Origin of the sequence: Mesorhizobium sp. M0293 (assembly GCF_040321735.1) — a bacterium.
Taxonomy (GTDB): Bacteria; Pseudomonadota; Alphaproteobacteria; order Rhizobiales; family Rhizobiaceae; genus Mesorhizobium.
Genome location: NZ_JAMYSA010000010.1, coordinates 1 through 56,093 on the forward strand (window position 1 = coordinate 1; position 56,093 = coordinate 56,093).

The 56,093-nt window shown below is 63.8% G+C and carries 54 protein-coding genes and 1 pseudogene (1 of these 55 running past the window's edge); 26 read left to right on the forward strand and 29 right to left on the reverse strand.

The window, feature by feature from the left end; translation table 11 throughout:
- Positions 1-198: 198 nt before the first annotated feature.
- Positions 199-1,602, forward strand: coding sequence for an FAD-binding oxidoreductase (locus tag NKJ06_RS06285; RefSeq protein WP_352631349.1), 1,404 nt, complete (start codon positions 199-201; stop codon positions 1,600-1,602).
- Positions 1,603-1,617: 15 nt separating this feature from the next.
- Here NKJ06_RS06285 and NKJ06_RS06290 read toward each other — a convergent pair whose 3' ends face one another.
- The 8 genes from NKJ06_RS06290 to NKJ06_RS06325 form a co-directional block, all read right to left on the reverse strand.
- Positions 1,618-2,418, reverse strand: coding sequence for an ABC transporter permease (locus NKJ06_RS06290; RefSeq protein ID WP_352631351.1), 801 nt, complete (start codon positions 2,416-2,418; stop codon positions 1,618-1,620).
- Positions 2,415-3,287 (reverse strand): ABC transporter permease, encoded by an 873-nt coding sequence (locus NKJ06_RS06295; RefSeq protein ID WP_352631353.1) that lies wholly within the window; start codon positions 3,285-3,287, stop codon positions 2,415-2,417. The genes NKJ06_RS06290 and NKJ06_RS06295 overlap by 4 nt, the downstream gene beginning before the upstream one ends.
- On the reverse strand, positions 3,284-4,387 hold the full coding sequence (locus tag NKJ06_RS06300) for an ABC transporter ATP-binding protein (protein WP_352809385.1): 1,104 nt from the start codon (positions 4,385-4,387) through the stop codon (positions 3,284-3,286). The genes NKJ06_RS06295 and NKJ06_RS06300 overlap by 4 nt, the downstream gene beginning before the upstream one ends.
- A 76-nt stretch (positions 4,388-4,463) precedes the next feature.
- Positions 4,464-5,489 carry an ABC transporter substrate-binding protein gene (locus NKJ06_RS06305; protein ID WP_352631357.1) on the reverse strand — a complete coding sequence of 342 codons (1,026 nt, stop codon included), beginning with the start codon at positions 5,487-5,489 and terminating at the stop codon, positions 4,464-4,466.
- Between the two features lie 52 nt (positions 5,490-5,541).
- Complete coding sequence (gene araD1, locus NKJ06_RS06310; protein ID WP_352631359.1) at positions 5,542-6,540, reverse strand: AraD1 family protein; 999 nt, start codon at positions 6,538-6,540, stop codon at positions 5,542-5,544.
- Positions 6,541-6,572: 32 nt separating this feature from the next.
- Complete coding sequence (locus tag NKJ06_RS06315) at positions 6,573-7,349, reverse strand: SDR family NAD(P)-dependent oxidoreductase (RefSeq protein ID WP_352631361.1); 777 nt, start codon at positions 7,347-7,349, stop codon at positions 6,573-6,575.
- A gap of 11 nt (positions 7,350-7,360) precedes the next feature.
- Complete coding sequence (locus NKJ06_RS06320) at positions 7,361-9,088, reverse strand: IlvD/Edd family dehydratase (RefSeq protein WP_352809388.1); 1,728 nt, start codon at positions 9,086-9,088, stop codon at positions 7,361-7,363.
- Positions 9,085-9,828, reverse strand: a complete 744-nt coding sequence (locus NKJ06_RS06325) for a FadR/GntR family transcriptional regulator (RefSeq protein ID WP_352631365.1) — start codon at positions 9,826-9,828, stop codon at positions 9,085-9,087. The genes NKJ06_RS06320 and NKJ06_RS06325 overlap by 4 nt, the downstream gene beginning before the upstream one ends.
- A gap of 109 nt (positions 9,829-9,937) precedes the next feature.
- Between NKJ06_RS06325 and NKJ06_RS06330 the strand changes: the two genes are divergently transcribed.
- Complete coding sequence (locus tag NKJ06_RS06330) at positions 9,938-10,867, forward strand: aldose 1-epimerase (protein ID WP_352631367.1); 930 nt, start codon at positions 9,938-9,940, stop codon at positions 10,865-10,867.
- Between the two features lie 34 nt (positions 10,868-10,901).
- On the opposite strand, the gene NKJ06_RS06335 is transcribed toward NKJ06_RS06330, so the two are convergent.
- The 8 genes from NKJ06_RS06335 to pcaQ form a co-directional block, all read right to left on the reverse strand.
- Positions 10,902-12,347 carry an aldehyde dehydrogenase gene (locus tag NKJ06_RS06335; RefSeq protein ID WP_352631369.1) on the reverse strand — a complete coding sequence of 482 codons (1,446 nt, stop codon included), beginning with the start codon at positions 12,345-12,347 and terminating at the stop codon, positions 10,902-10,904.
- 40 nt (positions 12,348-12,387) lie between these two features.
- Positions 12,388-13,173: a coniferyl-alcohol dehydrogenase gene (locus NKJ06_RS06340; protein ID WP_352631524.1), complete on the reverse strand. Its 786-nt coding sequence runs from the start codon at positions 13,171-13,173 to the stop codon at positions 12,388-12,390.
- Positions 13,174-13,175: 2 nt separating this feature from the next.
- Positions 13,176-14,240 carry a branched-chain amino acid ABC transporter permease gene (locus tag NKJ06_RS06345; protein ID WP_352631371.1) on the reverse strand — a complete coding sequence of 355 codons (1,065 nt, stop codon included), beginning with the start codon at positions 14,238-14,240 and terminating at the stop codon, positions 13,176-13,178.
- Complete coding sequence (locus tag NKJ06_RS06350; protein ID WP_352631373.1) at positions 14,237-15,133, reverse strand: branched-chain amino acid ABC transporter permease; 897 nt, start codon at positions 15,131-15,133, stop codon at positions 14,237-14,239. Before NKJ06_RS06350 ends, NKJ06_RS06345 begins: the two co-directional genes overlap by 4 nt.
- Positions 15,130-15,858, reverse strand: a complete 729-nt coding sequence (locus NKJ06_RS06355) for an ABC transporter ATP-binding protein (protein WP_352631375.1) — start codon at positions 15,856-15,858, stop codon at positions 15,130-15,132. Before NKJ06_RS06355 ends, NKJ06_RS06350 begins: the two co-directional genes overlap by 4 nt.
- A complete protein-coding gene (locus tag NKJ06_RS06360; protein WP_352631525.1) occupies positions 15,855-16,598 on the reverse strand; it encodes an ABC transporter ATP-binding protein in 744 nt (247 codons plus the stop codon). Before NKJ06_RS06360 ends, NKJ06_RS06355 begins: the two co-directional genes overlap by 4 nt.
- A gap of 21 nt (positions 16,599-16,619) precedes the next feature.
- Positions 16,620-17,936: an ABC transporter substrate-binding protein gene (locus NKJ06_RS06365; RefSeq protein WP_352631377.1), complete on the reverse strand. Its 1,317-nt coding sequence runs from the start codon at positions 17,934-17,936 to the stop codon at positions 16,620-16,622.
- 143 nt (positions 17,937-18,079) lie between these two features.
- Positions 18,080-18,997 (reverse strand): pca operon transcription factor PcaQ, encoded by a 918-nt coding sequence (pcaQ, locus tag NKJ06_RS06370; protein WP_352631379.1) that lies wholly within the window; start codon positions 18,995-18,997, stop codon positions 18,080-18,082.
- 93 nt (positions 18,998-19,090) lie between these two features.
- Between pcaQ and pcaD the strand changes: the two genes are divergently transcribed.
- From pcaD to pobA, 6 genes are read left to right on the forward strand one after another with little or no spacing between them, the layout of a single operon-like run.
- Entirely contained in the window at positions 19,091-19,900 is an 810-nt protein-coding gene (pcaD, locus tag NKJ06_RS06375) for a 3-oxoadipate enol-lactonase (protein ID WP_352631381.1), read from the forward strand.
- A complete protein-coding gene (gene pcaC / locus NKJ06_RS06380) occupies positions 19,893-20,300 on the forward strand; it encodes a 4-carboxymuconolactone decarboxylase (RefSeq protein WP_352631383.1) in 408 nt (135 codons plus the stop codon). Before pcaD ends, pcaC begins: the two co-directional genes overlap by 8 nt.
- Complete coding sequence (pcaH, locus tag NKJ06_RS06385; protein WP_352631385.1) at positions 20,290-21,045, forward strand: protocatechuate 3,4-dioxygenase subunit beta; 756 nt, start codon at positions 20,290-20,292, stop codon at positions 21,043-21,045. Before pcaC ends, pcaH begins: the two co-directional genes overlap by 11 nt.
- A complete protein-coding gene (pcaG, locus tag NKJ06_RS06390) occupies positions 21,045-21,659 on the forward strand; it encodes a protocatechuate 3,4-dioxygenase subunit alpha (RefSeq protein ID WP_352631389.1) in 615 nt (204 codons plus the stop codon). The genes pcaH and pcaG overlap by 1 nt, the downstream gene beginning before the upstream one ends.
- A gap of 12 nt (positions 21,660-21,671) precedes the next feature.
- The gene (locus NKJ06_RS06395) at positions 21,672-22,724 is read left to right on the forward strand and encodes a 3-carboxy-cis,cis-muconate cycloisomerase (RefSeq protein ID WP_352631391.1); all 1,053 of its coding nucleotides are present in this window, start codon (positions 21,672-21,674) and stop codon (positions 22,722-22,724) included.
- Complete coding sequence (gene pobA / locus NKJ06_RS06400) at positions 22,724-23,896, forward strand: 4-hydroxybenzoate 3-monooxygenase (RefSeq protein ID WP_352631393.1); 1,173 nt, start codon at positions 22,724-22,726, stop codon at positions 23,894-23,896. Before NKJ06_RS06395 ends, pobA begins: the two co-directional genes overlap by 1 nt.
- A gap of 10 nt (positions 23,897-23,906) precedes the next feature.
- Here the strand turns inward: pobA and NKJ06_RS06405 are convergent, their stop codons facing one another.
- Complete coding sequence (locus NKJ06_RS06405; RefSeq protein ID WP_352631395.1) at positions 23,907-24,377, reverse strand: NUDIX hydrolase; 471 nt, start codon at positions 24,375-24,377, stop codon at positions 23,907-23,909.
- A 185-nt stretch (positions 24,378-24,562) separates the two neighbouring features.
- Between NKJ06_RS06405 and NKJ06_RS06410 the strand changes: the two genes are divergently transcribed.
- Positions 24,563-25,096 (forward strand): sterol desaturase family protein, encoded by a 534-nt coding sequence (locus tag NKJ06_RS06410; protein ID WP_352631527.1) that lies wholly within the window; start codon positions 24,563-24,565, stop codon positions 25,094-25,096.
- Between the two features lie 18 nt (positions 25,097-25,114).
- Here the strand turns inward: NKJ06_RS06410 and rsgA are convergent, their stop codons facing one another.
- A complete protein-coding gene (gene rsgA / locus NKJ06_RS06415) occupies positions 25,115-26,140 on the reverse strand; it encodes a ribosome small subunit-dependent GTPase A (protein WP_352631397.1) in 1,026 nt (341 codons plus the stop codon).
- A 355-nt stretch (positions 26,141-26,495) separates the two neighbouring features.
- Between rsgA and NKJ06_RS06420 the strand changes: the two genes are divergently transcribed.
- On the forward strand, positions 26,496-27,530 hold the full coding sequence (locus tag NKJ06_RS06420) for a LacI family DNA-binding transcriptional regulator (protein WP_352631399.1): 1,035 nt from the start codon (positions 26,496-26,498) through the stop codon (positions 27,528-27,530).
- Here the strand turns inward: NKJ06_RS06420 and NKJ06_RS06425 are convergent.
- From NKJ06_RS06425 to NKJ06_RS06435, 3 genes are all read right to left on the reverse strand, one after another.
- Positions 27,527-28,486, reverse strand: a complete 960-nt coding sequence (locus NKJ06_RS06425; protein ID WP_352809395.1) for an alpha/beta hydrolase — start codon at positions 28,484-28,486, stop codon at positions 27,527-27,529. The two genes, NKJ06_RS06420 and NKJ06_RS06425, sit on opposite strands and share 4 nt — an antisense overlap.
- A 10-nt stretch (positions 28,487-28,496) precedes the next feature.
- Complete coding sequence (locus NKJ06_RS06430) at positions 28,497-29,645, reverse strand: Gfo/Idh/MocA family protein (protein ID WP_352631403.1); 1,149 nt, start codon at positions 29,643-29,645, stop codon at positions 28,497-28,499.
- A gap of 270 nt (positions 29,646-29,915) precedes the next feature.
- Positions 29,916-30,677 (reverse strand): DeoR/GlpR family DNA-binding transcription regulator, encoded by a 762-nt coding sequence (locus NKJ06_RS06435; RefSeq protein WP_352631405.1) that lies wholly within the window; start codon positions 30,675-30,677, stop codon positions 29,916-29,918.
- 162 nt (positions 30,678-30,839) lie between these two features.
- On the opposite strand from NKJ06_RS06435, the gene NKJ06_RS06440 reads away from it, so the two are divergent.
- The 13 genes and pseudogenes from NKJ06_RS06440 to NKJ06_RS06500 all read left to right on the forward strand — a co-directional run.
- Positions 30,840-31,640 carry a beta/alpha barrel domain-containing protein gene (locus NKJ06_RS06440; RefSeq protein WP_352631407.1) on the forward strand — a complete coding sequence of 267 codons (801 nt, stop codon included), beginning with the start codon at positions 30,840-30,842 and terminating at the stop codon, positions 31,638-31,640.
- Between the two features lie 3 nt (positions 31,641-31,643).
- Positions 31,644-32,594 (forward strand): PfkB family carbohydrate kinase, encoded by a 951-nt coding sequence (locus NKJ06_RS06445; RefSeq protein WP_352631409.1) that lies wholly within the window; start codon positions 31,644-31,646, stop codon positions 32,592-32,594.
- A gap of 87 nt (positions 32,595-32,681) precedes the next feature.
- On the forward strand, positions 32,682-33,827 hold the full coding sequence (locus tag NKJ06_RS06450) for an ABC transporter ATP-binding protein (protein ID WP_352631411.1): 1,146 nt from the start codon (positions 32,682-32,684) through the stop codon (positions 33,825-33,827).
- 110 nt (positions 33,828-33,937) lie between these two features.
- Entirely contained in the window at positions 33,938-35,185 is a 1,248-nt protein-coding gene (locus NKJ06_RS06455; protein WP_352809398.1) for an ABC transporter substrate-binding protein, read from the forward strand.
- A 136-nt stretch (positions 35,186-35,321) separates the two neighbouring features.
- Entirely contained in the window at positions 35,322-36,218 is an 897-nt protein-coding gene (locus NKJ06_RS06460; protein ID WP_352631415.1) for a carbohydrate ABC transporter permease, read from the forward strand.
- Positions 36,219-36,223: 5 nt separating this feature from the next.
- A complete protein-coding gene (locus NKJ06_RS06465; RefSeq protein WP_352631417.1) occupies positions 36,224-37,066 on the forward strand; it encodes a carbohydrate ABC transporter permease in 843 nt (280 codons plus the stop codon).
- A 198-nt stretch (positions 37,067-37,264) separates the two neighbouring features.
- Positions 37,265-38,086, forward strand: a complete 822-nt coding sequence (locus NKJ06_RS06470) for a sugar phosphate isomerase/epimerase family protein (protein WP_352631419.1) — start codon at positions 37,265-37,267, stop codon at positions 38,084-38,086.
- 11 nt (positions 38,087-38,097) lie between these two features.
- Positions 38,098-39,174 (forward strand): Gfo/Idh/MocA family protein, encoded by a 1,077-nt coding sequence (locus tag NKJ06_RS06475; protein WP_352631421.1) that lies wholly within the window; start codon positions 38,098-38,100, stop codon positions 39,172-39,174.
- A complete protein-coding gene (locus tag NKJ06_RS06480; protein ID WP_352631423.1) occupies positions 39,174-39,992 on the forward strand; it encodes a sugar phosphate isomerase/epimerase family protein in 819 nt (272 codons plus the stop codon). The genes NKJ06_RS06475 and NKJ06_RS06480 overlap by 1 nt, the downstream gene beginning before the upstream one ends.
- The gene (locus tag NKJ06_RS06485; protein WP_352631425.1) at positions 39,992-40,825 is read left to right on the forward strand and encodes an alpha/beta fold hydrolase; all 834 of its coding nucleotides are present in this window, start codon (positions 39,992-39,994) and stop codon (positions 40,823-40,825) included. The genes NKJ06_RS06480 and NKJ06_RS06485 overlap by 1 nt, the downstream gene beginning before the upstream one ends.
- A complete protein-coding gene (locus NKJ06_RS06490) occupies positions 40,822-41,544 on the forward strand; it encodes a ribulose-phosphate 3-epimerase (RefSeq protein WP_352631427.1) in 723 nt (240 codons plus the stop codon). Before NKJ06_RS06485 ends, NKJ06_RS06490 begins: the two co-directional genes overlap by 4 nt.
- Positions 41,541-42,563: an ROK family protein gene (locus NKJ06_RS06495; protein ID WP_352631429.1), complete on the forward strand. Its 1,023-nt coding sequence runs from the start codon at positions 41,541-41,543 to the stop codon at positions 42,561-42,563. Before NKJ06_RS06490 ends, NKJ06_RS06495 begins: the two co-directional genes overlap by 4 nt.
- Positions 42,556-42,688 (forward strand): annotated as a pseudogene (locus NKJ06_RS06500) (ABC transporter); the annotation flags it as partial. The gene NKJ06_RS06495 and the pseudogene NKJ06_RS06500, both read left to right, overlap by 8 nt.
- A 61-nt stretch (positions 42,689-42,749) precedes the next feature.
- Here the strand turns inward: NKJ06_RS06500 and NKJ06_RS06505 are convergent.
- The gene (locus tag NKJ06_RS06505) at positions 42,750-44,078 is read right to left on the reverse strand and encodes a dicarboxylate/amino acid:cation symporter (protein WP_352631529.1); all 1,329 of its coding nucleotides are present in this window, start codon (positions 44,076-44,078) and stop codon (positions 42,750-42,752) included.
- Positions 44,079-44,389: 311 nt separating this feature from the next.
- On the opposite strand from NKJ06_RS06505, the gene NKJ06_RS06510 reads away from it, so the two are divergent.
- The 3 genes from NKJ06_RS06510 to NKJ06_RS06520 are packed head-to-tail and all read left to right on the forward strand — an operon-like array spanning position 44,390 to position 48,023.
- On the forward strand, positions 44,390-46,210 hold the full coding sequence (locus NKJ06_RS06510; protein WP_352631531.1) for a sensor histidine kinase: 1,821 nt from the start codon (positions 44,390-44,392) through the stop codon (positions 46,208-46,210).
- Positions 46,207-47,598 (forward strand): sigma-54-dependent transcriptional regulator, encoded by a 1,392-nt coding sequence (locus NKJ06_RS06515; protein WP_352631431.1) that lies wholly within the window; start codon positions 46,207-46,209, stop codon positions 47,596-47,598. The genes NKJ06_RS06510 and NKJ06_RS06515 overlap by 4 nt, the downstream gene beginning before the upstream one ends.
- A complete protein-coding gene (locus NKJ06_RS06520) occupies positions 47,595-48,023 on the forward strand; it encodes a GNAT family N-acetyltransferase (protein WP_352631433.1) in 429 nt (142 codons plus the stop codon). The genes NKJ06_RS06515 and NKJ06_RS06520 overlap by 4 nt, the downstream gene beginning before the upstream one ends.
- Here the strand turns inward: NKJ06_RS06520 and NKJ06_RS06525 are convergent, their stop codons facing one another.
- From NKJ06_RS06525 to murQ, 7 genes are all read right to left on the reverse strand, one after another.
- Complete coding sequence (locus tag NKJ06_RS06525) at positions 48,024-49,139, reverse strand: anhydro-N-acetylmuramic acid kinase (protein ID WP_352631435.1); 1,116 nt, start codon at positions 49,137-49,139, stop codon at positions 48,024-48,026.
- Entirely contained in the window at positions 49,139-50,146 is a 1,008-nt protein-coding gene (locus tag NKJ06_RS06530) for a serine hydrolase domain-containing protein (protein WP_352631437.1), read from the reverse strand. The genes NKJ06_RS06525 and NKJ06_RS06530 overlap by 1 nt, the downstream gene beginning before the upstream one ends.
- Before the next feature lie 229 nt (positions 50,147-50,375).
- Positions 50,376-52,124 carry an ABC transporter ATP-binding protein gene (locus NKJ06_RS06535; RefSeq protein WP_352631439.1) on the reverse strand — a complete coding sequence of 583 codons (1,749 nt, stop codon included), beginning with the start codon at positions 52,122-52,124 and terminating at the stop codon, positions 50,376-50,378.
- On the reverse strand, positions 52,121-52,960 hold the full coding sequence (locus NKJ06_RS06540) for an ABC transporter permease (RefSeq protein ID WP_352631441.1): 840 nt from the start codon (positions 52,958-52,960) through the stop codon (positions 52,121-52,123). The genes NKJ06_RS06535 and NKJ06_RS06540 overlap by 4 nt, the downstream gene beginning before the upstream one ends.
- A complete protein-coding gene (locus NKJ06_RS06545) occupies positions 52,960-53,919 on the reverse strand; it encodes an ABC transporter permease (RefSeq protein ID WP_352631443.1) in 960 nt (319 codons plus the stop codon). The genes NKJ06_RS06540 and NKJ06_RS06545 overlap by 1 nt, the downstream gene beginning before the upstream one ends.
- A 31-nt stretch (positions 53,920-53,950) precedes the next feature.
- Positions 53,951-55,468 carry an ABC transporter substrate-binding protein gene (locus NKJ06_RS06550; RefSeq protein WP_352631445.1) on the reverse strand — a complete coding sequence of 506 codons (1,518 nt, stop codon included), beginning with the start codon at positions 55,466-55,468 and terminating at the stop codon, positions 53,951-53,953.
- A gap of 97 nt (positions 55,469-55,565) precedes the next feature.
- Positions 55,566-56,093: the 3' portion of an N-acetylmuramic acid 6-phosphate etherase gene (murQ, locus tag NKJ06_RS06555; protein WP_352809405.1), read on the reverse strand. 396 nt of this gene lie beyond the right edge of the window; 528 of the gene's 924 nt are visible here — the last part of the coding sequence; its start codon lies off the right edge, out of view — the gene reads right to left on this strand; the stop codon is at positions 55,566-55,568.

Below are 56,093 nucleotides of genomic sequence, written 5' to 3' on the forward strand. Positions count from 1 at the left end.
CGCGGTGTTTTAGTTCTATTTCCCCCCCTTCGCCCGCGAGAAATAAATATCTTCTATTACCCGGCGCTCCCTCGCCCCCGCCCGGGGGGCCGCCCCCGCGCCCACCGGCCCATCCGCATACCCACAAGGGTCACGCGGACGATGTCGTTTGCACGAACAAGCGTTTGACCGGCAGGCGATCCAGAATAGGATTGGCTGATGTCGCCTGAAATCCAACGACTTCTATCCGCTCTCGACAACCGGCTGGGCGCGGGCGGCGTGCTCGCCGGTTCGGATGTGGACCAGCGCTATCGCGACGATCCCGACGGCAAGCTCGGCGCGCTTCCCGAAGCGGTGCTGCGCCCGCGCGACACCCAGGGTGTGGCGGCGGCACTCGCCGCATGCAACGATCTCGGCCAGCCGGTTGTGGTGCAGGGCGGACGCACCAGCCTGACGGGTGCCGCGCGTGTGCAGCCGGGTGAGGTGGTGCTGTCGCTGGAGCGCATGACCGGCCTCGCCATTCCGGATCGCCAGGCTGCCAGCATCGTCGCCGAAGCGGGCGCGACGCTACAGGCGGTGCAGGAGGCAGCCGACAGCGCCGGGCTGATGTTCGGCGTCGATATCGGCGCACGCGGTTCGGCCACGATCGGCGGCAATGTCGCCACCAATGCCGGCGGCATCCGTGTACTGCGCTACGGCATGTACCGGGCGCAGGTTCTGGGACTGGAAGCCGTGCTTGCCGACGGCAGCGTGCTGACTTCGCTCAAGGGCCTGCCCAAGGACAATTCCGGCTACGACCTCAGCCAGCTCTTCATCGGCACGGAAGGAACGCTCGGCGTCGTCACCCGCGCCGCGCTCAGGCTGCATCCCAAGCCGGCGTCCGAGGTCAACGCTTTCTGCGCGCTCTCTTCGCTCGATGCGGCAATCGCCCTGCTTGGGCTGCTGCGGCAAAAGCTCGGCCCGCTCCTGTCCGCCTATGAGGTCAATTTCGCACCGCTCTATGACGTCATGGTCGCCAGCATGGCCATGCCAGCGCCGCTGCCGGCGGGCTCGTCAGTTTATGTGCTGGCCGAGATACAGGGCAGCGAGCCCGAGCGCGACGGCGAGCGCTTCGCCGAAGTGCTGATGCAAGCGGTCGAGGACGGCGTCATCGACGATGTCGTCGTCTCGCAGTCGTCGCGCGAATTCCGAGCCCTTTGGGACGTGCGCGAAGACGCCAATCGCATCCTGTTTTCGATCAAGGGTCTGATCGGCGTCGACATCAGCATTCCGCTCGCGCGCATGGGAGCGTTCCTGCAAGCGGCGGACGCCGCCATCCATGCCGTCGACCCCGGCGCCGACATCTATGTCTTCGGCCATCTCGGAGACGGCAATCTGCACTATCAGGTACGCACGGTCGATCCGGCAGCGGCGTATGACATCGTCTATCGCGGCGTCGCAGCGGCCGGCGGCGGCGTTTCGGCCGAACACGGCATCGGCCTCGACAAGAAGAAGTGGCTGCATCTGGTCCGCAGCGACGCCGAAATCGCCACGATGCGGCGGCTGAAGACAGCACTCGACCCCAGAAACATCCTCAATCCGGGACGGGTTTTCGACCTCAACCCGACCGCTTTCTCCCGATGACAATTGCCCTGTAACTCAAGTCTGTTCCGTCGCGACTTGCCTGGGGATGAGAAAGCGGGCGGCAAGCACGCAGAGCAGCACGGTGAACATCAGTATCAGCGCCACCAGCGCATTGATGTCGGGTGAGAAGCCAAGCCGCATCATCGCCCACAGCCTGACCGGCAATGTGCTTTGCGTGCCGGTGACCAGGATGGTGATCATGGTCTCGTCGAACGACAGCGCGAAGGCCAGGATCGCGCCGCCGACCATGGCGCTCGACAGGTTCGGCAGGATGATGCGCCAGAACGTCTGCCAGCCCGTGGCGCCGAGGTCGTAGGACGCCTCGACCAGCGTGCGGCTCATCGACTGTAGCCGCATCAGCACCGTGCGGTAGACGATCGCCAGCACGAAGACCGTGTGTCCGATGACGACCGTAATAAGGGACCGTTCGAGGCCGATTTCGCGGAAGAAGATCAGCAGCGCCAGGCCGCTGATGATCGGCGGCATCAGGAACGGCAGGAAGATGATGAACTGCAGGATCGAACGCCCGGAACGCCGGCCGTGATAGTAGAGCGCCAGCAGCGTACCGCTGACCACCGACAGGATGACAGTGCAGACACCGACGATCAGCGTGGTGCGCAAGGCGGCCAATATGTCGTGATTTTCGGCCAGCGCGACATAGGTCGAGAGGGTCGGCGACGACCAGTCGACATTGCCGTGCGCAATGGTGAAGAATGAAGACACGATCGGCACGAACAGGGGGCTGTAGAGCAACACCGCAACCAGTGTCGTGATCGCAGCCAGAAAGATGGTGGACAACCGGGGCAGGGCGCTCATACCGAAATCCCCCGGTTGCGTCCGAAGCGTTCGCCGACGAGGATTGCCGCGATCACCACGACTGCCAGCGCCACCGACAGCGCGGCGCCGAACGGCCAGTTATAGGCCGTGCCGAACTGGCTGTAGAGGATGCGGCCGAAGGTGAAACCGCTGATCCCGCCAACCATCTGCGGCGTCAGGAAATCGCCGATCGCCAGCACGAAGACGAAGCTCGCCGCCGAAGCGACGCCGGGCAGGCTGAGCGGCAAGGTGATGCGCAGGAAGGTCTGCAAGCCGCTTGCCCCGAGATCGTCGGAGGCGCGCAGCAGCACCTGCGGAATTCGTTCCAGCGACAGGAAGATCGGCAGGATGGCGAAGGGAATGAGCAACAACGTCAGCGTCAGTAGGATGGCGTTCATGTTGAACACGAAAAGCGTCGACGGCTCCTGCAGGACACCAAGCGCCACCAGCGCCTTGTTGAGAAAGCCGTTGAGGCCGAGGATGCTGCGGATCGCATAGATCTTGATAACGTAGCTCATCAGCAGCGGTACCAGCAGCAGCATCAGCAAGGCATAGCGCCAGCGGCCTTTCAGCGTCGTCAGGAAATAGGCGGCGGGATAGGCAAGCAGGATGCAGATAATGGCCACCGAGACGCACAGAACGATGGTGTTCCAAAACACCGGGAGAAAGACCGGATCGGTGAAGAACCTGACATAGTTGCCCAGTGACAGCCCGTAGACGATCGTGCCCTGGTCGACGCTGAAGAAACTGTAGCCGAGGAAGATCGCCAGCGGCGCCAGGACGAAGACCACCGGCAAGGCAAACGCCAGCACTGTCACCAGCAGCGACAGCCGTCTTTGCGCAGGCAGTGTCGAGCTGGCTTTGCTCATGCCAGCACCAGGTGGCCTTCATGCGGCGCAAACGAAAGCGACACTGTCTCGCCAGGTTTCAGTGTGCTGCCGTTGACACGGCTCGGCACGCGCAGCCGCAAGCGTTGCGCGGCATTGTCGGCGCCGGCCGTGATGGTGGCGACGGTCGATGAGCCGGCAAAGGCCAGATCGGAAATCGTGCCGGAAAAGCGGTTGTCGGTGTCCTTTGCATCCGCAAGATGCAAGGCCTCGGGGCGGAATGCGGCGTAGGCGCTGGCGCCATCCGTCGCGGCTTTCAAATGCGGCTGGTCACCGATCGAACAAACCAGGCGCCCAAGCGCTGTCTCGATAGATCGCAGCTTGCCCTGCACCGGTCCGAGTTTCCCGGCCACCAGATTGTTCTCGCCGAAGAAGCGCGCGACGAACTCGCAATTCGGCTTGTAGTAAAGGTCATGCGGCGTGCCGAGCTGACGGATATGGCCGGCTTCCATGACGCAAATCCGGTCGGCCATGCCGATGGCTTCTTCCTGGTCATGGGTGACGAACAGGAAGGTGGTCTTGATTTCGCGCTGGATGGATTTCAGGAAAACCTGCATCTGCCGGCGCAGTTCGAGGTCGAGCGCGGCGAGCGGCTCGTCGAGCAGGATAAGGCGCGGCTGGCAGATCAGTGCACGGGCGAGCGCGACGCGCTGGCGCTGGCCGCCGGAGAGCTGTGCGGGAAAGCGGTCGGCGAAACGCCCGAGCTGAACCAGGTCCAGCGCCTCCGTGACACGGCGCGCGATTTCCTTGCGCTGGACATGGCGAACCGTAAGCCCGTAGCCGACATTGCCGGAAACGGTCAGGTGCGGAAATAGCGCATAGTCCTGGAACACGGTATTGAACGGCCGTCGGTTGATCGGCATGCGGCTGATGTCTCGCCCATCCAGGTGGATCTTGCCCGACGTCAGCGGTTCCAGTCCGCCGATCAGCCGCAGGACCGTGGTCTTGCCGGAACCCGACGGCCCAAGCACGGTGAGGAACTCACCGTCCCGGATCGACAGGTCGATGTCGTGCAGCACGGGGACCGTGCCGTAGGATTTCGAGACGGACCGCAGCGTCAGCAGGTCGGCGTTCTGGTTCATGAAATACTCTCGCATACGCTTCGGCGGTCCGGAACCTCCGGACCGCCGGGTCCTTCGAAGGCAGGGTACGGCAATATCAGGGCGTCGCCTTGACCTCGTTCCACAGGTCCGAACGCTTGAGCGGGTCCTCGACATTGTTGAGCCAGACCAACTTGTCGTTGCCGCCGGCGCTGCCGGTTTCCGTCACCGTGTTGCCGAAGCCGGTGCGCTCGGAAAGCTCGCCGCTGACCTTCTTGCTGAGCATGAAATCAATCCATTTCTCGGCCGCCGCATTGTCGCGGACGCCCTTGGAAATGACCCAGTTGTCGAGCCAGGCGAGCGCGCCCTCGCTTGGATTGACGTAGGCGACATGGGCGCCGATCTTCTGCAGCGCCTTGACCTGTTGCTGGCCGTAATTGGCCCAGATCAGGGCGACATCATTGTTCTGGTAGATCTGCTGCGCCTCGTCGGCGGTGGTGTAGAAGCTCAGCACGTTGCGCTTGAGTTCGACCAGCTTGGCCTTGACCGCCGCCATCTGCTCTTCGTTGAGATTGAATGGATCCTTGTAGCCGAGCGTCAGTGCGGTGAACGAGAAATTGTGCTCGCCATTGTCGTAGGCCAGCACCTTGCCCTTGTAGGCCGGGTCCCACAGGACCGACATCGAGGTCGGTGCCGGCTTGACCTTGTCGGTGTCGTAGATCAGGCCGATGGAGTCGAAGCAGAACGGAATGCCGTAGACCTTGCCGTCCTTGGTCACGCCGCTGACCGCAGTCAGATCACGGAAGCGCGGCAGCACCTCTTTCTGGTTGGCGAGCTTCGTGACGTCGATCGGTGACACCAGATCGGCCTTGATATAGCGCTGCAGCTGGGCGGTGTTGACGGCGAAAACGTCGAAGTCCTGGCCTTCGCTGCCCTTGATCTTGGCCCAGATCTCGTCGTCGCTGCCGATGAAGACGACATCGACGCCGATTCCGGTCGCAGCGGTGAAGTCCTTGACCCAGTCGGCGTCGGCGTAGCCGTCCCAGGCCAGAACCCGCAGGTTCGCGGCGAGCGCCGCCGATGTCATCAGGCCGATGCCGAGCCCGATCGTCGCCATTCTTAGAAACAGTTTTTTCAGTCCCATTTTCAATCTCCCATTGTCATTCTGGTGGACCGCTATTTCCGGACCTTCGCCGTCACAGCTGGGTGACGGCGACCAGTCCCTCGTCCGGCACCGATACCATCCGGTTGCGCAGTGGCTTGCCGAATGTCTGTGCCTGGATTTCATATTCGTCGCCGGAAGCCGTCTTGACGCCGGAGGCGTAGCTCATCACCGCCGCGCCGAAGAAATAGGCATGCAGATCGCCCGCCCTGCGGTGCATCGGGTAGCGGAAATGGAAGTGTTCGAGATTGGCGATCGAGTGCGACATGTGCGCCTCGCCCGACAGGAACTCCTGCTCCCAGATGACAGTGCCGTCGCGCAGGATGCGGGAATGACCGCGCACTTCGTCGGGCAGGTCGCCGACCAAAAGCTCCGGTCCGATCGAGCAGGAGCGCAGCTTGGAATGGGCGAGATAGAGGTAGTTCTCGGCTTCCGTCACATGGTCGGAATATTCGTTGCCGAGCGCATAGCCGATGCGGTAGGGGCGGCCATCCGGGCCGTTGAGATAGAGGCCGACGATCTCGGCTTCTTCGGCCCCGGCGCGCGCAAAGGTGGGCATAGGCAGGTCGGCGCCGGGCGGCACGACACAGGTGCCGACGCCCTTGAAGAACCATTCGGGCTGGATGCCGATCTGCCCAGCGGCGGGCTTGCCGCCCTCCAGGCCCATGCGGAAGATCTTCAGCGAATCCGATTCCTCGGCATCCTCGCCATGGGTCAGCACATGCATCTTGTCGCGTGCGGCGGCACTTCCGGTATGGGTCAGGCCGGTGCCGGTGACCAGGAAGCGCGCCGGTTCCGGATGGTCGACCGGGGCAAGCACGCGGCCGTCGCGCAACAGCTGATCGTAGTCGATCGCCGCTGTGCCGGTCCGCTTCTCGACCAGCGCTGCGATGGACGTGCCCTGGGCGATTGCCGCTTCGGCCAGCTCCAGCACGCTGCTGGTCTTTTCGAGCGGGTGCAGATGATTGCCGTCATCGGAGACACGGCCAACCTGTCTGCTGCCGTCGGCCATTCTGAACTGAACAAGACGCATGAACTAACCTTCTTCCTTTGCAGCCATACGGGTCACACCCAGCCCGCATCGACGATGAACTGCTGGCTTGTGCACATGCGGCTGTCGTCGGCGGCGAGGAACAGCGCCATGCGCGCGATATCGGAGGGTTGCAGCCGGTCGGGCAGACACTGCCTTTCCGCGATCTGGCGTTCGCCGGCTGGGTTCAACCACAGGCGCATCTGGCGCTCGGTCATCACCCAGCCCGGCACCATGCAGTTGACGCGGATGCGCTCGGGGCCGAGTTCGCGGGCCAGCGCCCGGGTCATGCCGTAAACAGCGGCTTTCGCGGTGACATAGGCTGGGCAATCCGGATCGCCGACCATCCAGGTGATGGAGCCGAAATTGATGATCGAGCCGCCGCCCAGCGTGCTCATCTGCGGACGCACCGCCTGCGCCGCGAAGAACTGGTGACGCAGATTGACCGCCATGCGGTCGTCCCAATAGGCAACCGTCACGTCCTTGGTCTGGTGGCGGTCGTCATTGCCGGCATTGTTGCATAGCGCCTGGATTGGGCCGTTGTGCTGCATCGCCCGCACGGTGGCCGCCTGCAACTCTTCGACGTTGCGCAGGTCGCAGGGAATGAACAGCGGCACGGCATGTCCCTCGGCCGCGATCGCATCGACCAGACGTCGTGAAGGCTCCTCGGCCATGTCGACGAAGGCGACGCGGCTGCCTTGTGCGCAGAAATGGCGCACCAGGCTTTCGCCGATACCGCTGCCGCCACCGGTGATGAACACGCTGCGGCCCTTGAGGCTTGGATAGATCGCGTAGCCGATTTCATCCGTCATCGCGCGCCCCTCTAGTGCGAATGCCGAGGAATGCCGGCATCGCGCCGGCCGACGAGAAAGTCGAAATCGCAGCCCTTGTCGGCCTGCAGAACGCGCTCGACATAAAGGCTCTGATAGCCGCCTTCCGGCGGCGCTGGCGGCTTCCAGTCACGCCGGCGGATTGCCAGCTCCTCATCCGATACCAAAAGCTCCAGCCGGCGGCCGGCGACATCGAGCTCGATAAGGTCACCGTCGCGCACCAGCGCCAGTGCGCCACCCGCGGCTGCTTCCGGTGCCACATGCAGAACCACGGTGCCGTAGGCGGTGCCGCTCATGCGCGCGTCCGAAATGCGAACCATGTCGGAGACGCCCTGCTTGAGCAGTTTTGCCGGCAGCGGCATGTTGCCGACCTCGGCCATTCCGGGATAACCGCGCGGCCCGCAATTCTTCAGCACCATCACCGAGGAGGCGTCGATATCCAGCTCCGGATCGTCGATGCGGGCGTAGTAGTGCTCGATGTTCTCGAACACCACCGCCTTGCCGCGATGCTGCATCAGTTTAGGCGTTGCCGCCGACGGCTTGATGACCGCCCCATTGGGCGCCAGGTTGCCGCGCAGGATGGAGATGCCGCCTTCCTTGGTCAGCGGCTCGCTCAGCGGCCGGATCACCTCGCTGTTGTAGTTGGGCGCGCCGTCGATCAGTTCACCGATGGTCTTGGCGCTGACGGTCATGGCGTGGCGATGAAGAAGGCCCACTTGATCAAGCGACGCCATGACCGCAGCTAGCCCCCCGGCGTAGTAGAAATCTTCCATCAGGAACCGGCCCGACGGCATCAAATCGACAATGGTTGGAACGTCACGGCCAAGTCGGTCCCAGTCCTCAAGGCTGAGATCGACACCGATCCGGTTGGCGATGGCGATCAGATGCAGCACCGCGTTGGTCGAGCCCCCGATCGCGCCGTTGACGCGGATGGCATTTTCGAACGCTTGCGTGGTCAGGATCTGCGCGATCGTAACGTCCCTGCGGACCAGATCGACGATCTGGCGTCCGGCCATCTGCGCGAGCACGCCGCGGCGCGAATCCACCGCCGGGATTGCGGCATTGTCCGGCATGCCGATGCCGAGCGCCTCCACCATGCTGGCCATCGTCGAAGCCGTGCCCATCGTCATGCAGCTGCCCGCCGACCGGCTCTGGCCTTGTTCGGCGGCGAGGAAGTCGGCAACCGGCATGCGGCCGGCCTTCACTTCCTCGGCGAATTTCCAGACATGCGTACCCGAGCCGATATCCTGTCCGCGGAACTTGCCGTTGAGCATCGGCCCGCCGGAAACGGCGATGGTCGGCAGATTGCACGATGCGGCGCCCATCAGCAGCGCCGGCGTGGTCTTGTCGCAGCCGACCAGCAGGATGACGCCGTCGATCGGATTGCCGCGGATGGACTCTTCGACATCCATGCTGACCAGATTGCGAAACAGCATGGCGGTGGGGCGCATGTTGCTCTCGCCCAGCGACATCACAGGGAATTCGAGCGGCAGGCCGCCGGCCTCATAGACGCCGCGCTTGACGTGGTCGGCCAGCGCCCGCAGATGCGCGTTGCACGGGGTCAGTTCCGACCAGGTGTTGCAGATGCCGATCACCGGGCGGCCGTCGAAAGCGTCGGCGGGAATACCCTGGTTCTTCATCCAGCTGCGGTGCATGAAGGCGTTCTTGCCATCACCGCCGAACCAGGCCTCGGACCGCAGTTTGCGTTTGGTGTCGGTCACGATGTCTGTTCCCGATCCTGGCGGCGCTTGTTGCGGTTCTCGACGCTGCGGCGCACGTCTTCCTCGGCATTGTCGATGAGCACCAGCAGCGCCTTTTGCGCGCCGGCGGCATCGCCGGATGCGATCTTTTCGGCCACTTCCCGATGCAGCGGCAAAGAGTGGCGCTGCCCTGCCGGATTGTCGTTTGAGAGGCGAAAGCTCATCACCAATGCCGTTTCGACGAGTGCCGCCAACGAGCCGATCAGCTCATTGCCGGTCATGCGCAAAATGGTCTGGTGGAACAAAAGGTCAGGTTTGGCGAAGCGATCGCCATCGTCGACCACGGCTTCCATTTCGGCCAGCGCGGCATTGATCTCAGCGACCTGCGCCGGTGTGGCGCGCCTGGCGGCGAGTGCGGCCGACATCGGCTCGATCGCCCGGCGCAATTCGAACAGCGCCCGGACATCGTCGGCGCTGACACCGCCGGCGTAGCGCCACGACAGAACATCCGGATCGAGGAAATTCCAGTCGGAGCGGGGACGTACCCGTGTGCCGGTCTTCGGCCGCGATTCGACCAGCCCTTTGCCGGCCAGCACCTTGATCGCCTCGCGCAGCACGGTGCGGCTGACCCCCAGCATCTCGCTGGAATCGTCGGCGTTGGGCAGTGCCTCGCCGGGCAGGAAGTCGCCCTGCACGATGCGCAGCCCGATCTGCTCGACGACCGTCGCATGCAGCGCCGTCGAGCCGCTGGAAACAGCCACCGCAACTCTTGATGTGCGCGCCGTGCTGAAAGATTTCTTATTCTTCATACTATTCATATGATATGTCTTATAGGCGTGGCAATTGGAGTCAAGGGATGGGGGAGTGCCGATGACAAAGAATTCCGCTGCCGTTGCCGAGCAGCATCAAGAGCTGGTCTCGATCAGCGATGGCATTGCGGCTGTAGAGATTGCGCCTGCCGCCGGTGGCGCGCTGGCATCGTATCGTTGGCGGCAAAACGGCACCGTGGTGGATTGGCTGCGCCCCGCGGATTCGGCGGCGATCGACAACCGCGATGCCGGCGCCATGGCCTGCTTCCCGCTGGTTCCCTATTCCAATCGCATAAGGGGCGGCCGCTTCACATTCGCCGGCCGCACCGTCGAACTGCCGACCAACTCCGACGATCCGCATCATGAACATGGCCATGGCTGGCGTCGGCCATGGACGGTCGTGCGGCACGAAGCAGGCATGATCGTCCTGCGCTATCGCCACGTCGCCGATTCCTGGCCGTGGGGCTATGAAGCCGAGCAAGCGATCTCGTTGATCGACGGCAGGCTGGTTGTTGCCATCTCGCTGCGCAACCTCTCGGACAGCCCGATGCCGGCCGGTTTCGGCCTCCATCCCTACTTCCCGTCGACGCCGTGGACGCATGTTCAGGCGCGGGTGTCCGGCATGTGGGAAACCGATGCGGAAATCCTGCCCACACGGCACGTCTTGCCGCCAGCCGGTGCCAATCCGACCACGGGCTTCGACGTGTCAGAGACGGACTTCGATACGGTCTTCACCGGATGGGCTCGTCGCGTCCGGATCGCCTGGCCGGAGCATGGGCGTCAGCTGGACATCGAGGCCGAGGCGCCACTCGATTTCCTCGTCCTCTACACGCCATCGGGCGAGCCGTTCTTTTGTGCCGAGCCGGTCAGCAACATCACCGATGCATTCAACCGCAGGGGTGACGCAGGCATCGACACCGGCTGCATGGTGCTGGCACCCGGGCAGATGCGATCCGCAAGCGTTCGCTTCACGCCTTCGCAAGCGATCTGATCGCCCATGTCGAACCGCCCAATGCGAGGCCGGATCAGAACGGGTAGTGCTGGCCCGGATCTTCGATCGTCACCCAGCGCAAATCGGTGAACTCGGCGATCGAGGCCTTGCCGCCGAAGCGGCCATAGCCCGAGCCCTTGACGCCGCCGAACGGCATCTGCGCCTCGTCGTCGACGGTCGGGCCGTTGATGTGGCAGATGCCGGCTTCGATGCGCGCGGCGACCGCCATGGCACGCTTGATGTCGCGGCTGAACACGGCTGACGACAAGCCGTACTCGGTGTCGTTGGCGACGCGCACCGCCTCGTCCTCACCCTTCACCCGGATCACCGGCTTGACCGGTCCGAAGGATTCTTCGGCGTAGACACGCATTGCCGGCGTAACATGGTCCAGCAGCGTCGCTTCGACCACGGTGCCAGTGCGCTTGCCGCCCGCCACCAATTTGGCGCCTTTGCCGACCGCATCGGCAACCAGCTCCTCCATCTTGTCGGCCGCCTGGCTGCTGATCAGCGAGCCCAGCACGACATGGCCGCGCGGATCGCCGGCCGGCAGTTGTGAGGCGCGGGCAGCCAGCTTGGAAACGAATTCATCGGCGACTTTCTCATCGACGATCAGGCGCTCGGTAGACATGCAAATCTGGCCCTGATGCATGAAGGCGCCGAAGGTGGCCGCGTTGACCGCCGCGTCGATGTCGGCATCGTCCAGCACCAGCAGTGGTGCCTTGCCGCCGAGTTCGAGCAGCGCCGGCTTCAGGTGCCGGCCGGCGAGTTCGGCGATGATCCTGCCGACCTTGGTCGAGCCGGTGAAGTTGACACGCTTGACTGCAAAGTGTCCGACCAATGCTTCGACAATGCCTGCCGCGTCCCTGGGATCGTTTGTGACGACATTGATGACGCCTTTGGGCAACCCAGCCTCGACCAGCACCTGGCCGATCAGCCGGTGCGTGCCGGGGCACATTTCGGAGGCCTTCAGCACGACGGTGTTGCCGCAGGCGATTGGCATCGCTATTGCGCGGGTGCCGAGAATGACCGGTGCGTTCCACGGCGCGATGCCGAGGCATACGCCAGCCGGCTGGCGAATCGCCATGGCCAACGTGCCCGGTTTGTCGGAGGGGATGATCTCGCCGGAAATCTGCGTCGTCATCGCCGCCGCCTCGCGCAGCATGTTGGCCGCCAGCATGACATTGAAGCCGGCCCAGGGACCGGTGGCGCCAGTCTCTTCCATCATCAGCCTGGTGAACTCGCCGACCTTCGACGCCATCACGTCAGCAGCCTTCGACAGCAGAGCGCGGCGCTCGCCGGGCCCGGTCCTCGACCACGCCGGAAAGGCGGCTGCGGCGGCTTCGACCGCGGCATTGGCATCGGCAACGCTCGCTGCCGCGGCACGCGTCGCCAGTTTGCCGGTGAACGGGTCCATGCGGTCGTAGGACGCCGCACCCGAGGCTGCCCGTTCGCCACCGTCGATCAGAAGTCCAATATCCATTGTAATCTCCACTGCTCCGATTGGAGCTGCTGATTGAGGTTTAGAAGCCGAGCACTTCGGCATTGATCGATGCTTCGAGGCCGCCATCGACCGGCACGTTGGCGCCGTTGACCCAGCGCGCGCCGTCCGAGCACAGGAACAGCACAACCGGGGCGATATCGCCCGATGTGCCGGCGCGCCCGACCCTTGCAATGTCGCTGTCGACACGGGCGTCGCCGAGCACGCTGCGGAACTGCTTCAGGATCGGCGTTTCGACAGGCCCCGGGCTCACCGCATTGACGCGGATGCCACGGCGTTTGAACAGATCCTGATGCGCGGCGCGGAAAGTCCACAGCAAGAGCAGTTCCTTGGAGACGGGATAGCCTTCCTCGTTCTTGACAGCATGGTCTTCGACCACCTTGGCGACATCCGGGAAACCCTCGATGCCTACCATGGACGCGGCGCGATTGAGATTGGCGCGCCAGCCATAGCCGGCGATGGAGGCGACGTTGACGATGGCGCCGCCCTCGCGAAGCCTTGGCGCGATGCCTTCCGACAGAGCCCGCAGCCCGAAAAAATTGACGGCCAGCGTCGATGCCGCACCGGTGTTGCCGGAGAGGCCGGCGACATTACAGAGCGCATCGATGCGCTGCGGCAGACGCGCGACGAGATCATCGACGCCGGCTTTCGACGAAATGTCGGCCCTGACGAAGCTGCCGACCGGAGCGGTCGGCTCACGCACATCGACGCCGATCACGTCGGCGCCGAGCTGGCCGGCGAGTTCCGCCGTGCGCGCTCCAATGCCGGAGGCAACACCGGTGATGAGGATCGTCTTGCCGAAAAGCATGGTCATGCCTTCTCCTGATGTATTGCGGCTTGCTGTGGCGAAGGCGCGGTACCGCCGTCGGCGATGTTCGCCGGAAGCCTTACGCGGTAACCGACCGGCAGCAGGAGAAGCCCAAAACGCTCCTCGATCGTCCCCCACAGGCCGTGCGGCAGGAAAAGCGAGAACAGCACCGCGGTGGCGCCAAGCCCGACCAGATACCAGACGCCGGTGCCGCCGAACCATGTCTCGATGAGGAAGAACACCAGCGCCCCCAGAATGGCCCCCTCGAACGTGCCGATGCCGCCGACCAGCACCATGAAGATCATGTAGGCGGTCCACTGCACGTTGAAGTAGGTCTTCGGCTGGAAGGTGATCGAGGTCGCCAGCCACAGCGCGCCGGCAATGCCGATGCCGAAGGCGGCAAGCACGAACAGCAGCCGCTTGGTGCCGGTGACACGCACGCCTACCGAGGCGGCGGCATCCTCATTGTCGCGGATCGCGCGGATCGCCGCACCCGTGCTGCCGCGCAGCAGGCCAAACAGGATGGCGAGCAGGGCGGTCATCGAGGCCAGCGCCAGCCAGTAGATCGTCACGCGTCTGGTGCCGGCGTCGTAGAAATTGAGCGAGATCAGCGATGTGCCGGTTTCGCCTTGCACCAGCCGGTCGAGATTGACCAGGAGATGCGTCAACGCCGCGATCACCCACATGCCGATGGCGAACTCACCGTTCCTCAGCCGCAGCATGAACAGCGAGAGCGGCCAGGAGACCGCGCCAACGATGGTTCCAGAGGCGAAGAGCGCGAGGAACGGGTTGAGGCCGGCATCGGCCAGCCGGATGGCGAAATAGGCGCCGAGCCCGAAGAACACCTGTTGGCCGACCGAGACCAGCCCACCGAAGCCGGCCAGCGCATTCCACATCGCCGCCAGGATCACATAGACGAACAGCGCGGTCATGCGGTCGACAGCGCCGTTCGACAGGAACTGTGGTGCAATCGCTAGCAGCGCGATGATGACGGCGACCGCAATCGCGGCGATCCGCGACGTCGCCGTGCCGCGCTCGATGACCGGCGAGGCCGAGACGGCGCTCATGTTGGCTTCCTCATGGGAAAGCGCAGCAGGCCGCGCAGGCCGAGGCCTGACGTTGAAAGCCGCACGAACAGCACGACGAGGAAGACTGCGTGGCCGCCGATCAGAAACCCTTGCGGATGCGCCTGCGCACCGAGCGTCTGGGCAAGCGCCAGCACGATGCCGCCGATCAGCGTCCCCCACAACGAACCGGCGCCGCCGATCACCGCCGCCTCGAAGGCGAACAGCAGTTGCGGCGTGCCGGCATAGGGATCAAAGGTGGCGCGCATGCCGAAGAACGCGCCAGCAAGGCCGACCGTGACCATGGCGATGGACGAGGCGATCGCATTGGCCCGGCGTGCATCGACACCGACCAGGCCGGCCGTATCGGGGTCCTCCGAAGTAGCGCGAATCGAGCGGCCAAGCCTTGTGCGGGTGAGAAACAATTGCAGCCCGCCCAGCAGGATCACGGCGGTAGCAAACATGATCACGGCGAGCTTGCCGACATAGATGCTGCCTGGCCATTCCCAGGAATCGTAGGACAGGCTGCCGATATAGGGCGCCAGCGAACGGGTGTCGGCACCAAACTGCTCGAACAGCAGATTGTCGATGACGATGGCGAGGCCAAACGTCGTCAGGATGGGCAGCAGCGCACCGCCGCGCGCACTGCGTTCGAGCAGGAAGCGCTGCAGCGCCCAGCCGATCGCCGCCATCAGCGGCAGCACGATGATCAGGCCCAGAAATGGCGAGACATGGTACCGCGAGGCGAGCCACCACAGCGCAAAGGCGGCGAACACGGCAAGGCTGCCATGGGCGAGGTTGATGATGCGCATCACTGAAAACATGAACGACAGTCCGCAGGCGATCAGCGCATAATAGCCGCCCAGAAGAATGCCCTGGATGATCTGGTTGCTCATACGGGAACGCTCCCGGGGCTTTTCCGGTGCAGGCCGAAATAGGCTTTCGTCACCTCCTCGCGCGAAACCGCCTTGCTCGCCCCTTCGAGCGCGACACGCCCTTCGAGCATGCAGATGACCCGGTCGGAGACCGCGAGCGCGCGGTTGAGGTCCTGTTCGACGAGGATGATCGTGGTGCCTGAGGCAATCAGACCTTGAAGTGCTGCATAGACGCGGTCGACGATCAGCGGCGACAGGCCAAGTGAAACCTCGTCGAGCAATAGCACGTCCGGATTGCTCATCAGCGCCCGGCCGATCGCCGTCGCCTGCTGTTCGCCGCCAGAGAGGTGGCCCGTCTTGGCATGGCGGCGTGGCTTCAGATTGGGGAACATCTCAAGCACCTTGTCGACGCTCCAGTCACCTGGCCGGCCGGCGGTCTTGCCGAGCAGAAGGTTTTCCTCGACCGTCATCTGCACGAACAGTTTTCGCCCCTCAGGCACCAGCGCGATGCCCATGCCGACACGCTTGTGCGATGGCACGTTGGTGAGATCGGCACCGCCGAGCAGCACGCGGCCGGCTGCCGGCTGGTGCGCGCCGGCGATTGCCCTCAGCAGCGTCGTCTTGCCCGCGCCGTTGGCGCCGACCAGTGCCAGCGTTTCGCCGCGTTCGATCGTGAAACTCACACCACGCACCGCCTGCAACAGGCCGTGCCGGACAACCAGGTCCTCGACCGCAAGCAGGCTCATTTCGGGCCTCCGCCGAGATAGGCGCGCACGACCTCGGGGTCGGCTATCACCGTTTGCGGATCGCCATCGGCGATGATCTTGCCAGCGTCCATGCAGATCAGCCGCTCTGCCACCTGCAGGAGAATATGCACGATGTGCTCGATCCAGACGATACCGATCTTGCGCCGGCGCAATTCCTTGATCGTGTCGACAAGCTCGCCCGCTTCGCCATCGGTCAGTCCGCCGCCGATCTCGTCCAGCAGCAGCAGCGTCGGTCTGGCCGCCAGCGCGCGCGCCAGTTCCAGCCGCTTGCGGTCGAGCAGCCCGAGCGTTTCGGCGCGCCGGTTGGCAACGCCAAGCATGCCGCACAGTTTCAGCGAACCGAGCGCTTCCTCATAGGCCTCGTCGCGGCTAAGGCCTGCGCCATGCGAGGCGGCGACGAAGACATTTTCGAAGGTAGTCATGCCGCTGAACGGTTTGGGCACCTGATGCGTGCGCACCAGGCCGAGCCGGCAGCGCTGCGTTGCCGTCAGTGGCGTCACATCGCCGCCCTTGAAGCTGACCGTGCCCGAACTTGGCGGAAAGGCGCCGGCGAGCACGCTGAGCAGCGTGGTCTTACCGGCGCCGTTCGGGCCGACGATGCCGACCGCCTCGTCGGCATCCATGCTGAAGTTGACCGCATCCAGCACCACAAGCGCGCCGAAGCGTTTGTGGATACCGGCGGCAGCGAGGATCGCCTGTTGTTGCGGATGGGTCACCAGGTGATCCTCGTCAGCGGTCCATCAGCCGTTGTAAGGCAGAAGCTTGGCTTCGACGGGCACGTTCGGGTCCGTGGCGTTTTCGGTCACGACATAATCGAGCGGGAACTTGGCTCCTTCCTTGGCGGCGACCCATTGCGTGCCGATGATCGGGCCGGGCGAGACATTGGCTACGGGGCCGCTGGTGAAGTCGACCTTGCCGACCATTGTCTCTGTCTTGAGCGTGCTCAACGCCTTGGCCACCGCCGCCTTGTCCTTGGCGTCGGTGCTTGCCTTCAGCGCTTCGAAGCCGGCGTCGAGCAGCGACATGGAGGCGCCGAGCTGCTGCGTCCACTGCTTGCCGCTCGCCGCCTCGTAGCCGTCAGCCAGCTCGATGCCCGAAACGCCGGTCAGCGGCGACTTGTAGGGGAAGGCCTTGTGCCAATAAGCGGCGCTCGAAATCTTCACGCCGAGATCGCCGAGCGCCTCGATGTCGGACGGAAACAGTCCGGTCTTGGCGACCTGGCAGATCTTGATCTGCTTGATCAGTCCCTGCTGCGCCGCCTGGCGCCAGAACGCGGCGAAATCCGGCGGGATCGGGAATGAGTTGAAGATCTCGACGCCTTCCTGCTTGAATAGCGCGATCTGCGAGGAATAGTCGGTGGTGCCGGTCTCATAGGCGCCGGGATCGACAATGGTAAAACCTTGCTTGGCCAGCAGCGGTGCCAGATGGGCGCGGATGGCATTGCCGTCGGCATCGTTCGGATACATGACGCCGACCTTCTTGTTGGTCTCGATCAGGTTCCATTGCGAGATATAGGCCTTGAAGAACTCGCCGACGCCGAAGCCGAAATGATAGGTCCATTTGAACGGCGAGGGCACATCGGGCTTGGCGCCGCGGCCGAAATACCAGGCTTCCCACGGCATGACCGTTGACAGGCACGGCACGCCGGCGGCCTCGCAGGCATCGGCGACCGGATTGATCACCTCTGGCGTCGATACCGCCAGCATCAGGTCGATGGCCTGGTTATTGATCAGGTCCTTGGCCAACTGGCCGGCGCGTGACGGATCGGATTGTGTGTCCTGATCGAGGATCTCGACGCTGTATTTCTTGCCGCCGATATCGAGGCCGCCGGCCAAAGCCTTGCGGGCCAGGTCGAGCACGTAGCCGTCGGTCTGGCCGAAGCCGGCCAGCGGTCCGGTGCGCGGGCTGACAAAGCCGACCTTGAGCGTGTCGCCTGCCTGGGCAAAGGCGCTGCGGCCGCCAAGCGTGAGCGCTGCACCGCCGGCGATCGAGGCGGCGATGAACTGGCGCCGCGAAACGCCTGGAATAATGGATCTGCTGCCGAGTGCGTGCGTCATCTTGTTCCTCCCTTTGTGGTCCTCCATCGTCACAGTGCACCAGCGGTTTGGTTCGGTAAAATGATATTTTGCGGTGTTTCATTAACCCATGGGTTAGGAAATTCCGCAATCGAGGCCGCTTTCAGTTCGGACGGTCTCAGGCGTCAGCTGCCTTGTCGTGCCGCTTCGCGGATGGTCTGCAGCAGGATGGAGAAGGCCGGCGAGGGCGCCGTGTCGGTGCGCATCGTCAGGCCGACTGGCCCCTTGGTTTCGTCGGTGTTGACCGGCAAGGCGACGAAGGCGCCGCTGCTGAGTTCGTTGGCAACGACGCCGGCCGAAATGATCCAGACGGCATTGCTCTGCCGCAGGAAAGCGCGGCCGAAGGAGTCCGAGACGGTTTCGATCTCGGTTGCCGGCGCGGTCATGCCGTTGGTGATGAACAGGCGGTCGACGAAGGGACGGATGACCGATTCCCGTGTTGGCATCAGCATCGGGAATTCGTCGAGCCGTGCGAACACATCCTGTCCCGGGTTGAGCAGCGGATGTCCCGCCCGCACCACGAACAGCACTGGTTCAGAATAGAGGTGCTCGAAGAAGAAACCGGTCATGTTCTCCGGCGCCGCCAGCCGTCCGACGACGAGATCGAGCGCGCCGGTGCGCAACTGTTCGAGCAGCACCGCGTTCTCGCCGGTGACGATCTTGATCGCCGCACCAGTACCCTCCCTGAGGAACAGGCTCATAGCGAGCGGCATGACCCGCGCCGAAACTGTCGGCAACGCGCCGATACGGATCGGGTGCCGGTTGACCGCCCCGTCCTGGCGGACGGAATCGACGCCTTGCTTCAGCGCCGTGATCGCCGTGCCGGCATGGCGAAGGAAGATTTCGCCGATGCGCGTCAGCCTGATGCCGCGGCCGTCGCGCTCGACCACCGCCACACCCAGCGCCTCTTCCAGTTCGCGCAATGTCTTGGTCACCGCCGGCGGGCTGACATGCAGGAAATCGGCCGCCCGCGCCATGCTCCCCTGCCGCGCAACTTCAAGGAAGGCCTGCAGGTGGCGGAACCGGATGCGGCCTACGGACATGGATTTGATAACCCCTGAGTTAATGAAATGGCACAAAATATCATTTTACCGAACCAAACGCCTTGTGCAATGTGGGGATGGAGGATCGAAATCGTGCCATTCGTCACCATCGGCGGCATCACGCTGCACCATCGCCACATCAAGGCGGCCGGCAATGCGCGCCCGATCATATTCATCAATTCGCTGGGCACCGACTTCCGGATCTGGGACGAAATTGTCACGGCGCTCGATGGTGAAATGCCGCTGCTGGTCTATGACAAACGCGGCCATGGGCTGTCCGATATCGGCGACATCAGATCGATCGACGATCATGTCGACGATCTCTCGGCGCTCATCGATCATTTCGGGTTGAGCAAGGTCGTGCTGTGCGGCCTGTCGGTCGGCGGCCTGATCGCACAAGGCTTCTATCGCCGGCGCCCAGAAATGGTCGAAGGCCTGATCCTTTGCGACACGGCCCACAAGATCGGCACGACAGACAGCTGGAACACACGCATCGCGACGGTTGAAAGCAAGGGCATCCAGGCCGTTGCGGATGGCGTGCTCAAAGTGTGGTTCACCCCCGCCTTCCACGCGGCGCGTCTGGCCGAGCTGGACGGTTATTGGAACATGATGACCAGGCAAGCGCTTGCGGGCTACATCGGGACGTGCGTGGCGGTTCGCGATGCGGATTTCACCGATGCTGCACGCCACATCGCGGTGCCGACGCTCTGCGTCGCCGGCGATCAGGATGGCTCGACGCCTCCCGATCTTGTCCGCTCCCTGGCCGAGCTGATCCCGGGCGCGCGCTTCGAAATCATCCGCGACGCCGGCCACATCCCTTGCGTCGAACAGCCTGAAGCGCTGGTCGCCCTGATCCGCGATTTTATCGCATCGCTTGCCCCTGGAGCCGAAACCCATGGATGAAGTCCCCGGCAACGAAGCCAGATATCGCACCGGCCTCGCGGTGCGACGCTCCGTGCTCGGCGACCGGCATGTCGACCGGGCCGAGGTCGCCGCCACCGATTTCGACCAGCCTTTCCAGGAACTGATCACCGAGGCCGCCTGGGGTACCGTGTGGGCGCGGCCGGGTTTCACCAAGCGCGAACGTTCGATCGTCACGCTGGCGCTGCTGGCCGCACTCGGCCATGATGAGGAGGTCGCCATGCATGTGCGCGCCACCGCCAACACCGGTGCTTCGCGCGACGATATTTGCGAGGCGTTCTTGCATGTCGCCATTTATGCCGGGGTGCCGGCCGCTAACCGTGCCTTCAAGATCGCCAAGGACGTGTTTTCGGAAATGGACGGAGCCAAGAATGCCCGCTGAGTCCGGCTCGAACCGGAGGCCCGAGACCGGCGCCTTCTTCCAGCGTGACCGGACCTGGCATCCGCCCGCGTTGACGCCGAACTACAAGACCTCAGTGCTGCGCTCGCCGCAGAAGGCGCCGCTCGCTTTCGACAACACACTGTCGGAAATAGCAGGCCCTGTCTTCGGCCACGCTATGCTGGGCGAACTCGATGCCGATTTGATCCACAATTTCGCCGGGCCCGGCGAAAGTGCGCTCGGCGAGCGCATCATCGTCTATGGGCGGGTGCTCGACGAACGCGGCGTTGGCGTGCCCGGCGCGCTGCTCGAATTCTGGCAGGCTAATGCCGGCGGCCGCTATCGCCATAAGAAGGACGGCTATCTGGCGCCGCTCGATCCGAATTTCGGCGGATGCGGCCGCGCCATATCGGGCGAGGATGGCGGCTATGCCTTTCGTACCGTCAAGCCCGGTCCCTATCCCTGGCCGAACGGGCCGAACGACTGGCGCCCCTCGCACATTCATTTCTCGGTGTTCGGCCATGGCTTTGCCCAGCGGCTGATCACGCAGATGTATTTCGAGGGCGACCCGCTGATCTGGCAGTGCCCGATCGCGCGCGGCATCCCCGACAAGGCAGCCGTCGAGACGCTGATTGCCGCGCTCGACATGCAGGCGACGATCCCGTTCGACGCGCGCGCCTACAAGTTCGACATCGTGTTGCGCGGGCGCCGCTCGTCGCTGTTCGAAAACAGGCTGGAGGGCAATTGATGGCCCAGTCGCTCGACCGGCTTAGGGAAAGCCCCTCGCAGACCGCGGGACCTTACGTCCACATCGGACTGACTCCCAATTTCTGCGGCATCGGCGGCGTCTACCCGACCGATCTCGGCGCCACCATGGTCAACGACAAGACCAAGGGCGAACGCATCGGCCTGCGCATCCGGGTGCTCGACGGCACCGGCACGCCGCTCAAGGACGCGCTGATCGAGATCTGGCAAGCCGATGCGGACGGGCTCTACAATTCACCGGCCGAGCTGCGCGGTGCTGCCGATCCGAATTTCTTCGGCTGGGGCCGTTGCCCGACCGACATGGACACCGGCCTGTGCACGTTTGAGACGATCAAGCCGGGCCGGGTGCCGTTCAGCGATGGTAGCCTGATGGCGCCGCACATCACACTCTGGATCGTCGCCCGTGGCATCAATCTCGGCCTGCACACACGGCTGTATTTTTCCGATGAGGAAAAGGCCAATGCCGGGGATGCGATCCTGGCACGCATCGAGCACCGCATCCGCGTGCCGACGCTGATCGCCGAGCGCAAGGGCGATACCTACATCTTCGATGTCCATCTCCAGGGGGAGAAGGAAACGGTCTTCTTCGACAGCTAGGAGACTCGCGCCATGACCGTATCGCCCTTCGATCATCCACTGCTCTCCGCTCTTCTCGGTGACGAGGTAGCGAGCCGGTACTTTTCCGTCGAAGCGGAAATCGATGCGATGCTGGCTTTCGAACGTGCGCTGGCGGAAGCGGAGGCCGAAACCGGGTTCATCACCAAGGATGATGCCGCAGCGATCGTGGCAGCGCTGGCCACGTTCCCGCCCGACACTGCCTTGCTGCGGGCCGCTATCGCCAGGGACGGCGTCATTGTGCCGGAACTGGTGCGCCAGATCAGAGCGGCGGTCGGCGAACCGCATGGCGAGAAAGTGCATTTCGGCGCGACCAGCCAGGATGTCATCGACACCGGCCTGATGCTTCGGCTGAAATCCGTCGTCGAGCATCTCGATCTGCTGCTGACCGAAACCGTCATGCGCCTCGCTTCGCTCGAAGAGCGTTTTGGCGGCAGGGAGCTGACCGGTATAACGCGCATGCAACCGGCGATTCCGATCGAAGTGGCGGACCGTGTAAAGGCGTGGCGGGCGCCGCTGCAACGGCATCAGCAGAGGCTTTCGGAGCAATCGAGACGCCTGCTGGTGATGCAGTTCGGCGGTGCAGCCGGCACGCTGGAAAAGCTTGATGACAAGGGGCCGGCAGTGCGCTCGGCCCTTGCCGCAAAACTCGGCCTTGGCGACGCACCGCAATGGCATAGCCAGCGCGACACGCTCGCCGACTTTGCCGGCCTGATGTCGCTGGTGACCGGCAGCCTCGGCAAGTTCGGCCAGGACATTGCGCTGATGGCGCAAGGCGGAACCGAGATCGAGCTTTCCGGTGGTGGCGGCTCGTCGGCCATGCCGCACAAGCAGAACCCCGTGAAGGCCGAAGCGCTGGTGGCGCTTGCCCGCTTCAACGCCACGCAGCTTTCCGGCATGCATCAGGCGCTTGTGCATGAACAGGAGCGCTCGGGCGCGGCATGGACGCTGGAATGGCTGTTGCTGCCGCAGATGGCCGTCGCAACCGCCGCTTCGCTGCGCCTTGCCGCCGAACTGGCCGCACAGGTCGAGAGTCTCGGCCACTGATGCGCAGCCAGGTCGTTATCATTGGTTCGGGACCGTCCGGCCTGCTGCTCGGCCAGCTGCTGGCCGGTATCGGCGTCGAGACGGTCACTCTGGAACGCGCGAGCCGCGAGCATGTGCTTGGCCGGGTGCGGGCAGGGGTGCTCGAACAAGGCACGGTCGAATTGCTGGAGCAAGCGGGTGCTGCGGCACGGCTGCACGCCGAGGGGCTGCCGCATTCCGGCATCTCGCTGGCCTTCGACGGACGCCTGCACCGCATCGACCTCGAGACGCTGACAGGCGGCAAGCATGTCACCGTCTATGGTCAGACCGAGGTGACGCACGACCTGATGGACAAGCGCGACGCGGCAGGACTGACCACGATCTACGAGGCGGCAAACGTCACGCCGCACGATTTCGATGGCGCAGCGCCCTTCGTCACCTATGACCGGGACGGCGCCACGCATCGCATCGACTGCGACTTCATTGCCGGCTGCGACGGCTATCACGGCGTCAGCCGCAAATCTGTACCCGCGGATGCGCTGAAAACCTTCGAACGGCACTATCCGTTCGGTTGGCTCGGCGTGCTGGCCGAAGTGCCGCCTGCCGATCACGAACTGGTCTACGCCAATCATGAAAGGGGTTTTGCGCTGTGCTCGATGCGCTCGACGCACCGCAGCCGCTACTATGTGCAATGTCCGCAAGACGATCGCGTCGAGGCGTGGTCCGACGACCGTTTTTGGGACGAGTTGCGCCGCCGCTTGCCCGAGCAGACGGCGGCAAATGTCGTCACCGGCCCATCCTTCGAGAAGTCGATCGCGCCGCTGCGCTCTTTCGTTGCCGAGCCAATGCGCTTCGGCAGGCTTTTCCTGGTCGGTGACGCCGCCCACATCGTGCCGCCGACCGGCGCCAAGGGCCTCAACCTTGCCGCCAGCGACGTACGCTATCTCTTCGCCGGTTTGCGCGACTTCTATGTCGAGAAATCGCACGCCGGCATCGACGCTTATTCAGGCAAGGCGCTGGCACGGGTCTGGAAGGCAGTGCGCTTCTCCTGGTGGATGACGACGATGCTGCACCGCTTTCCCGACACCGGCGACTTCGGCCAGCGCATCCAGGAGGCCGAGCTCGACTACCTCGTGCAATCGCGTGCCGCATCGACCGCACTTGCCGAAAATTATGTCGGCCTGCCGTACTGAGGCCTGCGGATCATCCGGCGCCTTGCTGCCTGGCAAAATCCAATAGCATCGGGCGCTGCCCCTTGAGGATTTTCACCTCGGCCTCGGCCAAGGTGAACCAGCCCGCTCTGTCGATCTCCGGGAACTCCTTCAGGGATCCCGACCTTGGCGGCCATTCCATGGTAAAAATGTTGCTCGTGATGGCGGCGACATCGATGTCAACGGTCGCCTCGACAGACCAGGCGATGACGATCTTCCCGCCCGGTTGCCTGTAATCGCCGAGACGCGTGAAGGACCCATCGACCTTGACGCCGAGCTCTTCCTCGGTCTCGCGTTGAGCCGCCGCCAACTCATCTTCGTTCTCGCCGACGAGGCCCTTCGGTATCGACCACGCACCGTCGTCCTTCTTCGCCCAGAACGGCCCGCCCGGGTGAACCAGCAACACTCTGAGACCGCCGTCGCCGCGGCGATAGATCAGCAACCCAGCACTGCGTTTTGCCATTGTGATGCGTCCGTTTGCGACGTTGGTTTCGAAGGCGGCAGCCTATCGACTGTGCCTGAATCGTTGGTGCGAACCTTGCTCCACGGCATTGCGACGCTATGTCAGCTGCGTCTGCATTGCACCTCATCCGCGAGTCCGGCAATCTGATACCATCGCTTATTTGGCGGCTCGAAGGCTAGGTGACGATGCAACTGGGTCTTATTGGCTACTATAGCGACTTCGTGATCTATCCGCTGGTGATCGCCGTGCTGGCAGTGGCCGGGCTGCTTGAGGCCGGCGAAGAGGGTGCGCCAGGCTGGATAGGCACTGTCCTCGTCTGTCTCTTCCTTTGGACGCTGACCGAGTACGTGCTGCACAGGTTCATCCTTCATCACATTCCCTACATCAAGGACCTGCATGATCGTCACCATGTCGAGGAGCGCAGTTCGGTGGGCACGCCGACCTGGCTCAGCCTCGGGGTGCATGCGCTGGTTGCATTTGTGCCCGTCTGGATGGTTTCAGGTTTCGCAACCGCGAGCGGTGTAAGCTGCGGGCTGATGCTGGGATACCTCTGGTACATCAGCATCCACCACATGATCCATCACTGGCATACCACCCATCCGAGCTATCTCTACACGCTCAAGCGCCGCCACGCCGTGCATCATCACATCGACGAATCGGCCAATTTCGGTGTTACGTCGGCACTTTGGGATCGGGTCTTCGGTACAGCGCGGCTCTGAATCCTCAGTCCTCGCCGCTCAACGCCTCTTTCCGCGACCGCCGGGAGACTTGGCCCCGCGCGGCCCCCCCTGAACCGGCGTGTTGTGCTGGTTTTCGTCGGACAGTTTGCGCCAGCGGGCAAGGCGCTCCGGATCGAGCGTCTCGGCCTTCAAGGCAGCCTGCACCGCGCAGCCCGGCTCATGCACATGCGTGCAGTCGCGGAACTTGCAGAGCGGGGCGAGTTCGGTGATTTCGGCAAACAGCGTGTCGATGCCGGAGGCGACATCACTGACGTGCAACGTCCGCATTCCTGGCGTGTCGATCACCCAACCGCCACCGGCGATGGCGTGCAGCGATCGCGATGTGGTGGTGTGGCGTCCCTTGGCATCGTGTTCGCGAATGCCTCCGGTCTGTTGCGGCGATTGCTGCGCCGGTCCGGCCAGCGTGTTGACCAGCGTCGATTTGCCGACGCCCGAGGAGCCGATCAACGCTACCGTCTGGCCAGCACCGCACCAGGCGACCAGCGCGGTCGCGGCATCTGCGGTGCGCGGGTTCAGCGTCACGACGGCCAGTCCACGCTGAAGTGCTGCAGCCTGCTTCTGGTACGCCTCGGCGTCCTCAGCCGTGTCTGCCTTGGTCAGCAGGATCACCGGCGTCGTCCCGGCCTCGTTGGCCAGCGCCAGATAGCGCTCGAGCCGGGCGGGATTGAAGTCGGCATTGCACGAGGTGACGATGAACAGCGTGTCGACATTGGCTGCGGCAAGCTGCGGCACCCTGCCGCCCTGGGTGCGCCGTTCCAGCACCGTCCTGCGGGTCAGGCGACGTTGCACGAGCCTGTCATGCGCGTCGACGAGCACCCAGTCGCCGACGGCATAATCACCGGTGTTCGCCTGCGCCGGCAGCGTCAGATCGACTGGCCCTGCCTGGGACAGGCCGGTCAGCCGGTCGCGATGGACCGTGGCGATACGCGTCGGGACGAGATGGGCTTCATCGGGCTCGAGCTGGTCGCCGAAGAAATCCGTCCAGCCCAGGCTGGTGAGCGATGGCGTGGAGCGATCCGTCATGGCTTTGACCACGGCGTCGCGGACATTGGATAGTATCCCTGGCAAAAAATCGAAGGAGAAGTGGACCTCGGCTGGGCGATTGCCCAAGCCGTGTATGGGCGGCGTGGCGACATTTGGCAAGCAGGGCCGTGGTCGATAGTCGGGCGGCAAACGCGCCGCGCGTTTGCATCGGTGCGTCAGCCGATTTAAGGGCGCCAATAAATAATTTGACGCACGTAATATTTTTGCGCTGTATTGGGAACTGTAAAAATTTGACAGAATAAGTTCGGTCAAGCATTGCTGCGTCCGGTCAACGGCCGCATGACTGGTGACGGCTCATCCGCTCGGCAATGACGGTAAGGGATCAGGAATATCGATGGCGGAGAAGACGCACCGCACGATGGATGACTTCGCCCAGGCATGTGGCGTGTCTCGGCCGACGCTGTCCAAATTTTTCGACGATCCAGCGAGCGTGAAGCCGGCGACACGGGCGCGCATCGAAGCTGCCCTGCGCTCCTCGGACTATCAGCCGAACCTTTTCGCGCGCAACCTCAACCGCAAGCGCACCCGCAACATCGGCATCGTCGTGCCGACGATCACCGATCCGTTCTACGCCGAGATGGTCAGTCGCATCGAATTTCGCTGCCGCGACGAAGGCTACTGGCCGATCGTCATCTCCTCGCACGGTTTGCCGAAGCTGGAGGCGGAGTCGGTCAGGACGCTGCTGTCGCTGAAGGTCGCCGGCGCGATCATCGCCCCGCTCGGCCTGGCTTCCGACCGCAGCGTTTTCGACAAGCTCGGGCAAGACATTCCGATCGTCTATTTCGACACCTATATCGAGGGCGATACGCCGTTCGTCGGCAACGACAACCGGCAGAGCGTGTCGACCATCGTCGATTATCTCTGCCGGTCGGGTGAGCCCCCGGCCTATCTCGACATTCCGCATGTCAACCACAACTCCGGCGAACGCCAGGAAAGCTACATCGTCGCGATGGAAACTGCCGGGTTCAAGCCGGTCGTCATCGAGGCGGCGCGCGATTACACCTGGGACTTCGAACGCGTCGGCTACGAGCAGATGGAAAGAATGCTGGAGGCCGGCACCTTGCCCGGCCGCACCATCCTGTGCGCCAATGACCGTCTCGCCTTTGGCGTGATGGCGGCCGCGTACTCGCGTGGCCTGAAGATCGGTCGCAAGCCCGACTGCGATCTGCGCGTTGCCGCGCATGACGATCATCCACTGAGCCGCTACACTTGTCCGGCGCTGACCACCATGGCGCAGGATTTCACCGCCATGGCCGGCCGTAGTGTCGAGATCCTGCTGGCCTTGCTGGATGAGGCCGATCCGCCGAAGCAAAGCCTGGCACGCACGGTCAAGCTCGGTGCCACCCTGGTGATGCGTCAGTCGGCCTAAGCGTCCGGCGTCAGCAAACCCTTCTCGAAGTGGCGCCAGGCAGCCACCGCCTCGGCTACCGCTTGCCGGGCGGCGGGGATATGGCGTCCCATCGAGACGAAGCCATGGGTCTGGCCCGGCCATTGCCGCAGAATCACGGGCACGCCCGCGGCTTGCAGGCGCGCCGCATAGGCCGTCCCTTCGTCGGCGAGGATGTCGCAGCCGGCAAGCGCCACGAAAGCCGGCGCGACACCGGCGAGATCAGGCGCCAGCAAGGGCGAGATGCGCCTGTCCAGCATGTCGTCGGGCGTTCGCACATAGTGGTCGCGGAACCATGCCATGGTGGTTGCGGTGAGCCCGAAGCCGTCGCCGAAACGCCGGTAGCTGTCAGACGTCTGCCGTGCGTCGGTGTTGGGATAGATCAGGATCTGCGCCGTAATGGGTGGCGCCAGCTCATGGCGGGAAAGCAGCGCCAGCACGGCGGCGAGATTGCCGCCGGCGCTGTCGCCGGCAACGCCTATGCGGGCCCGGTCGATGCCGAGAGCGGCGGCGTTCTGCGCCATGAAGCGCAGCGTTGCCAGGCCATCCTCCAATCCTGCGGGAAATCTGTGTTCCGGTGCCAGGCGATAATCGGGACAGGCAATGACGGCGCCGGCGAGATTGGCCAGCCATCGGCAAATCTCGTCGTGCGAATCGAGATTGCCGATGACCCAGCCGCCGCCATGCAGATAGAGCAGGGCCGGCGCCCCGCTTTGCGGCGCACCGATGCCGCGATGGACGCGGAGCGCAACAGGCCCGTTCGGCCCGTCGATCTGCTGTTCCAGGGTCGCAGCGACCGGCTCGCGCTCGCCCTGCAGCGTCGGGAACGACGCATTGTTGGGGGCGCGCGCTGCCGCCACGCTGCCGGTCTCGAACGGTTCGCCGCCGGCTGCGCGGCTGATTTCGAGGACGCGCAGCGCATCCGGGTCGAGTGTCATCGTCATATCCTCAGGCCAGCAGGCTGCTCGCCTCTTCCTCGGTCAGCAGGGCCGGCTGGACGACATCGCCCGCGATGGCGACTGAGCCCTGTGTTTCGCCGGAACGCAGGATCGCCTCCATGATCTCAAGCACATGCAGCGCCAGATTGCCGGAAGCGCGCGGTGTGCTGCCGGTTTGAAGCGAACGCAGCAGATCGGCGACGCCGAGCATGCGGTAGTTGGCGCGGTCGGGCGCGGCATAGGGCCAGTTGCGGGCGCCATAGAGTTCGCCTTCGCTTGCGAAATCCTTCCACTCAGTGCCGCGTTCCGACAGCGATACGGTGCCGCCGAACGTGTCGGGGTCGGGCAGGCGCAGCGAGCCTTCCGTGCCGTGCAGCTCGATCGGGTGGTTGGAGTGGCGAAAGACATCCCACGAGGCGCCGAAGGTGACGGTCGCACCGGAGCGGAATTCGAGCAGCGACAAAACGTTGGTCGGCGTGCCGACCTTGAATGTGGTGTTCTTGAACGGCCCGTCGGCTGATATCAGCCGTTCTTCCTGGCCGCGTGTTGCCATCGCCATGACGCGCTCGACCGGACCGAGCAGATTGACCAGCATGGTCAGATAGTAGGGGCCCATGTCGAACACCGGACCGCCGCCGGGCTGGTAGTAGAATTGCGGGTTGGGATGCCAGTGCTCCATGCCGCGGCCCATCATGAAGGCGGTGCCGGTTACCGGACGGCCGATGGCGCCCTCGTCCATCAGCCGGCGTGCCCGGCGTCCGGCGGCACCAAGGAAGGTGTCGGGCGCCGAGCCGAGCAGCAGGCCGCGTGACTTCGCCTCGTTGACCAGGCGCTGTCCATCGGCGGCCGAGGTGGCAAGCGGCTTTTCGGTGAACACGTGCTTGCCGGCCGAAAGTGCGGCAAACGAAATGTCGAAATGCGCCGCCGGAATGGTCAGGTTGAGGACGAGATCGATCTCGGGGTCGGCCAGCAGCGCATCGACGCCGAGTGCCTGGATGCCGTATTCTTTCGCCCGCACAGCCGCCATCTCGGCCGAGATATCGGCGCAGGCACGCAATTCGATCCCGCCGAAGAGCGCGGTATTGCGCAGATAGGTCATCGAGATATTGCCGCATCCGATGACGCCGATCCCGAATTTCGTCTTTGATTTTCCGTGCATTCTAGATCGTACCTCCCAATGCGGTGATGGGTCTGCTGGATCCGCCCAGCCGGCAACGGATCGCCTTCGACGGGGCTATACAACATTTTAAATATTGACGCGCGTAAAATTTTTATACAACATGCGAAAACGCTGGCGCGATATTTCGGGAGGCTGCCGGCCCTAGGAGGAGAAAATGACAGACATGAAAAAACGGCCGACCGCCGATGCGAATCCCGTGGGGTATGAGCGCGTTGGATATTTCCGTCACGGCCAGGGACGGCGACGGGGTCAGGCATAGATCACCTTGGCCCCGGTCCTATCAAGCTGGCTGCGTATCGGGCCGGACAGGCCATCGTCGGTGATCACAACATCGACGCTCGACAGCGAAAAGGCCTTGGAGGTCCCGCTGACGCCCCATTTGCTCGAATCCGCAAGGAGGACAACGCGCCGGGCCATGCGCACGAGGTTTCGCTTCGTTCGCGCCATGTCTTCGTTCACGTCGACCACATCCAGTGACGAGTCAATCGCATGCGCTCCAACAAGGACCTGATGCGCTACCAAGCCGCCGAGAGCGGTGTCGGCATCGGTAATCAGCGTGCTCACCGTGTCTGGATAGACCCGGCCACCGATCATGTGAACGTCGAGCCCGGGCCGATGCATCAGATGCTGCACGATATTCATCGCCGTGGCCGCGACCACGACATTGCTGAGCGGCGGTAACAGCATGGCAACCTGCATCAATGTCGAGCCGCCGTCGAAGATGACCGATTGGTTGTCCTCGAACAGTTCTATCGCTGCCCGGGCGATGCGTTTCTTTGCATCGAGGTTCGTTTGCATCCGCCGGGCGAACGCGGCCGTGGTCGAATCCGTGGTCCGGGTCACTGCGCCTCCACGGGTCTTGGTCAGCAGTCCCTTGCGGTCCAGTATCTCGAGGTCGGAGCGCACCGTGACTTCCGACACGCCAAAATCGTCTGACAGGTCCTTGATGCGAACCTGTCCGCTGCGTTGCACTTCACCCAGGATCGATTGGCGTCTCTGCTCTGACAACATTGCCCTGTCCTTGCCTCCATGCGCCAAGCGATCGCCCTGGCCTCGGTTCACTCTACCAAAAATACGCGAATTCGAAAGCTTTCGAAAGATTGCATTTGTCCTTTCTTTCGCAAACACTGGGTCCAGGATTTTGAAATCAATCGATTGGAGAGTTTTGGACTCATGAGCCTCGGAACCAAGGTGCGCCTGGCGCGCCTCTTCTCACATCCATCGGGGAATCTTTTTGGCGGCGCGGTCGACCACTTTGTCGGCTATGGCGACGTGCGCAAAGGAGGTCTTGCCGATCTGCCGGGCGCGCTTGCACGCGTCATGGTAGGCAAACCCGACTACGTCAGCATCCAGCCTGGCACCGCGCGCCATCTGTGGCCGCAATATGCGGGCAAGGCTTCCCTGGTGATCCAGGCCGGCTGCTTCACCCCAGACGATCGCATCAGTGAACTGATCGCAACGCCCGAGGATGCGGTGCGCGCTGGCGCCGACGCGTTGGCCGTGGCCATTCCGGTGCGCGGCGCAACCGAGGGCAAATACATACGCTGGCTGACCGATTCGGTGAATGCGGCGGCCCGTTACGGCATGCCGGTGGTGGCGCATATCTACCCTCGCGATTTCACCGACGGGGCAAAAATCGTCTTCACCCCCGCCGAGATCGCCTATGCGGCACGTATCGGCTACGAGTCCGGCGTCGACGTGATCAAGATCGGTTACACGGGCGATTTCGAATCGTTTCGAGAGACCGTCCGGACCTGCCCGGTGCCGGTTGTGATCGCCGGTGGTCCGAAGACCGACACGCTGCTCGGCGCCCTTCAGCAGACGGCGGACGCCATCCGTGCCGGCGCGCGCGGTGCCGTGGTGGGCCGCAATCTCTGGGGGCATGGCGATCCGGAAAAGTCAGCGATTGCCTTTCGGGGCGTCATCCACGACGGCCTTTCGGCGCAAGACGCCTTGGCGAAGGCGGGTGCCTGAACGATGCCCACCGTCCCTTCGATCCTCGGCTTCGGAGCTATTGCGATCGACGACATCGTCTATGTCGATCAGCCGTTGTCGGCGGGCAAGGGGAAGGTTCTGCAAAGTGCCCGAGCTTTCGGGGGAAATGTCGCGACGGCACTTGCCGCCGTCGCGCGGCTCGGCGGAACCGCCGGCTTCGTCGGATGGCTGGGCAGTGCCGCCGACGACGCCGTGTTGTGCGATCTCGTTGCGAGCGGCGTTGAAACCGCGTTCGCGCCGCGCCACCCGCACGCGCGTCCGGTGCGCTCGCGGATCACCGTCGGTTCGGATGGCGAGCGGTTCATCGCGTATGACGACGAAGCGATGCTGGGCACCGCGCCGGACTTTCCGGACGAGGTCCTCAGCCGCGCGACCGTCCTGATCGTCGATAGTTACGGGATCGGGTCGCTGGATGTCGTGGCTCGGGCTCGCGATCTCGGCCTTGCGATCCTCGGCGATGTCGAATGGAGCCGCGGCCCAGCCACCGAGAGACTGATCGGGCTCTGCGACCATCTTATTCTTCCGCTCGGCTTTGCGCGGACGGCCACGGGCCGCCGGTCACCGGCCGAGATACTCGATGCATTGTGGTTGCCGTCGCGGTCCGCCGTGGTTCTGACGGATGGTGGCAGGGGCGTCTTCTATCGCGGACGCGACGAGACAGGGCTCTGGCACCTGCCTCCGCACCGGGTTGCCGTCGTCGACTCGACCGGCGCCGGTGACTGCTTTCATGGCGCCTATGCCCTTGCATTGGCGCGCGGGGCCGACACCGCAGGCCGGGTCGCATTCGCGGCCGCGGCGGCGGCCCTTTCAATAACGGGGCGGGGCGGGCGCGAGGCGCTTCCGACCAACGACCAGGTCATGGAACTTCTGGCATCGACGAACGCGCCGTCGGCAGTCGAACTGAAATATGCGCGGCTCGATACCGGAACTTAGTCCGAACTATCCGAGGAACATTTCGCAGGTGAACATAAGCCGAGGACAATCATAAAATCAGTGGCTTAGACTTGTGGAGGGAGGAATATGGCAGAAGTCGTTCTTGAGAATATCTGCAAGACATACGGGAACAATTTTCACGCAATCGACCAATTGAACCTGTCGGTCGAAGATGGCGAGTTTTTGATTCTCGTCGGGCCGTCCGGCTGTGGCAAATCCACCGCGTTGCGGATGATCGCGGGATTGGAGGACGTCACCAGCGGCAGCCTTCGGATCGGCGGAGTCGACGTTGTCGACATGCCGCCCAAGGACCGCGACATCGCGATGGTCTTCCAGAGCTACGCCCTCTACCCGCATATGACGGTGTTCGAAAACATCGGCTTTTCGATGCGGCTGGCGGGCAAGCCGAAGGCCGAGCGCAAAAAGCGCGTGGACGAGATCGCCAAGACCCTTCAGCTGACGTCCTTGCTGGACAGCAAACCCGCCAACCTTTCCGGCGGACAGCGTCAAAGGGTTGCCATGGGCCGCGCCATGGTGCGCGAGCCGGCAGCCTTTCTCATGGACGAACCCCTTTCCAATCTGGACGCGAAACTGCGCGTTCAAATGCGCGCCGAAATTACCAGTCTGCAAAAGCAGCTCGGCGTAACGACCATATATGTGACCCACGACCAAACCGAAGCCATGACGATGGGCGACCGGGTCGCGGTGTTGAAAGGCGGCGTGCTGCAGCAGGTCGACACACCCAAGAGGCTCTATGAATCGCCGGTGAACGCCTTCGTTGCCGGCTTCATCGGGTCTCCTTCAATGAACCTTTTCGAGGCGACCCTGACGGGCGACGAACTGATGTCCGGCGCCTTAGCCATCCGGCTGCAGGATGCAGCCTTCGTGCGCAGGCCGGACTTGAGGTCGTATGCGGGGCGCAAGGTCGTGTTCGGGATACGACCGGAGGATCTCTATGACAGCAGCCTCGAATCCGGCCGTAAGTATCAGACGATACCGGCAAAGGTGACCTCGATCGAAGAACTCGGATCCGAACATATCGTACATCTCAACATCGACGCGGTCCGGGTGGACTCCGGCGATCCTGACGCGGTGCAGGATTTCGGCTTGGCGTCGAATGCGGTGGCGAAATTCGAACCGGTCAGCACAGTCTGCTCCGGCTCGGAAATCAGGTTGGCCCTGGATGACGCTAAGCTCCATTTCTTCGATCCCGAGACGCATCTGGCGATCTGAATATTCGCGACAAGACCCGCGGGCGAGGGCGAGGCGCCTGCATAAGGAGACTTCTGAATAACCAGACGATCGGCCGCATTGTGCGGTCGAATATAAAGAAGGAGGAGAAAATGACGTTTCGTATAAAACCAGCGATGCTGAAAATAGCCGCGGCCGCATGGTTGCTTGGCGCAACCGGCGCCATGGCGGATACGGCGCTGGAATTCACCCAATGGTGGGAGCCCGAATTGCCGGCTGGCTCGCTCAGGGCAATCATGGATGACTTCGAGGCCGCAAACCCCGGAATCAAGGTGACGCTGGTCAGCGGCCCCTACGCGACCACGCGAGACCAGATCTCGGTTGGGGCTGCAACCGGAACGCTCAGCGACGTCGTCGGTCTCGACGGTGCCTGGGTGAACAATCTGAATGCGCAGAACGCACTCGCCGACATGAATCCGATGATGGATGCGAGCGGTTTCGACAAGAGCCAGGTCGCGGACATCATCAAGGTGGACGGCAAGGCGGTGATGTTTCCCGTGGCTTCCTTCGTCTATCCGGTCTTCGTGAATTTGGACCTCGCCGCCCAGGCAGGCGTGACCAAGCTGCCGTCGACCCGTGCGGAGTTTCTCGAAGCCGCCAAGAAGATGACGCACGCCGACAAGAACCAGTATGGCTGGGTGCTGCCCCTGTCGCTGCAAACGCCATCCGGCGTCCAGAACGACATGATGTCATGGGTTTGGGCTTCGGGTCAGTCGATGATGGCGAACGGCAAGCCAGGCCTTGAGGGCAAACCGGTGGTGGATATGCTCACCTTCGTCAAATCACTCAACGACGCCGGCACCATCTCGCCCGGCATCGCCACCAAGACCGAGCAGGAAAAGGTCGAGGAGTTCGTCAACGACCGCGTCGGGATGATGATCGACTCGCTCGCGCATGTGAACCTCATCCGCAAGCGCAATCCCAAGCTGAACTTCGACCTCATCCCGGTCCCAGTCGTGGAAAACTATACCGGCAAGCGCGGCCTTCCCTATGCCTCCTGGGGCATCGGCATCTCTGCTGCCTCGAAACATCAGGAAGAGGCCTGGAAACTCGTCCAATATCTGATGAGTGAAAAGGTGAACGCCAAGCTCGTGTCGCTTGCAAACGCCTTCCCGGGCAACGTCAACGCCAAGCCCGATTTCGTGACCTCGGACAAGGCTTTCGGCAAGGCTTTTGAAATCTTCAAGACCGGTTATCTCGCCAATGAGTTCACGGGCCTGCCGGTGGCTGAAGACCTGATGACCCAGTTCGACGTGCAAGCCCAGAAGATGCTCGCCGGCGAGCAGTCTCCGGAACCCGCCGCGGCCACCGCTCAGAAGGGCGGGATGGCGAAATTCTGATCGGCCTGTTCCCGTTTGCTCTCTTCGACCGGGTGGCCGGACTTCGGGCTGGTCACCGTGCAACAACGGATCGGCAATTTGAGATGGACCTGTTCGAAGCTTACCTTCTCTTGAAGGCGTATCCCAAGGTTGGCACATGACCCGGCAAAAGCGCTCCCACCACAAGCTGAAACGAGCGGTCGCACCCTACCTCTATCTGTCGCCCTCGCTGCTCACAATCGGGCTTCTGATGCTGCTGCCGATGGTGACGGTGATTGCCTACTCGTTCCAGAACAGCGCGGTGCTGCGTCGCGACCCATCCTTTGCCGGACTGAAACACTACCAGGCGATCTTCGACGATCCCGTATTCTGGGCTTCGCTGTGGCACACGCTCTACTTCACATGCATGAGCGTCATTTTCCACATGACCATCGGCATGATCTTCGCGCTCATGCTGAACAGCGACCGCATCAATCCGACGCTGCGCAATATTCTGCGCGTGCTCTACATACTGCCCTGGCTATTCACCGCAGTGATTATCGCCGTGATCTGGCGCCTCCTGCTTGAGCCGAACGGTGTCGTGAATAGCATTCTCATGCAAATCGGCGTCATCGGTTCCAAGGTCGAATGGTTTTCCTCGCCTGAGACCGCGCTGCACGCCGTCACCTTTGCCAATATCTGGGCGGGCTATCCGCTCTTCATGGTCAGCCTGCTCGCGGGTTTGCAGGGCATTCCCAAGGATTTCTACGAGGCCGCCGATATCGACGGGGCGAAAGCCTACCAGAAGCTGATCTTCATCACCATCCCGATGCTCATGCCGATCATCATCAGCATCTCGCTGCTCGACTTCATCTGGACCATGCAGGTCTTCCCGTTAATCTGGATAACGACGGGCGGTGGCCCGATCTACTCGACCGAGGTTCTCAGCACCTACACGTACAAGCTGGCGTTTTCGAGCTACAACCTGTCGCAGGCTTCGGCGAGCGCTGTGGTCATCTTGTTGATCTCTCTCGGCCTGACGCTGTTCTATATTCGCTATCAAAAGGCTCGGTAGTCACCATGAGGAAAAGGCATACGCCGAAAGACAGGCTGATCACCGTCGCGCTCCATGTAGCGCTTGCAGCGGGGCTCTTTTTCGCGGCATTCCCGATCTACTGGATGCTGAGCAGTTCGTTCAAATCGAATACCGAAATCTTTGCCCTACCACCAACCATCCTGCCAAAGGCCTTCACGCTGGAAGCGTATGCAGCCATCCTTGGCGATCCGGTAAAGCTGCGCTTCTTCTTCAACAGCTATTTCGTGGCGGGAGCGGTGACCGTGCTGACGGTGCTGATCGCCTTGCTGGCGGCCTACGGTTTCAGCCGCTTCAACTTCCGCGGCAAGGGCAGCCTGAACACACTCATCATCAGCACGCAGACGATTCCGCCGATCACACTTTTGATCCCCTTCTTCGGGCTTGTCGTCTCATACGGTATCTTCGATACCTACATCGCACTGATCCTGACTTACCTGGTGTTTACACTGCCGTACGCGATCCTGCTGATGACGGGATATCTGAACACCTTGCCCCGCGATCTCGATGAAGCCGTGGCTGTCGATGGCGGCACCAGTTGGACAGCGCTTTGGCGGGTGATCGTCCCGATTTCACTGCCTGGTATCGTGGCGACGTCGGTCTACACCTTCCTGTTGTGCTGGAACGAATTTCTCTTTGCGCTGACGCTGACGAAGTCGACGTCAATGCGCACCGTCCCGATCGGCATCCAGCTGTTGATGGGGCAGCACGCCTTCGAATGGAACCAGATGATGGCGATGAGCGTGCTCGGCTCGCTGCCGCTCTTGCTGATCTACCTCGTTGCCCAGAGGTACTTCCTCGCCGGCATGACCGCGGGCTCGGTCAAGTAGGATGTCCATCCCAACCGAAGGAGCAGGGCCCCGCGTATCGCAATCGATGATTGGGCCCTGTCTGCTGGCAGGCATGGCTGCGGCCGCGGCCGTCGTCACCGTTCCGCCGATCGTGCTCGTGCCGCTCTTTCCGCGCCACATCATCGAACGGCTGACGCAGGGCGCATCAAGGAATAGGCGGTATCAAGGAATGAATGGATGAACGTGAAAGACCTCAAAGTCGGCTGCCAGACCTTCACCTGGGAAATGCTTGGCAAGGGCTGGAGCGGCGGCCCCGACGATCTGTTGAAGGCGATCGCCGATGGCGGCTATGCCGGCATCGAGATCACCGACACCATGATCGGCCGCTATGCCGACAAGCCGTCGCAATTCGCGGCCGCGCTCAAATCCTCCGGCCTGACACTGGTTTCCTTCGCCTTCGGCTCGAACAGCGGTTTCACGCTCAAGGATCAGATCGGCGCCGACCTCGAAGCCGCCAAACGCTGGATCGACTTCGCCGCTGCGTTCCCCGGCGCCCTGATCTCGATGGGCTCGGCGACTGTGGTGTCTGAAGGGCCGCGCGACGACAAGTTCGGTATCGCAGCCGAGGTCTACAACCGCGCCGCCGAGATCGGCCGCAAGGCCGGGGTCGATGTCGCGGTGCATCCGAGTTCGCACCACAACACGCTGCTGTTCGACCGCGCCGACTACGACACGATCTTTGCCTTGCTCGACCCCGATCTGGTCGGCTGGGTGCCGGATACCGGCCATATCCTGCGCGGCCACAAGGACATGTCCGATACGCTGCGCACCTACCGCGACCGCATCCGCTACATCCACCTCAAGGACGTCGACGCCAATGGCACCTGGGCGATGCTGGGCAAGGGCGTCTGCGACACGCCTGAAGTCATCGAGATCGCCAACACCGCGCCACGCTTCAACGGCTGGCTGGTGCTGGAGGAGGAATCCGAAACGGCCGCCGCCGATCCCGCCGGCGCGGTGAAGACCAACCGCCAGACAATGCGCTCCTACGGCGCCTGAAGAACGAGACGATGATCAAGAAACAGGACAGACGCCTCAGGGTCGGCGTGCTCGGCTGCGGGCCCATCGCGCAGTTCGCGCATCTGGAATCCTGCGTCAAGGCCGGCAATGCCGACCTTTACGCCATCTGCGATGCGGCGCCCGATCTGCTCGCGCGCATGGGCGCCACCTACGAGCCGCGGAGGGTCTATGCCGACTATGACGCGATGCTCGCCGATCCGGAGTTGGAGGCGGTGATCGTCGCCACCTCGGACGCCTATCACGTGCCGATGTCGATCAAGGCGCTCGACGCCGGCAAGCATGTTCTGTGCGAAAAGCCGATCGGTACCTCGGTCGAGGAAGGCGAGGCGCTGGCCGAGGCGGTCAGGCGCTCGGGCAAGGTCCTGCAGGTCGGGCACATGAAGCGCTTTGATCCGGCGCTGGAGGCCGCGCGCGATTTTGTCCGCGACGAGATCGGCGAGGTGCTGGCGCTGAAAGCCTGGTACTGCGATTCCACCCATCGCTACACCAACACCGATGCCGTGCAACCGCTGCCCGTCACCAGCAAGCTGGCGAAGAAGCCGGCGGGCAATCCCAAGGCCGATCTGCGGCAGTATTTCATGCTGGCGCACGGCTCGCATCTGGTCGACACGGCGCGCTTCCTGTGCGGCGACATCGTCGCCGTGCGCGCCCGCCTCAACGAACGCTTTGGTGCCTATTGCTGGTTCGTCGAGACCGAGTTCGCCAGCGGCGCGCTTGGCCATCTCGACCTCACCGTCGCCGTCCGCATGGACTGGCACGAAGGCTTTCAGCTCTATGGCGAGAACGGCTCCGTCATCGCCAGGACATTCAACCCCTGGTACTTCCGCGCCAGCGAGGTGGAGATATTTCACGAGAAGACTGCCACCGCCCACAAGCCGCTCGGCGCCGATGGCCATTTCTTCCGCCGCCAGCTGGAAGGTCTTGCTCAAACCGTGCTGGAGGGCGCGCCGATGCGTGGCGCCAATGTCGAGGACGGCATCGCCTCGATCCGCGCCATGGTGGCCATCGCCCGCTCGGTGGTATCAGGCGAGCGGATCGAACTCGCCTCGGTTTCGGGAGCGGTGTGATGCGTCTCGGCATCTTCGCCAAGACCTTTCCCGGTGCCGAGCCGGCTGCGGTGCTCGCAGCCGTTCGGCAGGCGGGATACGAGACGACGCAGTTCAATCTCGCCTGCGCCGGCCTGCCGTCGATGCCGGATGCGATGCCGGCGGATACCATTGCAGCCATCCGCGCCGCCGCGCAATCGAGCGGTGTTTCACTCGCCGCACTTTCGGGCACCTACAACATGGCGCATCCCGACAAGGGCGTCCGCGACGATGGTCTCAGGCGCTTGACCGTCGTCATCGAGGCTGCTGCTGCCCTGGACATCCCGCTGGTCACGCTCTGCACCGGCTCGCGCAACACCGCCGATCAATGGGCGTATCATCCCGACAATGGCCAGCCGGCCGCCTGGTCCGACATGGCCGCCGAGATGGCGAAGGCGCTGGCGTTGGCCGAAGCGGCCGGTGTCGATCTCGGCATCGAGCCCGAACAGGCCAACATCGTCACCTCGGCCAAGGACGCGACCAGGCTGATCGCCGAGATGGGATCGAAGCATCTGAAGATCGTGCTTGATCCGGCAAACCTGTTCGAACACGCGACGCCCAACGAGGCGCGTGCCATTGTCGCCTCAGCGATCGATGAGGCCGCCGGCCATATCGCCATGGCGCATGCCAAGGACCGCCATGGTGACGGCCGCTTTGCGACCGCCGGGCAAGGCATTGTCGATTTTCCGGATTTCGTCGCGCGGCTGAAAGCGCCGGGCTTCGGTGGATCGCTCGTCACCCACGGCCTGTCCGCCGACGAAGCCCCCGGCGTCGCCGCCTTCCTGCGAGGGCTCCTCTGATGGACGCCGTGCCGGCGATCCTGCTTCGCGACGATGCCGCACTTCGTGTTTTCGACACGGGGCTGGGCAGGCTTCCCGTCGTCTTCCAGCATGGCCTCGGTGGCGATGCAGCGCAGGCGGCGCAGAATTTTCCCGACGGCCCGCCATACCACCGGCTGACCGTCGAATGCCGCGCGCAGGGCGGCTCTGGCGCCGGTACGACACGGCCCTTTTCGATCGCGATGTTCGCCGATGACGTGCTGGCCGCTGCCGATGCGGCTGGCATCGACCATTTCGTCGCCGGCGGCGTCTCGATGGGGGCGGCGATCGCCTTGCAGCTTGCCGCCCGGCACCCGGACCGCGTCCTGGGCTTGGTGCTTGTGCGCCCGGCCTGGGCTTTCGAAGCGGCGCCGCAAAACATACGCGCTTACGTGGAAGTGGCGGAACTCATCCGCAACCGCCCGCTGGATGAAGCGCGCGAAGCCTTCGCGGCCTCGGCGACAGCGGCCCGCTTTCGCACTGAAGCGCCGGACAATCTCGCTTCCTTGCTTGGCTTCTTCGCGCGCGAAAACGCGGCTGTCTTCGCCGAGGTGATGCAAGCCATCGCAGAGGACGGGCCCGGCGTCACGCGGGCAGCGGCCGCTGGCCTCGCAATCCCGACGCTCGTGATTGGCAGCGGCATCGATCTCGTCCATCCGCTGGCGACCGCCCGCAGCCTTGCCAAAACCATCCCCAATGCCGCCTTCGCAGAGGTGACGCCGAAGGCCACCGACAAGGATCGCCATTTCGCCGAAATCCGCGCTGCTATCGCGGGCTTTCTCGATGCTCGTTTCAACAACCAGGACCAATCATGATCTCGAAACCTCTTTCCGGCCCTGCCGCCATCGCCGCGCTGCCGCGCGATCGCATGATCGCCGAATTCTCGCTGTGGTCCGCTGATCTCGCCAATTTCGAGAGCGATCTCAGGCGTATCGAGCCCTATGTCGATCTTCATCACATCGATGTGGCGGATGGGCATTTCGCCCCGTCCTTCCTGTTCTTTCCCGATCTCGTCGCCCGCATCGCCAGGCTGACGGCCAAGCCCGTCCATGTCCATCTGATGGTCGACGAAGCAATCGTCGAGGCGCAGACGCGCCAGTTCATCGAGGCCGGCGCCGATGTGATCAGCGTCCATGCCGAGAATGGCGAGGCGGGGTTGCGCGCCGTCCGGCTGGCACGCGAACTTGGCGCCGAAGCGGGCGTCGTGCTCAGGCTGGAGACGCCGGTCGAGACGGTGACGCCTTTCGTCTCCGAGGTCGCTTTCGTCACGCTTCTCGGGACGGCAATCGGCGTTAAGGGGCAGAGCCTGTCGGACAAGGCCTGCGACAGGCTGGGCTACGCCCGCGCCATCCTCAAGCAGGCCGGCCGCGAGGCAGACGTGGTTCTGGCGGCTGATGGCGGCATCCGCCACGAGACCGTGCCATTGCTGCGTGCCGCCGGCGCCGAAACCGTGGTTCTCGGTTCGCTCGCCTTTGGCGACAAGGACCTCGCCGGTCGCATCGGCTGGCTCCACGGCTTGAAGGTCGCGGCATGACGATACAAGCTGCCCTTGCGATCGATCTCGGTGGGACGGAGCTTCGCGCCGCCCTGGTCGACCGCGAAGGCAATATCCTGGCATTCGCGGCGGTGCCGACGCAGGCACAGGCTGGTCCCGATGTGGTGATCGGCCAGATTGAGGCGCTGGCGGCAACCGTCCATGCCGAGGCGCCGACGCTCGCCATTGTGGGTGTGGGCGTTGGCGCGCCGGGGCCGCTTGATCCGCTGGCCGGCATTGCCGTCGGCCCGCCGACACTGGCCGGCTGGCTGGACGTGCCGCTTGCCGATATTCTCGAACGGCGGCTTGGCCTGCCGGTGCGGTTGGAAAATGACGCCAACGCGGCTGCACTCGGCGAATGGCGCTTCGGCGCCGGTCACGGCGCTCGCTCGCTGGTCTTCGTCACGGTTTCCACGGGCATTGGCGGCGGTGTCGTCGTCGACGGGCGCATCTTGCATGGCCGCCGTGGCCTTGCCGCCGAGATCGGCCATATGACCATCACCAATGAAGGCGAACGCTGCGTGTGCGGCGTCGTCGGCTGTTTCGAGGCCATCGCTTCGGGAACCGCCCTCGGTCGCCGCGCCACCGCCGCCACGGCTGCCGGCGACGGCTCGACTTTGCGGCGCCTCTCGGGGGACGCGGAGGTGACCGGCCGCCATGTCGTCGAAGCGGCACGGCTGCGGGACGGTCTTGCCTCGGCCTTGCTGGACGAGGAAGCCCGCTGGCTGGGCGTCGGCTTCACCAACCTCTTGCATCTCTATTCGCCCGATGTGCTGGTCGTCGGCGGTGGCATTGCCAATGGGCTCGACCTGATGCTGCCGACCATCGAGGCGACCATCAGGCAGCGGGCCATGCGCGCCTATCGCGACGTGCCGGTCGTTCAGGCCCAGCTCGGTCGCCATGCCGGGCTGGTTGGCGCTGCCAGCCTCGTCCTGTTCGATGATGTGGGCACCTTGGCGGCTCGCATGCCTGTCGGCCCGAGCATCTGTCCGGACCAGAGGAGGGACTTCAATGGCTGAGCTCAAGCTGCGCGGTGCGCGCAAGTCCTATGGCGGCGTGGAGGTGATCAAGGGCGTCGACCTTGATGTCCGCAACCGCGAATAGGCGTCTTCGTCGGCCCGTCGGCCGCGGAAAGTCGACGCTGAACGACAACGGCCGGAGGCAGCATGCCTCCGGCTGTTGTTGGTATGAGACCGGACGGATTATTACTCGGCGGGAACGACATCCGCCGGCAGGTTGTCATCCGCGGTGCCCGCCAGCGCTCTCGCCAGCTTGGCCTCGTCGAGTTCGCCTTCCCAGCGCGCCACCACCAGCGTGGCGACGGCATTGCCGACGAAGTTGGTCAGCGCCCGGCACTCCGACATGAAACGGTCGACGCCAAGGATCAGCGCCATGCCGGCGACCGGCACCGCCGGAACCACCGAAAGCGTGGCGGCGAGGGTGATGAAGCCTGCCCCAGTGATGCCGGCGGCACCCTTGGACGAGAGCATCGCAACCAGCAGCAGCAGGATCTGGTCGCCCATCGACAGGTGGATGTTGGTTGCCTGCGCGATGAATAGCGCAGCCAGCGTCATGTAGATGTTGGTGCCGTCGAGGTTGAAGGAATAGCCGGTCGGAATGACCAGACCGACCACCGAGCGCTTGGCGCCGGCCTTCTCCATCTTCTCCATCAGCGAGGGCAGGGCTGCCTCCGACGATGAGGTGCCCAGCACCAGCAACAACTCTTCCTTGATGTAGCGGATCAGCGACAGGATGGAGAACCCGTTGTAGCGGCAGACCGCACCCAGCACGACAAACACGAACAGAAACGACGTCACGTAGAAAGTGCCGACCAGCATGGCGAGGTTGATGACCGCGCCGATGCCGTATTTACCGATGGTGAAGGCCATGGCGCCAAAAGCGCCGATAGGGGCTGCCTTCATCAGCACGCTGACCAGCTTGAAGATCGGCGTCGTCAGCGCCTGCAGGAAATTGAGGACGGGCGTGCCCTTGTCGCCGACCAGCGCCAGCGCAATGCCGAACAGCACCGAGAAGAACAGCACCTGCAGGATGTCGCCGTCGGCAAAGGCACCGACGATCGTCGTCGGGATGATGTTCATCAGGAAGCCGGTGACCGACTGGTCGTGCGCCTTTGCGGCGTAGGTGTTGACCGTCGAGACGTCGAGCGTCGCCGGGTCGATGTTGAAGCCGGCGCCCGGCTGCACGACATTGGCGACGACGAGGCCGATGATCAGCGCCAGCGTCGAGAAGGTGAGGAAATAGAGCATCGCCTTGCCGGCGACACGCCCGACCTTTTGCAGGTCGCTCATGCCGGCAATGCCCGTCGTCACGGTCAGGAAGATGACCGGGGCGATGATCATCTTGACCAGCTTGATAAAGGCGTCGCCGAGCGGCTTCATGCTTTCGCCGACCGACGGATAGAAATGGCCGAGCAGGATGCCGACGGTGATCGCGACGAGCACCTGCACGTAGAGTTGGGCATAGAAAGGCTTGCGCCGCGCGGAAGCCGCGCCTGAATGATCTGCGATGTGCATCGAACTCTCCCTGGCCGGATAGGGCGGAAATGCATCGCCCTGCGTGACTTCTCCCATCGCGGCGCTCCGGTCGCACGCCGCTGCAAGGACTTTTGCAAGCGTCGTGCCAGTTCGCAGAAAGGCCGGAATCCCGGCATTTCCGCCTTTGTGCGAGATCATGCGGGCGCCGCCTGTGCGGATTTCCGCACAGGCATCGTTTGCCTGGGCGGATTTTCGCATTACACTGGCCGAAAGGCCGCGAACAAAAAGGGAGAGGGCAGACGCCGCAAGCAGGCACCGATAGCGAACCCCAAGGGTTTGCCGGCCGTGAATTGCTGCGCGAGGCGGTGGCCCGGCTGCGCGATGGCCGCTGGCTTGTCGTGGTCATCGCCCTTGCCTTCCTGGCCGGAGCGATCGCCATTGCCGGGCGCATCGCCGCCAGCCAGGCGGCCGACAATTTACGCGACACAGCACTTGCCGCCCTGCCACTGGCGGCGGGAACGCTGACCGGCGAAATCGAAAAGCAGCGCCTGGTTCCACTGGTGCTGGCCCGCGACGATGCGGTGCGCGGCGCTCTGCGCCGAGCCGGAAAAATGCAAGAAAAGGCCCTCAACGACAAGCTCAAGTCGATCGCCGGCGATGCCTCGGCGTCGGCCATCTATGTCATCGATACGGCAGGCATCGCCATATCAGCGAGCAATGCCGGCGAACCGGCGAGCTTTGTCGGCATCGACTACAATTTTCGTCACTATTTCCAGGAGGCCATGGCGAAGGGAGCCGCCAGCCAATATGGCCTCGGCACGATCAGCGGCAAGCCAGGCCTCTACCTGGCCAGCCGGGTCGACGATGGCGGCAAGCCGCTTGGCGTTGCGGTGTTGAAGGTCGAGCTCGACGGCGTCGAAGCCAATTGGCGCTCCAGCGGGTTCCTTGTTTTCGTCACCGACGAACGCGGCGTGGTGCTTGCCACCAGCCAGCCCGACTGGCGGTTTCAAGCGTTGGCACCGCTCTCCCCCGCTGACGCGGCCGCTGCCCACGAGCAGCTTCAGCTGGCCGATGCCGGGTTCGAACCGCTGCCGTTGCGGCGCGGTTCTGGTGACGGTCTGGCGACAATCGACAGCTCGGGAAAGTCTCGCCAGTTTGTCGAAGTGGTGCAGGACCTGCCGGGTGCTGTCCCCGGCTGGCGTCTCTGGCTGCTGACGCCCGCCGATGCTGCTCTTTCCGCCGCCGCCAACACCGCGCGCCTGACCACGCTGCTCGGGCTGCTGCTGATGGGCTTGCTAACCTTTGTGCTCACCCGGCGCCGGCGCGCCCGCCGGCTTCGGCAGGAAGCACTGGCGCGCATGAATGCCGAACTGGAGAGCCGGGTCAGCACGCGAACGGCCGAGTTGACGCGCTCCAACACCGCACTTGCCGGCGAAATCGCCGAGCGTGAGAACGCCGAGGCCAAGGTCCGCCGGCTGCGTGACGACCTCGCCCAGGCCAACCGGCTGTCGATACTAGGACAGATCGCGGCCGGCGTGGCGCATGAGATCAACCAGCCGGTCGCCGCGATCCGCACCTATGCCGAGAATGCCGGGCGCTTTCTCGACGGCGGCAAGACTGAGCCGGCGAGTGGCAATCTGACATCGATCGTTTCGATGACCGAACGCATCGGCGCGATCACCAATACGCTGCGCACCTTTGCCCGCCGGCCGGGTGTCGCTGCTTCGCCCTTGCCGGTGCGCGAAGCGATCGACGGCGCGCTGTCGCTGCTGTCCGGCCGCATCCGCGATTCCGGCGTGACCATCGTCAAGCCGCGCGGCAACGCCTCGCCGGTGGTCATGGCCAGCCGCATCCGGTTGGAGCAGATCCTGGTCAATCTGCTGCAGAATGCGCTGGACGCCATGAAGGACCAACCTGATCCCCGCATCGAGATCGAACTCGCCGAGCGCGATGACAGGGTGCTGATTTCGGTTCGCGACAACGGTCCTGGTCTCGGTCCGGAGGCAGCCGGCAATCTGTTCATGCCGTTCCAGACCACCAAGGAGAAGGGGCTCGGCCTCGGGCTGGTGATCTCGCAGGAGATCGCCCAGGAATTGGGCGGCACGCTGCGGCTCGATCCCGGCGGCGCCAGTGGCGCCTCCTTCACCATCGACTTGAGGCGGATAGAATGATTGAGGAATCAGGGCTGGTCGCGCTCGTCGATGACGATGCGGACCTGCTGCACGCCACCAAGCAATTGCTCGAGCTTGCCGGCTTCACCGTGGCCGCGCTCGACGCCGCCGAGGCAGCCCTTGGTGTCGTCGACCGGAATTTCGAGGGCGTGGTCGTCAGCGACATCCGCATGCCGGGCATGAATGGTCTGCAGCTGTTCGATCGCATCAAGGCGATCGACCCTGATATACCGGTGATCCTGGTCACCGGGCATGGCGATGTCGATCTTGCTGTGGCCGCGCTCAAGGACGGCGTCTACGATTTCATCCCGAAACCCTATGCCGGCGATCGCCTTGTCGAGGCGCTGAAACGAGCATCGGAGAAGCGGCGGCTGGTGATGGAGAACCGGCGGCTGCGTGAGGCCGCGGCGCAAGCTGCAGACGGCCTGCCGCTGATCGGCGAGGCGCCCGCCATCCGGCGCCTGCGCGAAACCTTGCGCCAGATCGCCGATATGGATGTCGATGTGTTGGTCGAAGGGGAGACAGGAACCGGCAAGGAAGTGGTGGCGGACCTCCTGCACAGATGGGGGCGGCGTCGGGCAAAACCCTTCGTGGCGCTGAATTGCGGCGCCCTGCCGGAGACCGTCATAGAAAGCGAACTGTTCGGCCACGAGGCGGGTGCGTTCACCGGCGCGCAGCGGCGACGCATCGGCCGCATCCAGCACTCCAGCGGCGGCACGCTGTTCCTCGACGAGATCGAATCCATGCCGCCGGCCCTCCAGGTCAAGCTGCTGAGGGTGCTCGAAACGCGCAGCGTGACCCCGCTTGGCTCGAACGAGACCCGCCGCGTCGACCTCAGGGTTGTCGCAGCGACCAAGGTGGATCTCGGCCGGCCAGACCAGCGCGGCGATTTTCGCGAGGATCTTTATTTTCGCCTCAACGTGGTGACGCTACGCATCCCGCCACTGCGCGAGCGACGCGGTGACATCCCGATGCTGTTCGGGCACTTCCTCGGCAAGGCCTCGGAACGGTTCGGCCGGCCCATCGCCAAGGTGAACGCCGCGGCCAGCGGCCATCTCCAGGCGCATGCCTGGCCGGGCAATGTGCGTGAGCTTGCCCATTTTGCCGATCGCGTCGCGCTCGGTCTCGGCCCGGACAATGAGACGGAGGCGGTTCCCGCGCATCTGCCGGAGCCTGCTGCCACGCTGCCCGAACGGGTCGGCCACTACGAGGCGCAACTCATCCGCGATGCGCTACGCGATCATGGTGGCGATGTGCGCAGCGCCATCGACGCGCTCGGCGTGCCACGCAAGACGTTCTACGACAAGCTCAAGCGCTACGGCATTGCCGCATCCGAATTTCGCAACGGCGGCGATCAGGATGCGCACCCAGTTCGGGGATCGATATGAAGACGACACTTGAGACGACGGCAAATCCCTTGCCGGAAGACCTCACCTTTCTCGCCGAACGCCTAGCGGCGTTCAACGACGGCGATGTCGGCGTTTCCGAGAGAAAAGCCCTGGCGGTGTTCGTGCGCGACGAGGCTGGCGCGGTCGTCGCCGGCATTTCGGGTTACACCGCCTGGGGCTGGCTTTACGTGCAATGGCTGTGGGTCGATGAAAGGCTGCGCGGCCAGCACATGGCCGGCAGGATGTTGGACGCCGCCGAACAGGAAGCGATGGCGCGCGGCTGTCAAAATGCCTGGATCGATACGTTCAATCCGAATGCAGCCAAGGTCTATCAGCGCCAGGGCTATCAGCCCTTCGGCTCGCTGGCCGATTTCCCGGTCGGCCGCAGCCGTATTTTTCTTCAGAAGAAACTATCGCCGGCTTGATCAGCCGGCCAGCCGCCCGCCGCGCATCGGCTGCGGTGCGCCGGTGGTGCTTGGAAAACTGATCGGCAGGCCGCGCAGCACGCGAACCGCGAGGAAGGCAAAGCACTCAGCCTCCACGGCATCGCCGCTCCAGCCGAGGGTTTCGGCCTGTATCACCTCGACGCCGGCGCGGCTGGCTAGCATCGCCATCATCGTCGGGTTGTGACGGCCGCCACCGCTGACCACGAGCTTTTTCGGCCGGTGCGGCAAAAGGTCGAGCGCCTTGCCGACGGCGGCAGCGGTGAAGGCGGTGAGCAGCGCCGCACCATCCTCGGCGCCCAGGCCGTCCGCCATCGCGGCGCCGAAGTCGAAACGGTCCAGCGATTTGGGGTAGGCTTTGGTCAGATAGGGGTGCTGCAGCAGCTTGGCGAGACGGGCCTCGTCCACCGTTCCCGCCCGGCCAAGCACGCCGTCGCGGTCCATTTCGCCGAGCCCCTTCGACTTGATGAAATCGTTGAGCGGCGCGTTGGCCGGTCCGGTGTCGAAGGCAATGACATTGTCGGCGCCGTCCCACCAGGTGATGTTGGCGACGCCACCGAGATTGAGCACCGCCACCTCGCCACTGGCGCCGGCGCTGCGCATCAGCGCGGTGTGATAGGCAGCGGCCAAGGGCGCGCCTTGCCCGCCGGCGCGCATATCGGCCGAGCGGAAATCATAGGCAACCTTGGTGCCCAACAGGGTGTGCATCAGCTCGCCATCGCCGAGCTGCCTTGTCTGGCCCAGCCGGCCGATTTGCGGCGCACGATGCAGCACGGTCTGGCCGTGAAAGCCGACGACGCCGATATCGGCCATCGTCATTCCGTAGCCTTCGACCAATTCCTTGACCGCCGCCGACTGGGCGCGCGTCAGGACTTCCTCCGCGGTGCGAAAAATCGCCGGCTCCGGCCCGACAAAATTCCAGGCTCTTGCCTCCTTCAGCGTCTCTTCCAGCAGGGAGCGGATCGACGGGGGATAGGGCATCAGCCGATAGGTGCCGAAATCCTCGATCCGTTCGCCATCGGTCTTGATCAGGGCGACATCGATGTTGCCGTCCAGCACGGTGCCGGTCATCAGGCCGACGGCCCAGATTGGTTTCATTATTGAGCTCCATTGAAGAGATCGCCGACCGCTTGGCGAAGCGCGACGATTCCGCTGTCGAAATGACGTGTCGGATGGATCCGGTTGGTGAGCAAGGTCCAGGCCTTGCCTCCGTCGAAGTCGATCCACAATCCCGTGCCGGTAAAGCCGGTGTGGCCGATGGTTCCCGGGCTGCACAAGGCCCCGCCGGACCAGCCCGCATAGGGGCGCTCCCAGCCATGGGTTCGGGTGGCGGACAAGGGCGCGCGCATCAACGCGATCGAACGCTCCGAGGCGCCAGTGCCGCCCAGCAGCCCTTGCGCGAAATCCAGCACCGAAGCGGCTGTTCCGAACAGGCCGGCATGCCCGGCGCCTTGCAACGCCGAGCAATTGTCGTCGTGCACCTCGCCGGAGAGCACGCGATGACGCCAGGTGCAGTCCTCGGTCGCGGCGGCGACATCGGGCTCCGTTGACCAGGCAAAGCCCGGGCCGGGCTCCATGTCGCGGATCGTTTTGCCCGACAGCCGCTCCAGCGCGAAGCCGAGCAAGATAAAGTTGATGTCGGAATAAACGGGATCGCGGGCCCGCCATTCGCGCTGCAGGATGAAGGCGCGCAGCAGCTCGGGGTCGCGCCCGTAAGTGTAGATAGGTTCGACGGCCGGAAACGGCGTCTGGTGGCCGAGACACTGCCGAAACGTCACCTTCCGCTCCCAGGCCTCTGCATTATACTGGCGAAGATCGGATAGGACGGAGATCAACGGCGCATCGAGATCGATGACGCCATCCTCCGCCAGCTTCAGGATGCGCGGCGTGGTGAAGATGACCTTGGTTAGCGATGCCAGGTCGAACCAGGTGTTGTCCTGCATGGGGCGGGGCTTTGGCACGAGCTGCGCGGAGCCGATCGATCGGATGATGCGTTCGCCATTTCTATCGACAATGCCGAGCACGCCGCCGGGAATACGGCCGGCCGTCACTGCAGCTGCCAATGGTTGGAAGGCACGATCGAAGAGTTGGGGGAGGTCGCTCAAGGTTGGCCTCCATCGGAGAGGTAGCGATCCTTCACACCCCCCTCTGTCCTGCCGGACATCTCCCCCGCAAGGGGGGAGATTGGCAGCGTCGATGTTCCGACAACCCTCCAACGTTGGAGATTGGCGAAAGCCGAGGCGACATCCAATCTCCCCCCTTGCGGGGGAGATGCCCGGCAGGGCAGAGGGGGGTGCTGTCCCGCCGACCTCGTGTATTCCAGGGTGCCACCCATCACGCTTCCATCCTCGCCATATGATCCCCGCCAAACTGCTCCCACCTCGCCGGCGCCGGCTCAAACCCTTGCGGGCGCACCAGCGAGGGGACCTGGCGCGTGTCGATCTCGAAATGCTCGTGGCGGCGGTCGATGGTCGGCACGGCGGCAATGAGTTTTTTGGTATAGGAATGCTTCGGCTTCGACAGCACCGAGGTCGCGTCGCCGATCTCGACGATCTGGCCGGCATAGATGACGGCGATGCGGTGAGCGATCCGCTCGACGACCGCCATGTCATGCGAGATGAACAGGTAGGCCAGGCCAAACTCGCGCTGCAGGTCGACCAGCAGTTCCAGCACCTTGGCCTGCACCGAGACGTCGAGGGCGGACACCGCCTCATCGAGAACGACGACGGAAGGGTTGAGCATCAGCGCGCGGGCGATGCACAGCCTTTGCCGCTGGCCGCCCGAGAATTCGTGGGGATAGCGCTCCAGGCTGTTTTTCGGCAGGCCGACGCGTTCCAGCAGGCTCGCCATCCTGGCCCGCGTTCCGGCATTCACCCGGCCGCCGGTGGCGATCACCGGTTCGGCCAGAATGCTCTCGATGCTGAGCCTGGGGTTGAGCGAGGCGTAGGGGTTCTGGAACACCATCTGCACGGGCAGGGCGCTTTGCTGCGCGGAAGCCTTTCGAGCGCCGACCGAGAAGCTGCCGCGCGTCGACCGCACCAGCCCCAGCACGGCGCGCGCGGTGGTCGATTTGCCTGAACCGCTCTCGCCGACGATGGCCAGCGTCTCGCCTGGCATCAGATCGAAATCGACGCCATCGACGGCATGCACGGCGCCCGTGGCGCGGCTGAAGAAACTGCTCTTGAGAGGAAACCGCACCACGAGGCCGTCGACCTTCAAGGCCGGCTCATGGCTCGCGCCCTTGTCGCGCCGTCCGTCCGAACGCGTTGTGCTGCCGTTGGTGAAATGCGGCACATCCCGCAGCAGATGCTGCGTGTAGGGGTGCTGCGCATTATCGAGGATCTGGTTCAGCTCGCCTTGCTCGACGGCCTGCCCGTTCTGCATCACCATCACCTTGTCGGCGATGCCGGCCACCAGGCCGATGTCGTGGGTGATGAAGATCATCGACATGCCGGTTTCCCGCTTCAGCTCGGCAAGCAGCGCCATGATCTGCGCCTGCACCGTCACGTCGAGCGCCGTCGTCGGCTCGTCGGCGATCAGCAGGCGCGGATTGCAGGCCAGCGCGATGGCGATCATCACTCTTTGCAGCATGCCGCCCGACAGCTGGTTGGGCGTGTATTTCAGCCGCCGCGCGGCATCGGGAATGCGCACGCGGTCGAGCGCATCCTTGGCCGCTGCCGTGGCTTGTCTTCCGGTCAGGCCACGGTGCAGCCGAAACGATTCCTCGATCTGCGTGCCTATGGTCAGCACCGGATTGAGCGAGGTCATCGGCTCCTGGAAGATCATGCCGATCTCGGCGCCGCGAATGCCGGTCAGCTGCGGCTCGGTCGCGGTCATCAGGTCGAAGAGGCTGCCGTCGGCGCGTTTCAGTTTCATCGCGCCGCCGGTGATGCGGCCGCCACCGAAATCGATGAGCCGGTTGATCGACAGCGCGGTGACGGATTTGCCCGAACCGCTTTCGCCGACAATGGCCAGCGTCTCGCCGTCGGCCAGATCGAAGCTGACGCCGCGCACCACCTCATTGGCTTGCGGATTGCGGCCGAAGCCGACGCGCAGGTCCGACACGGACAGCAGCGGGATCATGCCGGCGCCCTCCGCATCTTCGGGTCGAGAATATCGCGCAAGGCGTCGCCAAGCAGGTTGAAGCCTAGGATGCTGATCATGATCGCCAGGCCCGGGAAGATCATCAGCCAGGGCGCCGTCTCCATCAGATTGCGGCTGTCGCTCAGCATCAGGCCGAGCGATGCCGCCGGCGGCTGCGTGCCGAGCCCGAGGAAGCTCAGACCTGCTTCGGTCAAAAGGGACCAGGCCAATGCCAGTGTCACCTGTACCGTCAACGGTGCCACCAGATTGAGTAGCAGATGGCGCGTCACGATATAGCTTGAACTGCTGCCGAAGGTGCGTGCGGCATCGACGAATTCACGCGCCTTGAGCGACAAAGCAGGGCCGCGTACGACCCGGGTGAAGATCGGCGTGTAAACGATGCCGATGGCAACGATGCTGGTCCATGTGCCGGGTCCGGCAACGGTGACGATGAGCAGCGCCAAAAGGATGGCCGGGAACGCGAGCAGCACATCCATGACCCGCATCACGACACCGTCCCAGCGGCGTCCGAGCCAGGCTGCGGCCAGCCCCAGAACCGTGCCGGCAAGGGTCGCGAAGGCGACCGAAAAGAAGGCAACCGTGAACGACTGACCGATGCCGGCCATCAGCCGGCTGGCCACGTCGCGGCCGAACAGGTCGGTGCCCATCCAGTAGGCGCCATTGGGCGCATGCAGCCGGTCGACCCGATATTGCGTGATGGGGTTGTGCGGCGTCAGCCCCAGCATGCCGAGGATGGCGACCGTGAGATAGACGCCGACGATGACGCCGCCGATGCGGCCGCTGCCGTGGCCGAAGATGGCGCGCAGGATGCGCATCAGGACTCTCCCAGCCGGATGCGCGGATCGAGCGCGACATAGGCGAGATCGACCAGGAGATTGACGATCATGAAGTTGAAGGCGATGAACAACACGCTGCCCTGCACCAGCGCATAGTCGCGCTGCTGGATCGCATCGAGTACCATGCGGCCGAGGCCGGGCAGGGCGTAGATCTGCTCAACGATGACGGCACCGCCCAGCAGATAGCCGAATTCGATGCCGCTCAGCGTCACGACCGGGATCAGCGCGTTGGGCAGAGCGTGCCGCCAGATGACGCTGCGCGCCGAGGCGCCCTTGCTGCGCGCGGTGCGCACATAGTCGTCGCTCAATACGTCGAGCATGGCCGAACGCGATATGCGGGTGACCGACGCGGCGAAGGCAAAGCCGAGCGTGATGGCGGGCAGGATCAGCTGGCTGAGATTGCGCAGGGGATCCTGCCAGAGCGGTGCGAATTCGCCCATCGCCGGCAGCACGCCGAAGCCGGCCGACAGCGTGTAGATGATCAGCAGGCCAAGCACGAAACTCGGCGTCGACTGGCCGATCATGGCAACGATGCGCACACCCAGATCGGACAGTTTCTCATTGTGCGTGGCGGCGAAGATCCCGGCCGGCATGCCGACGGCGAGCGCGATGATCATCGAGACCACAGCCAGTTCGAGCGTCAGCGGAAAGCGCTCGAGGATGACGTCCAGCACGGGCCTGCCATAGGTGACCGAGATGCCCAGATTGCCGTGCAGGATACCGCCGATCCAACGCCAGTATTGGACGAACCATGGCTGGTCGATGCCGAAATATGCGGCGAGCGAGTCACGTTGCGCCGGCGTCAGCAGACCGGCCTCGGTGCCCAGCATGGCCGTGATCGAATCGCCCGGCACCATCCGGATCGCCACGAAGACCAGGATGGACACGCCAAGCAGGACGAGAGGAAACGTCGCCAGTCGTCGCATCAGATAGTTCACGCGAAGAGTACCTCTCGTCCAATGCCGGCGGCTACTGCTGAATGGTAACCTTGCTCAGGCTGAACAGCGTACCGGTCGGCGTCGGCACGAACCCGGCGATGTTCTTCTGCTGGGCCGTATAGCTGTACGAGGTGTAGAGCCAGATCCACGGCGACATTTCCGCGAGGTGCTTCTCGAACGCGGCGAAGATCGCCTTGCGCGCCGCCGGGTCGGTCTCGGCGCGGCCCTGCTGCATCTGGCTGTCCAGCGTATCGTCGATGTAGTTCGCCACCTTCTGCAGATTGCCCGCCTTGGTCCAGTAGCGGTTGTACATGGTGTAGGGGTCGGCGCGGCCGCCGTTGAGCGCGATCGCCATGTCGAAATCGCCCTTCAGCCAGGCGTCGACATAGACGTTGAGTTCCATCATCTTGATGTCGAGCTTGACGCCGATTTCGGCGAGTTGCGATTGAATGACCTGCGCCTCCGCCGCTGCCGTCGGCGGTTCGCCGGTGGCGCCGATCACCGTCGCCGAAAAGCCGTCGGCATAGCCTGCCTCTTGCATCAGCTTCTTGGCTTTTTCGACGTCGCGCTTGTAGCAGAACAATTGGCTCGGGTCGGTCGCCAGAGCAGGAATGGTCAGCGGTCCGGTCACCTTGCCTTCGCCGAGCGATGCGGTGTCCAGCACCTCCTGCCGGTCGATGGCGCAAGAGATGGCCTGGCGTACCTTGAGCTCGGTCATCGGCTTGCGTGACGGATTGAGCTGCAGCACGTGATAGGCCAGCACCGGCACGCGGTTCAGCTGCAGGCTGGGTTCCCTGGGCACCAGCGTGGCGACGAGCGGGTCGTTGAGCAGCGCGAAATCGATCTGCTTGGTGCGCATGGCGGCCAGGATCGCAGCCTCGTCCGGCAGCACGCTGATCTCGATGCCGTCGACGCCGGTCGCACCGCCGGCCCAATCCTTGTTGGCGCTCAGGACTTCCTTGGCATTGGGATCCCATTTGTCGAGCTTGAAGGGTCCGGAGCCTAAAGCCTTGGTACCGATCGAGTCGGCCTTGATCTCGCTGGCCGGAACGATGGCCGCGTTGACGTCGCTCATCGCCGTCAGGATCGGCGCATCAGGCTGCGACAGATGAAACACGACGGTGGCGGGATCGGGCGTGTCGATGCTGGCGATCGACAGGAAGTTGGCGCGGGCCGCGGCACCGGTCTTCTCGTCGAGGATACGCTCGAACGATGCCTTGACGTCGGCCGAGGTCACGGCACTGCCGTCCTGGAATTTCGCCTTGGGGTCGAGCTTGAAGGTCAGCTCCTTGCCGTCCTTGGAGAATTCCCAGGAGGTGGCGACGGCGGGGATAATCCGCAGGCTGGCATCGACCCGCACCAGCGGCTCATAGATCAGCTCCAAGAGCCGCAGCGATGAAAAGGCCGTCTGCTTGTGCGGGTCAAGCCCGGTTGCGTCTTGCGACCAGGCCATGTGCAGCGTTGCCGCGTGGCTCGAAATCGTCGCAATGCCGAGCATCGCGGCCAGCGTGATACCTGAAAGCAGTGTTCTTGTGAGATGCCTTGCCATTTTCGTCTCCCTTTGTGGTTTGACTCGATGCCTTGCAGTTTCTGCCGACCGCTTCCAAGACACACATGCTTTGGACCATCGGCCCAGTCTATGCGGCTCATGCCGTCATGTCGCTGATTGCCTTTCGCAGGAAACCGCCGGCCTTGCCGAGAGTCGCGCGCGCCTCCTCGACACCCGTGCCGGTGATCGTCACCAGGATCGCCAGCTTCACATCGTTGCCGGTCTGGCCGAGCGCCTGTTTTGCCTGTCGCGCCGTACAGCCGGTCGTCTGCATGACGATCCTGATCGCCCTCGCGACCAGCTTCTTGTTGGACGGGTTAAGGTCGACCATAAGGTTCTGGTAGCTCTTGCCGATGCGGATCATCGAGGCGGTGGTCAGCATGTTGAGCACCAGCTTCTGCGCGGTTCCAGACTTCAGCCGGGTCGAGCCGGTGAGCACTTCCGGGCCGACGACCGGCGAGATGGCGATGTCGGCGATGCCGGCAATGGTCGAGGCCGGATTGCAGGACAGGGCAACCGTCGTTGCGCCCACCTGCCTGGCATAGTTCAGCCCGCCGATGACATAGGGCGTACGGCCGCTGACCGCGATGCCGACCACCACGTCGTCGGCGGTGAGCTTGATGTC

Coding starts and splice junctions, on each gene's coding strand:
- NKJ06_RS06295 (WP_352631353.1), bottom strand. CDS start 3,287: ATGAGCAAAGCCAGCTCGACACTGCCTGCGCAAAGACGGCTGTCGCTG.
- pcaG (WP_352631389.1), top strand. CDS start 21,045: ATGGCCCAGTCGCTCGACCGGCTTAGGGAAAGCCCCTCGCAGACCGCG.
- NKJ06_RS06460 (WP_352631415.1), top strand. CDS start 35,322: ATGACCCGGCAAAAGCGCTCCCACCACAAGCTGAAACGAGCGGTCGCA.
- pcaH (WP_352631385.1), top strand. CDS start 20,290: ATGCCCGCTGAGTCCGGCTCGAACCGGAGGCCCGAGACCGGCGCCTTC.
- NKJ06_RS06300 (WP_352809385.1), bottom strand. CDS start 4,387: ATGAACCAGAACGCCGACCTGCTGACGCTGCGGTCCGTCTCGAAATCC.
- NKJ06_RS06430 (WP_352631403.1), bottom strand. CDS start 29,645: ATGCACGGAAAATCAAAGACGAAATTCGGGATCGGCGTCATCGGATGC.
- NKJ06_RS06440 (WP_352631407.1), top strand. CDS start 30,840: ATGAGCCTCGGAACCAAGGTGCGCCTGGCGCGCCTCTTCTCACATCCA.
- NKJ06_RS06490 (WP_352631427.1), top strand. CDS start 40,822: ATGATCTCGAAACCTCTTTCCGGCCCTGCCGCCATCGCCGCGCTGCCG.
- NKJ06_RS06290 (WP_352631351.1), bottom strand. CDS start 2,418: ATGAGCGCCCTGCCCCGGTTGTCCACCATCTTTCTGGCTGCGATCACG.
- pcaC (WP_352631383.1), top strand. CDS start 19,893: ATGGATGAAGTCCCCGGCAACGAAGCCAGATATCGCACCGGCCTCGCG.
- NKJ06_RS06515 (WP_352631431.1), top strand. CDS start 46,207: ATGATTGAGGAATCAGGGCTGGTCGCGCTCGTCGATGACGATGCGGAC.
- NKJ06_RS06450 (WP_352631411.1), top strand. CDS start 32,682: ATGGCAGAAGTCGTTCTTGAGAATATCTGCAAGACATACGGGAACAAT.
- NKJ06_RS06285 (WP_352631349.1), top strand. CDS start 199: ATGTCGCCTGAAATCCAACGACTTCTATCCGCTCTCGACAACCGGCTG.
- NKJ06_RS06475 (WP_352631421.1), top strand. CDS start 38,098: ATGATCAAGAAACAGGACAGACGCCTCAGGGTCGGCGTGCTCGGCTGC.
- NKJ06_RS06480 (WP_352631423.1), top strand. CDS start 39,174: ATGCGTCTCGGCATCTTCGCCAAGACCTTTCCCGGTGCCGAGCCGGCT.
- NKJ06_RS06305 (WP_352631357.1), bottom strand. CDS start 5,489: ATGGGACTGAAAAAACTGTTTCTAAGAATGGCGACGATCGGGCTCGGC.
- NKJ06_RS06470 (WP_352631419.1), top strand. CDS start 37,265: ATGAACGTGAAAGACCTCAAAGTCGGCTGCCAGACCTTCACCTGGGAA.
- NKJ06_RS06420 (WP_352631399.1), top strand. CDS start 26,496: ATGGCGGAGAAGACGCACCGCACGATGGATGACTTCGCCCAGGCATGT.
- pobA (WP_352631393.1), top strand. CDS start 22,724: ATGCGCAGCCAGGTCGTTATCATTGGTTCGGGACCGTCCGGCCTGCTG.
- NKJ06_RS06315 (WP_352631361.1), bottom strand. CDS start 7,349: ATGACGGATGAAATCGGCTACGCGATCTATCCAAGCCTCAAGGGCCGC.
- NKJ06_RS06455 (WP_352809398.1), top strand. CDS start 33,938: ATGACGTTTCGTATAAAACCAGCGATGCTGAAAATAGCCGCGGCCGCA.
- NKJ06_RS06330 (WP_352631367.1), top strand. CDS start 9,938: ATGACAAAGAATTCCGCTGCCGTTGCCGAGCAGCATCAAGAGCTGGTC.
- NKJ06_RS06425 (WP_352809395.1), bottom strand. CDS start 28,486: ATGACACTCGACCCGGATGCGCTGCGCGTCCTCGAAATCAGCCGCGCA.
- NKJ06_RS06395 (WP_352631391.1), top strand. CDS start 21,672: ATGACCGTATCGCCCTTCGATCATCCACTGCTCTCCGCTCTTCTCGGT.
- NKJ06_RS06405 (WP_352631395.1), bottom strand. CDS start 24,377: ATGGCAAAACGCAGTGCTGGGTTGCTGATCTATCGCCGCGGCGACGGC.
- NKJ06_RS06435 (WP_352631405.1), bottom strand. CDS start 30,677: ATGTTGTCAGAGCAGAGACGCCAATCGATCCTGGGTGAAGTGCAACGC.
- NKJ06_RS06410 (WP_352631527.1), top strand. CDS start 24,563: ATGCAACTGGGTCTTATTGGCTACTATAGCGACTTCGTGATCTATCCG.
- NKJ06_RS06525 (WP_352631435.1), bottom strand. CDS start 49,139: ATGAAACCAATCTGGGCCGTCGGCCTGATGACCGGCACCGTGCTGGAC.
- NKJ06_RS06350 (WP_352631373.1), bottom strand. CDS start 15,133: ATGAGCAACCAGATCATCCAGGGCATTCTTCTGGGCGGCTATTATGCG.
- NKJ06_RS06495 (WP_352631429.1), top strand. CDS start 41,541: ATGACGATACAAGCTGCCCTTGCGATCGATCTCGGTGGGACGGAGCTT.
- rsgA (WP_352631397.1), bottom strand. CDS start 26,140: ATGACGGATCGCTCCACGCCATCGCTCACCAGCCTGGGCTGGACGGAT.
- NKJ06_RS06335 (WP_352631369.1), bottom strand. CDS start 12,347: ATGGATATTGGACTTCTGATCGACGGTGGCGAACGGGCAGCCTCGGGT.
- NKJ06_RS06355 (WP_352631375.1), bottom strand. CDS start 15,858: ATGAGCCTGCTTGCGGTCGAGGACCTGGTTGTCCGGCACGGCCTGTTG.
- pcaQ (WP_352631379.1), bottom strand. CDS start 18,997: ATGTCCGTAGGCCGCATCCGGTTCCGCCACCTGCAGGCCTTCCTTGAA.
- NKJ06_RS06505 (WP_352631529.1), bottom strand. CDS start 44,078: ATGCACATCGCAGATCATTCAGGCGCGGCTTCCGCGCGGCGCAAGCCT.
- NKJ06_RS06445 (WP_352631409.1), top strand. CDS start 31,644: ATGCCCACCGTCCCTTCGATCCTCGGCTTCGGAGCTATTGCGATCGAC.
- NKJ06_RS06550 (WP_352631445.1), bottom strand. CDS start 55,468: ATGGCAAGGCATCTCACAAGAACACTGCTTTCAGGTATCACGCTGGCC.
- NKJ06_RS06465 (WP_352631417.1), top strand. CDS start 36,224: ATGAGGAAAAGGCATACGCCGAAAGACAGGCTGATCACCGTCGCGCTC.
- NKJ06_RS06345 (WP_352631371.1), bottom strand. CDS start 14,240: ATGAGCGCCGTCTCGGCCTCGCCGGTCATCGAGCGCGGCACGGCGACG.
- NKJ06_RS06485 (WP_352631425.1), top strand. CDS start 39,992: ATGGACGCCGTGCCGGCGATCCTGCTTCGCGACGATGCCGCACTTCGT.
- NKJ06_RS06540 (WP_352631441.1), bottom strand. CDS start 52,960: ATGCGCATCCTGCGCGCCATCTTCGGCCACGGCAGCGGCCGCATCGGC.
- NKJ06_RS06365 (WP_352631377.1), bottom strand. CDS start 17,936: ATGACGCACGCACTCGGCAGCAGATCCATTATTCCAGGCGTTTCGCGG.
- NKJ06_RS06535 (WP_352631439.1), bottom strand. CDS start 52,124: ATGATCCCGCTGCTGTCCGTGTCGGACCTGCGCGTCGGCTTCGGCCGC.
- NKJ06_RS06520 (WP_352631433.1), top strand. CDS start 47,595: ATGAAGACGACACTTGAGACGACGGCAAATCCCTTGCCGGAAGACCTC.
- NKJ06_RS06340 (WP_352631524.1), bottom strand. CDS start 13,173: ATGCTTTTCGGCAAGACGATCCTCATCACCGGTGTTGCCTCCGGCATT.
- araD1 (WP_352631359.1), bottom strand. CDS start 6,540: ATGCGTCTTGTTCAGTTCAGAATGGCCGACGGCAGCAGACAGGTTGGC.